Origin of the sequence: Clostridium sp. 1001275B_160808_H3, assembly GCF_015550425.1 — a bacterium.
Taxonomy (GTDB): Bacteria; Bacillota; Clostridia; order Clostridiales; family Clostridiaceae; genus Clostridium.
The window spans coordinates 1-57,671 of the sequence record NZ_JADNAT010000004.1 but is presented as its reverse complement, the minus strand read 5'-3'; the positions used below and the strand labels follow the sequence as shown (position 1 = coordinate 57,671).

Here is a 57,671-nt window from a genome sequence, read left to right as displayed (position 1 = left end):
TTAAAGTTACAGAAGCTAAAACTGCTCAAAACAGAATGATAAAATCAGCTTTAAAGACTGCTATAAAGAAGTTTGAAACTGCTGTTGCTGCAAATAATGCAGAAGAAGCTAACGTTCTTTTCCCTAAGGCTGTTAAAGCTTTAGACATGGCAGCTCAAAAAGGAGTATGTCACAAGAACATGGTAGCTAGAAAGAAATCAAGATTAGCTGCAAAGTTAAACGCTATGGCGTAATCAAATAAGAAGCCGGTCCATTGGACCGGCTATTATTTTTTATGATTACTTTACCATAAATATATTAAAAAGCATTAGTTCCATCTCCATAGTTTTATCTACACCAGATGTTTTCAGCTTTTTTTCAGTTTCTAAACAAATTTCCATTAATTTTTGCAATTGCTTTATAGTAAATTTATTACATTGGTTAACAAGCTTTTCGCATATGAAAGTTGGTAGCCTATACTTACTTGCAAGATCATTTATATTAACTCCATTTTGACTAAGAACTTTAATTTCATATAGTCTTTTGAAATTATTTTCTATATTGCTTATTATCAGCATATGTTGATCGCTTTTAAATAATAATTCATCTAATAAATCAATTGCTCTTTCTACTTTTCTTTGAGATATTAAATCAATTAAATCGAATATATCATCTTCACTAGAATTAGCTATAAGCTTATCTATGTCTCTTTTAGTTATTTGAGCTCCATTAGTATAGGATATAATCTTATCTGCTTCCCTCTTAATTATATCAAAATTATTTTGGACCTTTTCAGCAAAATATCGTGCTTCTATCTTTCCTATTTCTTTTCCATTAGCTTTAAATACTTCCTCTACTTTTTTATAATACCTATCTTTTTTAAGCCTATCAAAATAAACTACTTTAGAAACTTTATCTAAGGATTTTATTTTATTATTCTTTTTAGGAGTATCTCTTTTATCATTAAATAAATAATACATTATTAGTACTGTATAAGGTGGTAAATCCTTTAGATATTTTAATACTTCATTATAAGTTTTAGTGTTTGCACTATCTGTTTTATCTTTTAAAAACGCTGCTCTATATACAACTACAACTTTTTTATCCCCCATAAAAGGCATTGTTTCACAAGCATTCATAATTTCATCAAGATTTGTAGTTAATCCATCTAACCTTATATAATTTAAATCTAGTAAAGATTTATCTACAGTATCATTTACAATTAAGTTTATTCCTTCTTTTATAAGTTCCTCATCTAAACCACAAAAAATATAAGAATTTTCTATTTTACTCTTTTTAACTTCACCTTCTAGTGCATCAAAATCTATCAACTTAATCTACCTTTCTTTAATTAAATACTAAAATATTATTTTCAAGCAAAATTATCTTACCATAATTACTTGACTTAAAATCTATTATATCATAATTAAAATCATTTTTCCCTTTTGATATCTTAAGTACATAATTCTTATTTCTACCTTTTAATATAATATCTTTATTATCTTTTAACATTTGATAACCATCACTTATTCTTATAGTATTAAAATTATTATATGAATTTTGTGATAAAGTTACTATTTTATATTTTTCTAAATCCACACTTTTTTTCAAAGCAACTACACTACGCTCTCCTTTAAAACTTATTGATATTATTCCATCTTTATAATATTCTATCTTAGGAAATGGGCTATATACTAGTATGTAATAATAGAAAACTAGTATTAGAGGGAAATAAATAACCCTTCCATAGCCTTTATAATAAAAGTAACATGTAATCCACATAACAATATAGCATATAATTACTATTTCATTTAAATATAAAGAATTTGGTGTTATATTTAGTAGCCACTCTGTTGATATATCTATAAATAAAGTTACATAATAAGTTATAAATGATATATAGTTAAACAGAAGGTTAACTTTAACTAAAATAGCTAATAAATTTCCTAGCACAACTACTATATTTATTAAAGGTAAGAGTATTAAATTTCCCATAAGAAACCCCAAAGAGAACTCTTTAAAATATATTATTAAAATTGGAAATGTAAAAATTTGTGATGATAAACAAATAGATACACCTTCCCTTAAAAACTTAGGAAATCTATATAACTTTTTATTTATTGTTTTATTAAATATTATTATTCCAAGAGTAGCTAAAAAACTTAATTGAAAGCCTACTTCAAATATGCTATATGGCTTATATAAAACCAATACAATACCAGCCATAGATAATGATGCAAGTGGATTGTAATTTCTTTTTAAAGGAGTTGCTAATCCCATAAATAACATCATTATATAGGACCTTACAGTTGATAAAGCAGCACCTGTAAATATTACATAGATTATAGAAACTATAGGAGCAAGTTTGCTTCCAAATATCTTTTTTAATATAGAGTAAACTAAAACCATATGAAGGCCTGATACAGAAATTGCATGAAGTACCCCCAGATTTTTCATATCTTCTTCATCATCTTTATCTAAAAAATCTGAATATCCAAATGATATAGATGTAACTATTGCCGCTCTTCTATATCCTAACTTTTCCTTTAAGGTATCAAATATATACTCTCTGATCCTATATATTTTACCTTTTAAATCAACATTTAATTTCTTAAATTCATCTACTTTAAACTCTCCTATTACCCCTTTTTCTTTATTTATTTCTTTAGTAAACTCTCCAGTTATTATAAGCCTTTCTCCTAATTTAACATTTTTTAAATTGCCAGTTAAATATATCTTTCTTTTTGATACCTCAGCAGTTGCTCCATAAGAATTAAGCGATATTATTCGCACATTTTCCTTTTCGTGAACCTCAAAATTATAATAATAAATATTATTAATTATAGGTATAAAAAAGAAAGCTATAAGAATAATAGTTAACCTCAAATTCATTTTGAATATTAGCATTATAAAAAAACAGCTAGCAATAAGTATTGCTAGCCAAATATTTTTATTTGAAATTATGAATATATAACTTGATAATATAAAAGTAATAAATATATATGGTAATATATTTATTTTTTCTTCATAGTCCAAATGGCAACACCTCATTAATAATTTTTACCATTTTTTTATAATTAAATCTCCTAATAAAAAAATAAATATTAACCAAGATATCACAATAACAAATATCATAGAGTAAGTAAATTTAGTTATCATAATTAATATAAATAAAGATATTATATAAATGAATATAGTTAATACTAATAACTTTAATCCTTTTAAATTTCCTCTTTTAAATATTCGACAATTAATTAGAGTATCTATAATCAGCATTAATCCCATTAAAGAAAATCCTATTATGTCATAATTATCTTTTATAAAATAAAGTGCAACTACAGGTATAATACAAAATAATATACATCTTAAAGCTACTTTTTTACCTTTATAAACATCATTCCCATATATCATATTTATGATTATTATAGGTGAAAGCATAAAAAAATTCATTAATATAATAAAATACTCGTCTACTACTAGTCCACTTGTTATATAATATTTTAAATTTAAAAATACAATTTCACATAGCATAGCTATGGTGTATATGCTTATTCCTCTTTTTATCCCCTCTTCTACTTCAGCATGTTTTTCTTTTAATTTAAAGAAAGCCTTAATACTACTTTTATAAGTATATATATCTCCTATTTTTTTGAGTAACATGGATAGCTTTCCTTTAACTATTCCAACTCTTGCTAAGCTTATAAGAGAAATATCACCTAATGTTTCGCCTTCAATAGAAAATTTATATCCATCGGTATTATATAATGATATAATTTTATTCTTTTGCTCAGGGTTTAGCTTACAATAAATCCTTGTTTTAGAAACAACTCTAAGCATTTCCTCTTCACTTAAAGATTCTAATTCAACACCTGTAGTTATTTGTTCTAGTGATGATATAAGACCTATTTTTTTGCCAAGAACTTCAGAAGCTATTTTATTATCCTCAGTAAATATAATTGGTAACACACCTTGATCCATAATACTTCCAATATCATCAACTACATCATCAATCAAAGGATTTTCTAGAGCCATAATTCCAACAAACACCAAATTGCTTTCTATATTTTCAAATTCTGAAGGCTCATAATTAAAGCTTCTATATGCAAATGCTTCTGTTATTAATCCTTCTTTTGAAAAATTCAAATCTGCAAGTTTAATCTTCATTATATCTTCTGAAGACATTTCTCTTTCTATTCCATTAATAAGTATATGAGTACAACTATTTAATATTGCTTCTAAACTTCCTCTAGAATTTGCTCTATATCCATTTCTATTTTTATTCACTGTAGTTATCATATTTTCATTAGAGCCTCTATCAATTTGGAATTTCCTTTTATTTTTACTTTCTAAATTGCCTTTAAAAATAGAATTCTCAACTCCATATTTTACATATGCTACTTCAAGCATGTTTCCTTTTGACCAATTATTATCATTATTGTATTTTGCATTATTACATAGTATTGATATATCTAAAAGTCTTTTTATATTTATATCATTAATATCTATTGTATTAGATTTATAAATTTGTTCATTTGTGTATAATTTATCTAAAAACAATTCTTTTTTAGTTATTGTCCCAAGCTTGTCCAAGAAAAATATTTTTATGTCATTTACTAAATCTAAGGCTGAAAAATTTGTTAGTTCAATATCATCTTCCCTTAAAATCTTTTCTTTTATGTATTTTCCATAATACGTTATTATAATCGGAACAAAAATACAAATTGTTGCAAATACCCCTTGTATAAATAGTTGTTTTTTGTCAATTAATTTCCCAGGAAATACAACTATAAAAATTGCTTGTACAATAATTAGGCATAATACAAGTTTAAATAAAATTTCCTCCATCTTATTTATAGCAATATCCTTTTTACCCTTTGAATTATCTATTATTCTTATTAACTTTCCTAGTTGTGTATTATTTCCAACTCCTATAACTATCCCTTTTCCTGAACCTTCTTTTACTAAAGAACCTCTAAAAAGAATGTTACTCATTTCGCCAATAGATGATATTTCATTATCAAGCTTTGTTGAAAATTTATCTTTTAAAAATCGATCTCCAGTTACACTACTTTCATCTACTTTAAGATTTTCACTCTCTATAATTCGAATATCAGCTGCAATTATAGAATTTTTTCTAAAATAAACTATATCTCCTTTTACTAAATCTTCTGCTTCCACTAATTTCTCTATTCCTTCTCGTAAAACTAGTACTTGGGAAGTATTTAAATTTTGTAAAATTTCTATTTCTTTTTCCTTAGAAATCTCATGATATAATTTAAACCCTAAATTAAATAATAGTAAAAATATTGTTAGTAAACTAACTATGTAAAATTTATTTAATAAAAAAATAGTTATAAGTAATAAATATAAGTACAAGTATTTTTCTTTTAAAATATCTAATATTAATTTAAATACCCCTCTAGAATATGGAAGCGAAATTTTATTATCCCCATCCTCTTCTTTTCTTAAGTTACAATCATACTCGTAAAGCCCTTTATTGACATTGCTTCCAAGTGAATCTACTACCTTCGTCCAGCTATTTCCATAATAACTTTTCATTTTCCTCCTCCTACCTCTAATAATTCGCCATTTATTACTATTATTTTTAAAGTTATTTTAATTGTATCATTTTTTAAATTTAACTAAAAAAAGAAAAACCTAACACTTATAGTATAAGTTGTTAGGCCATTTTTTTAAAGTATTAATTTCTAATATTTACTATAATCTATTAAGATTTTGTTTTAGGATTAAATATTAACGCCATTATGTATCCAAAGAAAATTGCAGCTGTTATTCCTGCAGCTGTTCCTGTTATCCCACCTGTAAAAGCACCTATTAATCCTTTTTCTTCAACAGCTTTTATTGCACCTTTAGCAAGAGAATTTCCAAACCCAGGTAAAGGAACTGTTGCACCCGCTCCACCTATTTCAACTAATTTATCATATATTCCAAAGGCACCTAATATTACCCCTAATGTTACAAAGATTACTAGAATTCTTGCTGGTGTCAATTTAGTAGTGTCCATAAGAATTTGTCCTATTACACATATTATTCCACCTACTATAAAGGCACTTAAATATTCCATACTAGTCTCCCCTTTCTACTTTTCTTTAAATTCTATTGCTACAGCATGTGCTATGCCCGGAATACTTTCACCTTGTAAAGATGAGGTTGTACTCATAAGAGCTCCTGTAGAAATTAATAAAAGATTTTTTATTTCTTTTCTCATTAATTTTTTGTAGAAGCATCCTGATGCTACCACAGCTGAGCACCCACACCCACTTCCTCCTGAGTCTGTATTTTGAACTACATCATCAAATATCATATCTCCACAATCAAAGTAATTTTCTCTTATATCATATCCATATTCTAATAGTAATTTACATGTTATTTCTTTACCTACTTTACCCAAATCCCCTGTTGCAATTACATCATAAAACTTAGGGTCTCTACCTGTATCCTTGAAATGCCTTGCTAAGGTATCTACTGCTGCTGGTGCCATAGCTGCACCCATGTTATTTGGGTCTTTTATTCCATAATCTTTTACAACTCCTGTTGTTATATAAGTAACTTCTGGAAAGTTACCCTCTTTTCCAAGAACCATAGCTCCTGAACCAGTTACAGTCCATTGAGCCAATGGACTTCTTTGTGACCCATATTCCAAAGGAAATCTAAATTGCCTTTCTGCTGAACTAAAATGTGATGAAGTAGAGGCAACAACATAATTAGCAAATCCTCCATCTATCATCATAGAAGCCACACTTAATGATTCTGACATAGTGGAGCAAGCTCCATATAATCCAAAGAACGGTATATTTAATTTTCTAGCTGCAAAAGATGAAGATGTTATTTGATTTAATAAATCTCCAGCAAATAAATAATCTATATCCTCTTCTTTTAATCCAGCGCGATTTATTGCACTTGTTATTGCTGTATACATCATTTCGCTCTCAGCTTTTTCATAGCTTTCTTTTCCAAACATATCATCATTTAATATTTCATCAAAATATTCCTTTAATGGTCCTTCACCCTCTTTTGGTCCAACAATAGAATATGTTGCTATTATTTTAGGAGGATTTTGAAGTTTTACAGTTTGCTTTCCAACTTTTTTTACATTTAAATTATTAGTATTCATATTATTCCTTCCTCCTTTTTATTTTAATACTTGTATAAAATAATAAATAATACCTATTATTACGGAGCTTCCTATACCATATACTAATACTGGTCCTGCTATGGTAAACATTTTAGCTGCTACTCCAAACACGAAACCTTCTTTTTTAAATTCTATGGCTGGAGCAACAACAGCATTTGAAAAACCTGTTATCGGAACTACCGTTCCAGCGCCTCCGAAAGATGCTATTTTATCGTATATTCCTACTCCAGTTAAAAGAGCTCCTAAAAATACCATAATTATTGGTAACAACATTTTAACCTCTTCTTCTTGAAATCCATATTTAACTAGAAGTGTTTGAAAAATTTGACCTAATGTACAAATTGCCCCTCCAACTAAAAAAGCCCTTGCACAATTTCTAACTATTTTAGGCTTTGGATTTGTCTGATCTGTAATAGTTTGAAATTTATTTAATATTTGTTGTTCACTTGGTGTCTTTTTTTTAGCCATAATATTACTCCTTTCTAAATATGTATAATTTTATTATCCCAATTATAATAAATATAACACTGGAATATACTTCAAAATTTTTTCAACAAAAAAAAAATCTTTTGATATAATTTCAAAAGATTTTTATTATAACTTATTCATTTTTTTCTTTCCCTTTGTTATCATTTGTAATTTAATATTTTTTCTTTATTCTTGTAGTTTTTGTTTCATTAATACTAATACTTTCTTTTCAATTCTAGATACTTGCACCTGACTTATACCTAGCATCTTAGCAACTTGAACTTGTGTTTTATCCTTAAAGTATCTAAGCATTATTATTTGTCTTGACTTACTATCGAGGCTTCTTAGTGCTTCTTTTAATGCAATTTTATTTATCATATCACTATCGTCTTCACCTTTTTCACTTAGTTTGTCTATAAGTAAAACAGGGGCTCCATCATCTTGATGAATAGTATCATATAGATATTGCATACTAGCAGCAGATTCTATAGCAAACAGTATTTCTTCTTTGTCTACGCCTGAAAACTCAGATAGCTCTTCAATAGTTGGTTCCCTATCTAATTTTTTAGTTAGTTGTTCTTTGTCAAAATGTAACTTCCTAGCTAAACTTTTTACATTTCTACTTACCTTTATTATTCCGTCATCTCTAATAAACCTCTTTATTTCCCCTATTATCATAGGAACTGCATAGGTAGAAAACTTAACATTAAATTTATCATCGAAATTATTTATAGCTTTAACTAACCCTATGGAACCTATTTGAAATATGTCTTCGTAATCATACCCTCTATTAAGGAATTTTTTACTAATGGATGATACAAGAGGTAAATTCATCTCAATGACTTTATTCATGGCATCTTGATTACCTGCTTTTGCTAGAGGTATTAATTGTGAGTTTTCTTCATAATTATACGCCTCTTTTCTTACACTTCCATTTTCCATATACTTCACCTAACTTACTGTGTTGAATTTCTTCTTCATTACAACTTTAGTTCCTTTACCTTCTTCGCTCTTTACTTCTAAGCTATCCATAAATGTTTCCATAACTGTAAATCCCATTCCGGATCTTTCTAGCTCTGGCTTTGAAGTATATAGTGGTTCCATTGCTTGCTCAACATTTGTAATTCCTCTGCCAAAATCTTCAATACTTATAGTTATTTCATCCCCACTTATAGTAGCTTCTATTTTGATTATACCCTCTTTTTTGTTTTCATAACCATGTATTATAGAATTTGTTACGGCTTCTGATACCGCTGTCTTTACATCTGTTAGTTCTTCTACTGTTGGGTCTAATTGGGAAACAAATGCAGCAACTGCAACCCTTGCAAACCCTTCGTTTTGGGATTTACTCATTAATTCTATACTTACTTTATTATCTACCATTTTAAACCCCTCCATTAAATATTGACTACAGCTTCATCTATATTGCTATATACATCAATAATTTTATACATACCTGATATTTCAAAAACTTTATTAACAGTTTTATTTATTTCTGCTACACAAAGTTTCCCATCTCTATTTTGCATTTTCTTATATCTACCTATAACTACACCAATTCCAGAGCTATCCATAAATGTTACTCCATTAAAGTTTAATATAACTTTTTTTATGTTATCTCTATCTATCCTATCATCTATTTTAACTCTTACCTCTTCAGCACTATGATGATCTAACTCACCCATTAAGCTAACAACTAGTTTGTCTTCATTTTTATCGAATTTTAGATACATACAAACTGGGGCTGCCGCAGAAAGCCATTTAATTGTGCGACCAGCACCACCCACCTCCTCAATAGTTATTTAAAAATTATTTTCCTTCTTTTTCCATAATTTTAACATACTATTTTATTCATAGTCAAATAAAATAATAACTTTTTTATCTTATTATATTTAAATTAATAGAAATTTTAATATTTAATTTATTACTCAATATAAATTTATGTAATATATGTTATAAATTTTTATTAAAAATTAAAAATACTTAGTTTTATGCATATTTAAATAGTAGATAAAAAAATTCTATTTAAAACCTATCTTAAGTAAGTAAAATCAATAGCTTAAGAGGATATAACGTTTCGTTATACCCTTTAGAAGAAAAAATTAATGTGTAAGCCTAAAAGGGGGTCGCGAAACGCGACCCCCTTTATAAAAATAAGAGATTAACTTTGTAAAAGTAGTCAAGATTACTTGAAATTGAATAAACTAAATTCTACATTAAAATAAATTTCTAAGACTATGTCTTTTAGTTATATTACTATTCTTGTTTTTCTTTTTTAACTTTTTTATATTTTTTTATTTCTGATCGTAAGCTTGTATAAAAATCTTCTAATGATTCACCTTCTTCTAATATTAAAGTTTCTATTGCATCATCTAGATTATCCATAGTATATATATGGAAATCCCCATTTTCTATAGACTTCTCAATTTCTGGTATTAATATTAATTCATCCTTATTTGAAGAAGGAATTAAAACTCCTTTATTTTTAACTGTATCTAAAAAGTCACATACCCTATAGAAACCTTCAATTTTTTCATTAACACCTCCAATTGCTTGTACCTCCCCTAATTGATTTATAGAGCCAGTTACTGCAATTGTTTGCTTTATAGGTCTTTTACTTAATGAAGATAAAATACATATAATCTCTGCTACTGATGCACTATCTCCATCAAGTAAACCATAAATTTGCTCAAAACTTAAATAAAAATCTACTGGAATTTCTTCATATGGATTAATTATATTATTTAGTAATCCTTTTAATATATTTATTGATTTTTCATGTATTTTTCCGCTTAATCTACTTTCTTTATGAATATCTATTATTCTTCCTGATCCTTTGTGAGATACACATGTTATCCTCATAGGCTTTCCAAAAGAATGATATCCAGTATCCAAAACAGCTAGTGCATTTATAACTCCTACTCTTTTTCCTATAACAGATATTAAAATTTTGTTTTCTTTATACATTTTATCATATTCATCTTCTATTCTTTCTTTAGCATATGCAATATCTACTATATCTTTAGATTCTATCATTAATGACTTTCTCTTTTTTGCATTATCATTTGCTAAAATCATTAATTTTTCTATTTCAGTAGTATCTATATTTACTTTAGTCTTACTATTAGCAGTTCTTGATAGATATTTGATTATTTCATTTATTCCATCTTCTGTAATAGGCATAAGATTATTTTGCTTTACTTTATTTTTTATAGATTTATTTATATAAGATGTAACATTATCATTTGCCTCTACAATAGGATTAAATTCAGCCCTTAAAGGGAATAACTTTCTAAAATCTTCATCTAAGCTATACAGTGTATCATAAGTTTCTTGATCACCTATTAAAATCACTTTTACATTTATAGGTATTGGTTGTGGCTTTAATCCACTTATTGATATTACTTCTACATATGATTTTGAATTATCATATGTTATTTTATTAGTTATAAGAGCCTTCTTCAAATGGTAGTAAGAATATGAATTAGTAGCTAGTGAGCTCATTCTAACAATTAAACATCCACCATTTGCTTTTAGTAAAGTTCCTGGATTTATTAAGGATATATCTGTCGTATATACACCATTATGATTCTCATACTCTATAAAACCCATTAAATTGTTTATATTTGGATCTTCTTCATAAATAACAGGTGGTGTAGACCTTGAACTATTGTCAACAAGTAAATGCATATCATACTTATTTATAACTTGATAAAGTTGTTCTTCATCTTCATCAATATCCATTGTATAGCAATTTATAATTTCCTTTTCAATTGATATAAATAATCTTTCTAAATATTCATAAGCTGCATCATCATCTATAAATTCAAGTAAAACCTCGTCCTTATATCCTTCCATTTCCTTGGCTAAGAAATCACTATATATTTCCTTTAACTTTTTTATTGATTTAGTTTCTATATCTTTTAATTTTCCTAAAACTACTTCTGCTTTTTTCTTTAAAATAGATGCTTTTGCTACAATAGCTTCTTTCTTATTTTTTTCTAATTTATCATATTCACTTTCGCTAATTACCTTGCCATTTATTAATGGAATAAAAGCAAAACCCTTATTAGTGACTTTCACTTCAAAATCTTCTTTTTTTGCCATCTCCATCAATTCACTTATATAATCATTTCTCTTACTTTGTATTTCTTCTATAAGCTCATCCTTTTCATCTTCAGATGAAGTATTATAGAACTCCTCTACTATTTCTATATAATTATTTCTTATTTCTTCAACTGCGTCCTTCAACTTTTTACCATTACCATTACTAACAAATAATACTTCTGGCTTTTTATCATCCTCTAATGAAACATAGCAAATGTCTTTTGGAGGTTCCAGATATTTATACTGCTCCTCTATATAACCTTGCAGTTTCTTTAGTTTTTCCTTAGAAAATGAATCAATTAAATAAAGATTATAGCCTTCTTTATTTATATTAAGAGCTCTTCCAATCTTTTCATACTCACTATCTATTTCAGGAATTTTTGTTACACTGCCTTTCAAATCACTTTCTTTGAATTTAAAATTAAATTTTACTTCTTGTGAAGTTAACTCTTTTCTCATATATTTTCCACTTTAAAATTGCTTTAGCAATTATTAAGAAGCAGTTTCCCCCCTTTTTTAGTATTTACTATATAGATATTCCTAAGATGCTTTTTTAGGGAATAATTTTTAAAATTTAATTATTTTTATCTATATCATATTAAATATATATGAAAGTTTATTATGACTAATACTTTCTTTTTCATAATTATATATTTTTAGTTAATATTTTGTTGTAAAATAATAAAAGACCTGTGTTTTTTTATTCACAGATCTTTCTTTTACTAGTGTTTTTTAACTACATCAGTTCTATAAACTTATTTACCATTTCTTCTGCATTCTTATAATCTTGATCTGAAGGCACAAAACAGAATGATAATCCTGGCTCAACTACTTTAAGCTTTAAATCTTTAAGTCTTGATGTTAGCATTCTTACTCCTTCTCCACTCCATCCATAAGAACCAAATGCTAATGCAGGTTTTCCTCTATTTATTATAGGATTAACTAATGATAATAAATCCCAAGATGGTTTAACTGCATCTTGATTTATTGTTGGAGATCCAACCATAAATCCTCTTGCTCTTTCTATTTTTGCTATACTTTCTTCTAAAGGAATAGTTGTTATTTCTGTTACATCTGCATTAAATCCCTTTTCTTCTAGCATTTCCTTCATAAAGTTAGCCATATTTTCTGTATTTCCATATGCAGAAATGTAAAATATTTCTACCTTATTTTTATCTACTTCTGCTTCTGTTGCCCATTCTTTATAAAGATTTAAAATCTTATCTATATTAGCAACATGAACTGGTCCATGACTAGGTGCAATACATTCTATATTTAAGTCTTTTATCTTCTCTAAACCCATTAGTACAAACTTTTTAAATGGTCCCATTATGCAATTAAAGTAGTATTCCATTTCTACAAAATAATCTTGGTTCAAACTTTCTGTAATTCCGCCTTCTGGACAATAATGAGAACCAGTAAAATCACATGTAAATAGTAAATTTCTTTCTTTTACATATGTGAAAATAGTATCTGGCCAGTGTAAATTAGGTGCGCTTATAAATTTAAGACTTGTTTCTCCAAGTGAAATCTCTTCTTTAGCTTCTACGGCATTAAAATCTCTATTTAATATATTCTTTAAATAATTTAATGCAGCTTTAGATGCTACTACTTTTATTTCAGGATAATCTTCAATTAATTTTATTAATGATCCACTATGATCTAATTCAGTATGCTGAACTATAACATAGTCTACTTTCCTATCACCAATTACTTCTTTTAAATTATTTTTAAACTCATCATAAAATCCAGTTTTAACAGTATCTACTACAGCTACTTTTTCGTCATTTATTACGTAAGAGTTATAGGTTGTTCCTTTTTTAGTTTCCATTATTATATCAAATATTTTTAAATCCGGGTCTTTAACCCCTACCCAATATATATTATTCTTTAGCTCTTCCTGTAACATATCCCTACCTCCAACTTTAATCTTTTACTATATATATTTTAGTAATATTTTACCATAAATACTTTTGTCAAACAATTATGCAATTCGACTTTTTTTGTGTATTTATCATCTATATTTTAATTCTTCTATAACTTTTTATTTAATTTTTCTATAACTTTTATATTTTTATCATATCTGTTATATTATCAACTTCTATTATATATTCATAGTGCAAAGCCCTTGTTAATGATACATATAAAAGCCTTTGATCTAATAAATTATTTTTAAAATTAGACTTACTCGGATTATAAATAATTGTTGCATCGAATTCTAATCCCTTTGTTAAATAGGATGGTATTATCAATATATCATCATTATGCTCTTTTTCATTCCCTTTTATTAATGTTGCTTTAAATTGCGAATTCTTTTTTATAAGCTTTTCTAAAGTTTTTCCTTCTTCTATACCTTTAGTTATTATTGCAATACTACTTTTCCCTTTATCCATAACTTCAGTAATTATATCATTTATATTTTTTACTGCATCTTTGCTATTATTACATTTTATTATTTTAGGTAATTCTCCATGTCTTAATACAGGTTTTGCTCTTTTTAAGTCTAACTCTTGTGCATCTAGCGCACCATTAGCAAAATCTATAATCTCAACTGTAGATCTATAGCTTTGAGTAAGCTGCATATAAGTTGCCTTTCCATCAAAGACCTTATCTACTATATCACTCCAATTCTTTATCCCTTTATAATAATATATTCCTTGAGCAATGTCTCCAACTAAAGTAAGAGAATTTCCTCTTGTTAATCTATTTACTAAATAAATTTGGAATGGATTATAATCTTGTGCTTCATCCACCACTATATGAGAGTATTTTTCTTTTTCTTCAACACCTTCTAAAAGAATATTAATATATAAAAGTGGTGCTAAATCATCTTCATCTATAATTCCTTTGTTATAGTTTGAAATAATTTCTTCCTTCATGAATTGTGATAATTCTTTTGGTATTTTATTTAAAGTAGCAAGTTCAAAAAAATCTTCATTTTTAAATAAATCCACATATATGTCCTTAGAAGTTATTCCTCTCCAGCTTTTAAAATACTCATTCATTTCTTTTTTCGAGTTATTTTTTATATTATTTTTTATTTCATCTCTTTCTGAATAAGTTTGTATTAACTGCTTTCTTCTATCTTCACAATCTTCTTGTTTAATTTTTATTTCTTTAATCTTTATATCCCATTCTAAATCTACTTGCAGACAAAGGACTTCTATTCTCTCTTTAAGCTTTAATCCTAAATATCTTTTTATTTCATCTTTTCTTTTATTTATTGGAAAATTCTTTAAGTCTTTAAGATAAAGCCTCATTATTTCTCTTTTATTGAATAATAAATAATCTCCAATCATTATATCTGTTATATCAACAGAGTCACTTTCTAATAATGCAATGTATCTATCAATAATAGATTTAAATGCTAATGTTCCTTTTATTTTAGATGAATTTATTATTAATTTGCATTTTTCTGCATCGTCAGATTCAATTAACTCCTTAAGTTTTTCATCTTTTCCCTTTACCTTACTTCTAATTTTCAGATGCTTAAGTACTAAATCCTGAAAAGTAGTTTGATTAACTTCATCAACACCTAAATTAGGTAATATATCTGAGATATAATCCAAAAACAACTTATTAGGAGCTAAAACTAAAATATCTTTTCCTTTCATAGTTTCTGAATATCTATAAATCAAATAGGCAAGTCTATGTAAGGCTATAGTAGTTTTCCCAGAACCAGCTGAACCTTGAACTATAATAGGTAAATTCTTAGGCCATCTTATAATATCATTTTGTTCCTTTTGGATAGTTGCTACTACTTCTTTTAATTTTTTTCCTCTACTTTCCTCAAGATTTATTTTTAAAAATTCATCAACTAAGTCATTTCCTTCATCGCCTGTTTTTACTATAATTTCGTTTATCCCCTCATCAAATATTTCATTTAAAGAATCTTCCTTAAATAAAAATTTTCTTTTTAGAGATAGGTTTCCTTCTATTATTCCTAGTGGAGATTTATAATATGCATATCCTCCAGTTCCACTATAATATAAATCAGCTACTGGAGTTCTCCAATCTACTACTATTTCTTCTCCATCTATAGTTGAACTAACTGATTGTTTGCCTATATATATACTTTCGTCTTGGCCTCTCAGTTCCCTAAAATCAACCCTACCAAAATAAGGAACCTTAATAGCCTCCTCATAATTCTTTATATCTTTTTTTAATACAGAATATATTTTTTCTGTTGTTTCTTTTTCTTCGTTATAATTTCCCTTTGATTCTTTTGTTAAAGCTTTTAACTTGCCTTCTATAACTTCATAGCTCTTTTTCTTCTCTAAAAGTTCATTATCTATCTTTTTCCTTTTTTCCTTTAATATTTCTTGTTCTAATTTCAAATTATTATTCATATCATTACCTCTAAATTCAACTAATGCCTTAATTATAGGCTAATTAAAATCTAAATTCAATTATAAAGCACATAACTAAACAATTAAAAATTATTAGTTAACATTAATATATAACCTTCTTATATTCCAATTATTTACTTCAAACAATACATTTATTCCTTATATTACCTCATTTATAGATTATATATTTCAATAGGTATTTTACTTTCCAATATTGTATGTTAGAATCTTAACGTAAAGGAGATGTTAATATTGTCTAAGCAAACAAAAACCCCTAATTATATAAAAATAGCTATTGATATAGCTCATAGAATAATAAATAATGAATTTTTAGAAGGAAGTAAAATAACAGGAAGAACTACTTTAGTTAGTATATATAATGTATCTCCTGAAACTATTAGAAGATCCTTAGCATTATTAAAAGATATGAATGTTGTTACTATTAATGAAAAAAGTGGAATCATAATAAATAATAAAACTTATGCAAAAGAATTTTTAAATAAATTCAAAACAAAATCAGATTTTACTCATTTAAATAGCGACACTTTTGATTTAATAAAGAAAAGAAAAGATATCGATAATAAGCTTGAAAAAAATATTAATGCAATAATTGAATTTGCTACTCAGCTAAGAAATGTTGGTTCTATTATCCCTTTTGAAAGTATAGTAGAAGAAAATAGTATTGCTGTAGATAAAAGTATTGGTGAACTTAACTTTTGGCATAATACAAAAGCTACTATAATTGCTGTTAAGAGAGATGGCGATTTATTCTTATCACCTGGCCCGTACTTCAAAATACATTCACAAGATATAATAGTTTATGTTGGAGAAGATTCTGTTCTAGAAACAGTTAAAAACTATATTTCTTTACCATCATCTGATAAAGAATTAAAATAACGGGGCATGTTTAATTTAGAATTTAAAAATTTAAAATGAATGTTGTATTTCATACTGAAATACTTTTAAATTTATATTATCTTAAACTATGTTATACTAATTTATTAATTTATGACATAAATTTAAGGTAGTTCATTTTGAACTACCTTAATATATAATTTATAAATATTATTCTATTTATAATGTTAAAATTAACTTACTCGGTAATTTTAATCACTTAAATATTCAGTGAAAATGCTACTTTTTTCTTTTAATATAGACACCTCATCAATAATAGAAGTATTATCTTTCATCACTTTAAAAACCATATAATCTGTCATATCTATTGACTTATCATCTGTTTTTAATTTATAAGACACTTCATATTCATAATGTATAAATTCATAATTTGTATAAGTATCATTTTCTGATTCTTTAGTTTTTACTATTTTAATATCTGTTATATCCTTTACATTATTCTCATTTATAACAGTATAATAAAAATGAAGAATTCTATTAGTCATTAAAGTGTCAAATCCGTTTTCTGTAAAGTATTCCCCAAAATTTGCTTTTGACTCCTCTGCGTATTTATCCAAATCCTCCCCAAATGTAATACCTTCATATGTCTTTACAGATAGTAACTTGTTAATGAAATTATCTATAGTTTTTTCTTGTTCTTTAGAATTACATCCTATTAGCAAAAGTAATGATATACCCATAAGTAAAATTATTTTAATAAAATTTTTCATTTACATACCCCTTTGCATTATATAGATAACAATTACTATGAATTAGTTATCTATTTATTATACTCAATCAAAACCTCAGTATGAAATACCACCTTAATTTTACATTTTACATTTTTAATTATGTTACAGCTCCGTTATTTTTATTAATTTTCCAATATATAATTAACTGCATCTTCAAACTCTATTTTTCTAATTTTTTTTCTAATCTTAAAATTTATATTTTCAATATATTTTATAGAAAAGGGCAGATATTCATTTATTATTTTTATATATTCACTTGAAAAAAACTCCTTACTTAATACTACTGAAAACAATATAAGCATTATGCAATTTGTTTTTATAAGTTCTTTTAATTCAGGTATATTTTTCCCTTTAAAACAACTGTCTTTTTCCAAAAATAAAGTTGTAAAATTTATTAATTTGTTTACTATTTTATCTAAATTATATTTAGGAGCTAATTGTGACATTATAGTTATATGATTATTATTTATATCAGATTTAATATCTTGTAAATCATCTGCCAGTTGAAGCAAGAAACCATAAAAAATACAAAAAGATATTTCATCTTTATTCAGCTTTCCCTTTGTTAAAAATCCATCTACTAGTACTGATGATCCACCTTTTTCAATAGATATTCCTAAAATATCCTCTTCATAAGGAATAGTAACGATATCTTGTTGTTTTAAACTTCTTATTTGACCTTTATGAATGGAAAGTAAAGATTTATATAACTCACTATAATCATTTCTTTTAAAGTCTTCTTCGATATAACTAACTAATTTATAAACATCTTCTTCATGCGAATCATTCCCCTCAATGTTCTCTCCATTTAATCTCTTTTTCAATTTATTATTAAATATTTTCTTATCTGCATCATTTATCTTTGTATTATCTAAATAATTATCTGTATATGGATATAACATACTATATCCAAATATAGCCTTAGACAACTGTACTTTTTCTCCAAATGCTGCTTGAAGAATATTTATAATCCAGACATTTCTCATAGCTTGCCCTATATCACTATAACTTAAATTATCATCAAATTGTTTTGCTTCTTTTATAAACCTTTTAGTGCTATTAAAAAAGTCATTCTTAAGATTTTTATTAATTATTCCGAGCTTAAAAGTTTCTTCTTCACTTTCTATAAAATCGTCTATAATTTTATTAAAATCCTTTTGCCACTCTTTCTTCTTACTATCTTCACTTGGAAATTCACTTATTTTTTTAATTATTAAATCTATATAATTATCTAAGTTCTTTTCTTTATTTTTCTTTTCGATATTAGTATATTTTTTCATATCCAATTTGAAATATCTATCTGATTTCCACCATTGGTCACTACATTCTAAATATATAGAGTTTATTAAGTCCATTATTAATCCCCCAAGTCTAATCTTATAATCACACTAACTTTCTACTTTGCCGCCCATTAATTTATAAGTAGCATTCCCTATTGCTCTTTTTAAAACTCCAATTTTAATATCAGGATGATAAACAAATTTTGCAAGCCCTGAATTCTTCCAATATATATAATCTGCATCTCCTTCTTTAAAAGGTGTTTCTCCTGATTTTCTCCATAAATTATACATAAATATAGATTTTACTTTTGGTTTGTGTATTTTTCTAGATATCAAATCTTCACTAAACTTACTAGATATACATTTTATTTTTTCCACATTTTTATCATTTAATTCTGTTGCTCTATATGCTATTGGTATCATTTCCACAAAATTAAATCCCCAATAATATAAGACATCCCTAATATACTTTGCTGAAGATGTATGACCTGCCCCTGCAGTAGTAGTAATTACTAATGCCTTTTTTGTAAAAAATTTTGGCCTATGAAAATTATATGACATATGGTCTATAAATATTTTTAAAAGCCCACTAACTTGCATTGAATAAACAGGTGAAGTGATTATAATAGCATCTGAATTTTCAATTTCATTAACTATATAACTTATCTTTTCATTGTGTGGGCATTTATCTTCACCTTTATAAATGCATAAAAAACATCCATTACAATAAGGTATGCTTTCTTTACGTAATTCAATATCTACAAATTCAATTTCACCATGTTTTTTCATTTCCTCTTTTGCAATATTTAATACATCCCAAGTATTACCCCTTCTTGGACTTCCATGTATTACAACACATCTCATAATTTCTCCCCCTAAAATAACAAAAGAGAAAGCACTTTATTTTGCCTTCTCTCTTGTGATTACTCTATTATATTATACACGATATTTATAAATTGCGAATTAAACTTAATGATATGTATTAACTTTCCGATTTTTATATAATATCTCCAATTTAATGGATATCATTAATGAGCCTAGTACTTCTTTGCGTAAGCTATTAGCTTATGGAACATATCTAGTTATCGTAGCCTTTATATTCACAATTTATGACTAATTCTTAAATGAATGGATTGGTGCTGGTATTCTTCCGCCTCTTTGTATAAATAATGAAGATGAATATTTATTTACAGGCATTACTGGAGCTGTTCCAAGTAATCCTCCAAACTCAACTAAGTCTCCTACCTTACAGCCAGGAGCTGGTATAACTCTTACTGCTGTAGTTTTATTATTAATCATTCCTATTGCTGATTCATCTGCAATCATAGCTGCTATTGTTTCTGCTGGGGTATCTCCTGGAACTGCAATCATATCTAATCCAACTGAACATATAGCAGTCATAGCTTCTAGTTTTTCTAAATTTAATGAACCATTTAATACAGCATCAATCATTCCTGCATCTTCTGAAACTGGTATAAATGCCCCACTTAATCCTCCTACATGACTACATGCCATAACTCCACCTTTTTTAACAGCATCATTTAATAATGCAAGAGCTGCTGTTGTACCATGAGTTCCAACTACTTCAAGTCCCATTTCTTCTAGTATATGTGCAACAGAATCTCCTACTGCTGGAGTTGGAGCCAATGATAAATCTACTATTCCAAATGGAACACCTAATCTTTCTGAGGCTTCTTTTGCAACTAATTGTCCCATTCTTGTAATCTTAAATGCAGTTTTCTTTATAGTTTCTGCAACTACATCAAAAGATTCTCCTTTTACTTTTTCTAATGCCCTTTGCACAACACCAGGTCCACTAACTCCAACGCTTATAACTTTATCAGCTTCTCCAACTCCATGGAAGGCTCCTGCCATAAAAGGATTATCTTCAACTGCATTACAGAACACAACTAGCTTAGCACAACCAAATCCCTTTGTATCCTTTGTATATTCAGCAGTTTTTTTAATTACTTCTCCCATTTCTCTAACTGCATCCATATTTATTCCAGCTCTAGTTGAACCTACATTTACAGATGAACATACTTTGCTAGTTTTAGCTAATGCTTCTGGTATTGAATTTATTAGTATTTTATCGCCTTTAGTATATCCCTTTTGTACTAAAGCTGAAAAACCACCTATAAAATCTATACCTAGAGTTTCAGCTGCTTTATCTAAAGTTTGTGCAAACTTAACATAATCTGTTTCATCTGTAGCTCCAGCAATTATTGATATAGGAGTTACAGCTACTCTTTTATTTACTATTGGAACCCCAAATTCATTTTCAATTTCTTTTCCTACTTTTACTAAGTCCTTAGCACTACTAACTATTTTATTATATATCTTTTCTCTTGCCTTATCTCCATCTGAATCTATACAATCCAATAATGAAATACCCATAGTTATAGTTCTTATATCAAGTTTTTCTTCTTCTATCATCTTTATGGTTTCTAATATATTATTACTATTCATCTCTAACCTCCAATTATAAAGTGTGCATTGAATTAAATATTTCTTCTCTTTGGATTTTAACCTCTACTCCAAGTTCTTCGCCTTTTGTTACTAATGCACTTTTAATATCATCAAAGGTAGAATTAGATTCTTTTAAATCTAACATCATTATCATTGTAAAGTATTTGTCCATTATAGTTTGATTAACATCTAAGATGTTTATGTTTAATCTTAATAATTCGTTACTAACGCCTGCAACTATTCCTACTTTATCTTTTCCTATTACTGTTAAAATTGCTTTCATAAATATTCAACTCCTATTTTTATTGTATTTTTCTAAATAATCTGAAAAGTTATTATAATTTTATCTCTAGTCCGTAAGTTTGTCAATTTTTAACTTCCATCATTCGTGGTTCTAGCAAACTTTATTCTTTTCAAATAAAAAATTAGGCTCTGTATTAATTAAGTGTTGATTTATCATACTATTGTGAAGGAATTTAAAGATATAATGTTAATATTTTTATTTTCATGTAATTATAACCATATTTAATGTATAATAAAAATATAAAATTAAAAGGATGGTAAGTATGATGAGCGTTATTAATATACGAAGAGTAAAAGCTGGTGATGCTAATACATTGGCTTACATTCAAACAGAATCATGGAAAAATGCATTTAACAAAATTTTGTCTAAAGAAAATTTAGATAAATATACTAACATTAATGAAGCTATAGAGTTATATAATATGTTACTTAGCAAAAATATTGGAAATGGATTCATATTGTCCATTAATGAAAATCCTCATTGTATTGCATATTGGGATAAAGCAAGGGATGAAGAAATGAAGGGATATTCAGAGATTATTTGTATTCATAGTTTATGTGATAATTGGGGAAAAGGATACGGAACAGTAATGATGGATTATATTTTAAGAGATATAAAAAATGCTGGATTTAGCAAAGTTATGCTATGGGTATTTAAAGAAAATATTAGAGCACGTAAATTTTATGAAAATCATGGATTTGTTCTAACAGATAAATCTAAAAAATTTTGTGATGCTGTTGAGGTAATGTATTGCAAAGATTTATAGATGTTACGTATACAATTCTATTCAAAATCAATTTTAAGTAAGTAAAATCAATGACTTAAAAGGATATAAGGTTTCGTTATACCCTTAGGAAAAATTAATATTGAAGTTATATTTACTAATACCTAGTTTTTTAGGAGGAGCTTTCCATGAGAAAAAAAATAATAATAAGTATATGTGCTACGGTATTAATCCTTTTTTCATTATCTCTTTATAAATATTTTCAGTTAAACAATAATAAATTAAATACCTATGCTGATAGAGTTCTATGGTTAGCTATTAATACACAAAACTCTATTTATGCAATTACGGAAGCTTCCCCAACAGAAGAAGATTTTAACCGCAATGTAGAAGACCTAATTATTAATGTCTATGCATTACAAAATGTGTTAGAGAGTGGTGAAATATTACTTTCAGGAAATGGCGTGAACGGTAGTGCACTTTATAATTCTTTAGATAATCTTGAATCAGTATTGAAATACGATAATAGTAACCTAAAAAATATTGAACTAGATGCTATAAATAGTGCTAGTGATGTATTAATTCAAAGATTACAGCCTCATTATGGTAGTGAAAAAAATATAAGTAAAAAGGAAATACTTGAAGCTATTCAATTAGCTTTAATGAAAATGAAAATAATCGAGCTACTTCATTAATTACTAATATGTAATTAACTATTATAAAATTGGCAGATAAATTTTAATTTGTACATATATTTATGTTAAATAAGATGACTGGCTATTAATAGCCAGTCATCTTTAATCATTTTTCTTCCTTTATACTTCTATTTTAAATTTAATATTATTTAAGCTTTAATGCTTTTTATATCTCTACAACTTACAATATCAATTCCTGTTCCTAATATATCTTTAAGAATTATTTCACCTACAGAAACAGGCGCAACTACTTCAAGTTTTTTAAGCTGTTCCATACATTTAAAGTTAAGCTCTTTTGGAATAGCTCCCTTTGTTTTTACTGGAAGCACTGGAAGTTCACCATCTTTTATCTTAACAGTTGTAGTTATTACTCTAACAGGATTTGTTATTTCACTAATCCCATAATCAATACCTCTCTTGCATCCATTTCCACTTACTTTGTTTTCTTCAATGTTGACCTTTAAATGACATCCCATAGGACAACATATACAAATCAAATTCTTTTCCATTTTATTCACCATCCTCTAAAGAAATAATTAAATCTTCTTCTATATTGCTTAATAGCTTCTTACTTAAGACTACTCTCTCCATTTCTGATGGTGCTAAATGCCTTTTCTTTAGCCTTGTAACTTCTTTATTTCCAGATTTAACAACAAGCACTTTATCCTTATAGACATTATTTACTCTCATAAATACAGTCAATTTTTCATCTATATCTTCTATACAAATCTTTTGAGGAACAGTATAATTTATAGCATTACCATTTTTTATATTTATATAATTTTCCTTCTTTAATATGTTTTTCAAATACTTTGCAGCTGATTTTCCAGCATGTTTAGCCTCTTCAGTAACAAAATCCACTAAATCATGTACATGAACTACATTTCCACAAGCAAAAATTCCATCAACATTAGTTTCCATGCTTTCTGTTACAACAAGTCCATTAGTTCTTCTATCTAATTCTATTCCTACTTTATCTGATAACTCATTTTCTGGAATTAATCCAACTGATAATAGCAATGTATCACATTCAAATTCTAACTCTGTTCCTTTTATAGGTCTCTTATTTTCATCAACCTTTGAAATTATAACTTTTTCTAGTCTTTTATCTCCAATTATATCTACAACTGTATGTGATAAATATAATGGTATATTATAATCTTCTAAGCATTGAACTATATTTCTATTAAGTCCATTTGAATATGGCATAAGCTCTACAACTGCTTTTACCTTAGCACCTTCTAATGTCATTCTTCTAGCCATTATAAGTCCTATATCACCTGAGCCTAAGATTACCACTTCTTTGCCCGGCATATATCCTTCCATATTTATATATCTTTGAGCTGCTCCTGCAGTATATACCCCTGAAGGTCTATCCCCTGGAATATTTATAGCTCCTCTTGTTCTCTCCCTGCATCCCATTGCCAATATAATTGCCTTTGTTTCCAAAATCATATAGCCATCATTAGAATTTATTGCATGTATTTTTTTATCTTCTTCTATTTCTAGAACCATTGTATCAAGTTTAATATCTATTTCACTACTTTGAACTAACTTTATAAACTTGTCTGCGTACTCTGGACCTGTAAGCTCCTCTTTAAAAGTATGAAGTCCAAATCCATTATGAATACATTGGTTTAGTATCCCTCCAAGCTCTCTATCTCTTTCAATTATTAAGATATTTCTTACTCCATTTAAATAAGCTTCATATGCAGCTGCAAGACCTGCAGGACCTCCACCTATTACAATTAAATCATAACTCATAATTATCCCCCTATCTTGACTTTCCAGTTAAAATATATGAACCATCTTTTTCTAAAACTATATTTTCTAACGGTATATTAAGCTCTCTAGATATAATTTCTTGAACACGTGGTCCACAAAATCCCCCTTGGCATCTTCCCATTCCTGGTCTACATCTTCTCTTTACTCCATCTAATGAAATAGTTCCAAAGGATCTTTTTATAGCATCTACTATTTCTCCTTCAGTTATTTGTTCACATCTACATATGATTCTTCCATATCTACTATCCTTTTTTATTACCTCAGCTCTTTCTTCTAATGAAAGTTCCATAAATCTGATTTGCTCTCTATATGGATTAAATTTATCATTTTTATCCATCTTAAGTCCTGCATTTTTTAATATATCTAATATATCTATAGCTATTGCTGGAGCAGCAGATAATCCTGGTGACTTCATACCAGCTACATCTATAAATCCTTTAACATCTTCATTTTCTTCTATAATAAAATCTCCATTATCAGAATGTGCTCTTAAGCCTGAAAAATTTCTAATTGAATTTCTAAAATTTATTTTATTTGTTGTCTTTGAAGCAGTTTCTTTTATATATTCTAAACCTTTACTTGTTGTTTTTACTGAATCTTTATCTTCAATAGTTTCTGCATTCGGTCCTACTATCAAGTTTCCATGAACAGTTGGAGTAACTAGTACACCTTTTCCAAGCTTTGTAGGACATTGAAATATAGTGTGTTCAAACATCTTACCTTCATTCTTATCAATTACATAATATTCTCCTCTAATTGGAGTTATCTCAAATTTCTCTTCACATATCATGTTATGAATCTTATCGCAATAAACACCAGCTGCATTTATTACGTATTTTGCTTCTACTGTTTCTTTATCTTTTATGTTAATTTTAAAAATATCATCTTTTTCTATTCCTATAACTTCACTACTTAATTTGATTTCTCCCCCATTTTCTATACCATTTTCAATTAAAGCTATTGTATATTCAAATGGTCCTACTATTCCTCCTGTTGGAGCATATAATGCACCTAATATATCATCATTTAAATTAGGCTCTTTTAATAAAACTTCTTCTTTATTTAAGAGTTCTAATCCCTTTACTTTATTTTTAATACCATTTTCATATAAAACTTTTAATAATTCTAACTCTTCTTCATTAAAAGCTATTACTAATGAACCATTTCTTTTAAAGGGTACAGATAGCTCTTTGCATAAGTCTTCAAACATTTCATTACCCTTTACATTGTATTTTGCCATTAGCGTTCCATACTCCGGATCATACCCAGAATGAATTATAGCTGAATTTGCTTTTGTAGTTCCCATGGCTACATCATTTTCTTTTTCTAAAATTACAACTTTTAAATTAAATTTAGTTAGTTCTCTAAAAATAGAAGCTCCTATAACACCAGCTCCTATTATGGCAACATCATACATATATATACCCCCATTAATATTATTTAAATTTAGTTTAACCAATTTTTTATAATTTAAATTATCACTGTAATCTGTGTTTAGATAACAAAAAAAGCACAAAAATAAGACTTAAATCTTATTTTTATGCTTAACTCTAACTTCTCTTAGCACATTAAATAATTATGACCCCATTATATCATATATTTTTCCAATGGTACATATAGTTTTCAGAATTTTATCTATATAATATTTTTCATATAGAATTTATACAAAGATTATTAAACTTTTTTGGCAATTATGCTAAATTCTCTAAATTCTATTTAATTTATTAAAATATTCCATTATAATATATTTGTTGCACGGGTTAATTTAAGTTATCCCTTTACAATTTATATATACCAAATAATAGGCAGACTTCTTTCATAGGGTCTGCCTATTTATTTTTATTACTAAATAAAAAATTCATCTTCTAGCCCTTCAAGATCTAATATAGTTATTTCTTTTAAAGTAAACTCTATAAGCCCCATATCTCTCATATTTATTAGTTCTCTTGAAAGAGATGGCCTTGGTATTCCAAGTTCTTCAGCTAAATCCTTTTTAGATGATATTTTTAATGAAAATGTATTATTTCTTTTATAATTATCAAGTAAAAGCTTACATATCTTCCTTCTTATTGAATCTAATTCTATTAAATTTATTTTTCTATTTAATATAACTATTTTTTGAGATAAAAGTTCTAATATGTTTTCTGTAAATTTTGTATTTTTTTGAATTATTCCTAAAACACTTTTTTTAGGAAGAGATAATACCTTACAATTTTCAAAAGCCATAACTGTTGCAGGATATTCCTTCTCTTTAGAGAATAATAGTGCTTCTGCAAATACATCACTTACATTAAAATAGGATAATGTTAATACTTTTCCATTTTCATATATAGTTTGTATTACAGCCTTTCCTTCAATTACAACAGATAAACTATTACACTTTTCTCCTTGGTTTGCTATTACTTCACCCTTTTTATAAGATTTTATTATATATGATTCGCTTTTTAAAATTTCTCCTATTTCATCTTCAGAAATCCCTTTAAAAAAGCAAGTATTCTTTAATATATCTATCATACGAACTCTCCTTTGTATAAAAATGCGAACATTTTTATAATTGATAATTGATAATGCATAATGGACAATTAAGAAAAAACCCCAGGGATTTTTAAATAAAAGGTGCTGCGCACCAATTTAATTTAAGTTTTGCTGTGCAAAACCTCCTTAATTATCCACTATCAATTGTCCATTATCAATTTAAATTGCTTTGTAATTTATTAATATTATACTATCATAAATTATACATAAAAAAAATAAAAAGCTATTGTAAAACTAATCGACTCCCGTTTTGAGGCTCAAAGATATAATTTCTGTATAATTATTTGTCAGTAGTTCAATAAAAATAGCTATTATCAAGTTATAAAAATCAACTTGATAATAGCCTTATAATTTATTAATTAAGCATTGCTTTATCAATAAATTCACCAACACTATGTGTCATATTAAATGGTTCGTATTCTTTCCACATCTCTAAGTTAGATAATAATACAACCTGTTTCTCTTTTCCATCCAATTTATAATTCAATAAATCATCTATCATATCAACTTCTTTAGAATCATTTGATCCATATACAATTGATCCTACAGAATTAAAATTCTTAACTAATATATAATACATTTATCTAATTCCTCCTTAAAATCATCTTCATTTTGGATTATTCCTTTATCATATAAATCCTTTAATTTAATACCTATCATATTTTCTTTATATTTATAAACATATTTATGCAACCACATATTAAAGATATAATCTCTTTGGGTAAAAAACTGTACTTCAATTGGATAATGATAATTACTCTTCTTATAGTAAATATGATATCCTCTATATCCATCATCATTTTTCTTGCCACTTGACATATCTACATGTTTTATATTTTCATTATTCAAATTAATATCATAATCTAGAACTATCACTCTAATACCTAATATATCATTGAAACATGCTCCAATTTCTTTGGTAGGATAATATCTATCATACTTCAAATTTATAGATTGTAATGACTTTATTCTGTAAGTATATTCATCTAATAATCTTCTTCTTTTCTTTAAAAACAACCTATAGTCATTAAGTTCTTCCATTAAAATCTCTTTATCTACTTTTCTAAGAGTATTCTTTAAGTTTTTTCCGAGTTTAGTTTCATAACTTATTGCATCTAAAGTCCTAATTAACTTTTTAGTATCCACGTTGTTTCCCCTCTACAAACAAATAGTATAAATTGATATTATTTCTATACTTCATTATAACATAAGGCAATAATACTTTTAATATTATTGCCTTGATTTTTTACTATTAATAAATATCTAATGGAAAACTTGGAATCTTTATCTCTAATGCTTCTTTATTAAATAGATAAATTATATTTTTGCTATTAATAAAATCATTTTATATTAACTTCCTTTTCAAATAGTAACTTATCTTTAGAAGAATTGTTGTAAATATTAATTATTAATTCATCACCTTTTAAATTAATTTTATTAAATATAGTATCAGATGATGTTCCTCCCCATCTTCCTTCCTTTGGATTAAGGCTATTGCCATATTTATCAGTGACACTTACATCATATGAACCATGTGATGTACCGTCTTGATGTAAAGTTGTTACAGTTACTTCAAAAGGAGTCACAACAATCTCCCCAATGCCAATTCCCTCACTATTAGTAGAGTTTATTTCAATCTTCTTAGATAAATTTTCTTCTCTATTTATTTTAGCTTTAAATCCCCAATCCCCTACTCTCATTAATTCAGCTCTATCATCGCCAACATTAGGAAAACATCTAAATAAGTTAATTAATATTTCAAACTCAAAATCATCTGGTATTGGAGCTTTTAATAAACTTAAATCATATCTTTCTACACCTTCAAATGTATTATCATCCGTAAATACACCTTCAAGACCAGAGATTCCTGAAGAATCAAGTTTCTCATCGGTGAAGCTTAACTTTTCATTACCTTGATATAAAAGCTGTCTTTCACTAATTGGTATTTCTTCTGTTTTAAAAGGAGTATCACTTTTCACAATATATGATGCGTATAAATATCTACCATCAAATATAGCATCTGTTAGCGTTACCTCAACACCGTTATTCTTTATTGATTCATTTACAGTTGCATAATCAACACCTTTTCCCCCGTTAATTAATCTATCATTCAACTGCTCAAATACTTTTTCAAGTGGTGGTATTACACTTGCAATAGTTGGTCTGGTGACACCTAACATAATAAAACAGATTAATCCAGCAGCTATTATAGTTGAAATCCTCTTAGTTCTTTTTTTATTTTTTAATTTATATGCATTATTGAATGAATCTTCTATAAAATCATCTATATTTTCAGGAATTTTTATATCATTAAAATCACTTTTATTCATTTAAATAATCCTCCTTTAATATCTTCCTTAATGAAGCTTTTGCTCTAGTAAGATATGTTTTAACTGTATTTTCAGGAAGACTCATTATCTCAGAAATATCCCTAATCTTCATATCATTAAAATACTTCATTATTATTACAGTTTTATAATTATCTTTAAGCAAATCAACTGCATTATATAAATCTATTTTTTCTTCTATTGAAACACCTGAGATATATTGTATTACATTATGCTCTTCTCCTAATTGGTCCGTTTTAGAATTTGTTTTGTTCATATCAATAGCTACGTTTATTAATACTCTAGTTATCCACGTTTTAAAGTAACTCGGATTTTTTAGCTTATGAATATTAAAAACTCCTTTTACTATTGTCTCTTGCAGTATTTCTAATGCCTTTTCATCATCTTTTACATACATATATGCAATTTTATATAAATAAACTTTATATTTTTTTAAAATGCAAATAAAAGAATTTTTATCTCCATTAATAGCCTTTTTTACAAGCATATTTTCATCAAATGTGGTAATTACATTATCCTTTAAATTTAGAATATTATCCATATTTCCCTCCTTAGCATCGATGCTTTCACTTATTAGACTTTTAAAAACTAATTAATGTTTCAAAAACTTTACTAATTATCCATATAAAATAAATATTTTTTTTTGAAATTTAATAGCAAATAAATACTTATTCTAAAAATAACAAAAAATAGAGCCAAATGGCTCCATTCAATCATTGTTGGATCACTAGTTGCTACCTTAACCTTCATGCAGATCAGAGCAAAACAACCTTAATTTTTTACTATTAACTCTTCACTAATAAATTGCTTCACAATTTATTACTATAATACTATCATAAATTATAGGTAAAAAAAATAAAAAGCTATGATATAAAGTGTACATCTAAAAACTACAAATATTGTTTATTGCGAAGTCTCTGCTTTAAACTAATATTGATATTATACATTTTTAATTTACAATATACTAATATTTAGAAGCAGAATGGTACAAACTGAGTTCTACTTTTTTATAGAGTTGTGTATTACTTATTTATTTTAACATCTTGCCAGTTAGCGTTTGTAAGTATCTCCGAATCCTCCTCAAAGAATACACCACCAGCTTGTAAATCATCTTTTAGCCAATACATAAACCAAGCTGTCATATATCCATCTGCTTTTTGATATGTCGCTCCGTGGTCTACATTCACTAATCTTCCCATAACTTTATATTCAGTAGTTAATTTACTATAAATATCCTTCATCGCATATAATGGGCATATTCCTTGACCTGTTGTTTCTTCTATGCTTATTGCTTCTCCTGCATCAAAATATTCTGTTCCTGCAATAAAGAAATAAGGTATATTTATTTTTGTTACATCATAAGCCCAGTCAGTACCAAGATGGCCTTCTTGTCCAAAAAATGGTGATGTTGCACTTGCTGTATACATTGCTTTATATAATTTACCATTGCCCCAGTTATTTACAGCATTAATTGTTCCAACTCCACCTTGTGAGTGTCCACCAATACCAATATTATCAGTATCTATTTTATTATAGAAAATACTATTTTTATCTTGATTTAATTTTAAAACATAGTCTAAAGATTTTGAAGAAGATTCACCACTTCTTGAATTTTCATCTTCATTTCCAATTACTACAAATCCCCAAGATGCCAAATGTTTGAAAAAGGCTTTATATTTTGATGCCGTTATCCCAGTACCATTTGCAACAACAATTAATGGGTATTTTTTATTACTATTCTCTAAATCAGTTGGATACCATATTTCATATTTTTTAAATACATCACTATCAGCATCAAAGGATTTAAATGATACTTCATACTCTCCAAACTCGGAATACTTCTTTTCTAAATTTTTTTCAGTTTCTAAATAATTATAGTAATGATTCACTCTGTATTCTATTACTTTTAATAAAATAAACACTCCTCCAATTATTATTAATAATATAACTCCAATAATTTCTAAGAATTTTTGCATTTTTACCTCACTTTTATTTTTCTACTGGCATATATTTATCTAAATAGCTAATAACTGTATCCATAAATTCTTCATATAGCTTAGAATCATTTTGAAGTCCATGTCCTGAATGTTGTGCTTCAAAATATTTATAATCTACATTATTATCTTTTAATGCATTAACTAGATGTCTTGCAGTTTTAAATGGACATATTTTATCGTATTTTCCATAAGCAATTACAGATGGAACTGATTTTTCATTTACCCATGCATAAGCTGATATTGGTTTAATTATTTCTTGAAGTCTATCTGTTCCAATAATATCTTTATCTATTTCACTACCAAGCATTACTCCAAATAGTCCCGCAGCTGCTTCATTGCTTTTATCTAGTCCATAAACATCCCAATCTTCAGCAAAGAAACTTGATGGCCCAACCATCTCAAACATCATTTTAACCGGTATAGGAGATTCCTCAGCATCCCTATAAGCATATAACATAGCAAGTGTTCCACCTGCTGAGCCACCACTTATAACCATTTCATTTAAATTATACCCGAGTTTTTTGGCTTCTTCTACAACAACTGGCATAGCCTCTTTTATTTCCATAGATTGAGAATAAACACTAGCCCCATTTTCATCAGTACGAAGTGTATAATTTATACCTGCAGTTACATATCCTTTAGAACATAACCATTCAAGTATTGCTGCATCGCCACTTTTATCTCCAGTTGTAAAACCTCCTGCATGAAGATAGACAATCAATCCATAATTTTCTTTTGAATTATCCTTTGGAACATATAAATCAAATTTATTAGATTCTTTATCACCGTAAGAAATATCTTTATAAATTGTACCTATAGAGTTATCCCAATCTACAGAATATTTTTTAGCCCACTTAGGTTGATAGGTTATTTTAAATATAGCTGAGCCAACAAATGAAATAATAAATGCTAATATGCATATAAATATAAACATTCTTTTTCCTTTCTTCATTTTATTTTTCATAGTAAATTACCTCCAAACATTGTGCCACCTAACATAAGATTCATAATAGCTCTTACAGCCAATCTACCTAATACAGCAGCAACAAGAATAACAGTAATAAGAATAACTACTCGTTTTGTTGTAAATATCATAATACTTTCCTCCTAACTCTACTTGACATCTCAATGTAACAAGTGTAACATCAACATGTAACAAGTGTAACATCTCACTTTTGCTCAATCAATGGATTTTAAAAAATGATACAAAGAAGGGAGAAATGTAACATCGTGGATAATGTTGAAAAAACCAGTTATGTAAAAAAGCAGATTACCAGTGCTTTACTTAAATTATTGAAAGAAAAAGAGCTGAAGGATATTTCTATAAGTGAAATTACTACAGCTGCTCAAGTCAGTCGTATTTCTTTTTATCGCAACTTTGACGATAAAGACACTATCATTAAAGAGTACATGTCTTTGACATTAAATGAATGGAATAAAAAGTACCCCAAAAATAGTGAACATACCGATGATGATATTCTTGGGGATATATTTGCCTATATTACAGAATATAAAGATTTTTATTTGTTGCTAAGAGATAGAGGCATTTTCTATTTTCTTAAAGATATTATTATGGATGCTTTAGGACCCAAGGCGGAGTATCCAAACTTTGGTGCCTACACTGCTGCTTTTATTGCAAATGGTATTTATGGATGGATTGAAGAATGGTTTTTAAGAGGAATGCAAGAATCAGGCGAAGAAATGACAAAGCTACTTAAAAATAGAAATCTGTAAAAAATATTTAGTGTTGTCTTTTAAGGTTACAGTTTATTGTAAAGCTAATGAACATTCAACAAAAAAATAAATATTAATTTCTAAACTAAGCCCTGCTTCTGATGATCTTAAATATTAGATTATTTTATCTATGAAAAATACATATTTACAGATTTAAAATTAAGTAAAAATCATCTTTACATACTATATATTTCTCTTACTTATAAAAATTAATATCATAAATTTTAATAAACATAATTTCCCAAATAAAAAAAAGATGACTTCTGCTAAGTACAGAAATCATCTTCTTAATATTTTTAGATGTCATTAATAAAATTCACTTTAATAATCAGTTTTTAATCTTCTTATTATGCTAAGAACATATTTAAATCATCTTCAACATTAGTGATTCCACCGATACCAAAGTTTTCAACAAGTACTTTAGCTACATTTGGTGATAGGAATGCTGGTAATGTTGGTCCTAAGTGGATATTCTTAACTCCAAGATATAATAATGATAATAATACTATTACAGCTTTTTGTTCATACCATGCAATATTAAATGCTATTGGTAATTCATTAATATCTTGTAATTCAAATACTTCTTTAAGTTTTAATGCTATTAATGCTAATGAGTATGAATCATTACATTGTCCTGCATCTAAAACTCTTGGAATTCCACCGATATCTCCTAAATCTAATTTATTGTATTTATATTTTGCACAACCTGCTGTTAATATAACAGTATCATTTGGTAAAGCTTTTGCAAAATCTGTGTAGTAATTTCTTGACTTAGCTCTTCCATCGCATCCTGCCATTACGAAGAACTTCTTAATTGCTCCTGACTTAACAGCATCTACAATTTTATCTGCAAGTTGCATTACTTGATTATGAGCAAATCCTCCAATTATTTCTCCTTTTTCTATTTCTGTTGGAGCCTTACATTTCTTTGCAAGTTCAATCATTTCTGAGAAATCTTTAGCTTGTCCATCTATACCATCTATATGCTTACATCCTGGGAATCCTGCTGCTCCAGTTGTGAAAACTCTGTCTTTATAGCTATCCTTTGGTGGTACTATACAGTTAGTTGTCATTAGTATTGGTCCATTGAAGCTTTCAAATTCTTCTTTTTGCTTCCACCATGCATTTCCATAGTTTCCTACAAAGTGACCATATTTCTTAAATGCTGGATAGTAGTGAGCTGGTAACATTTCTGAGTGAGTATAAACGTCTACTCCTGTACCTTCTGTTTGCTTTAATAATTGTTCTAAGTCTTTTAAATCATGACCTGAAACTAATATTGCTGGGTTATTTCTAACACCTATATTAACTTTTGTCATTTCTGGGTGTCCATAAGTTCCAGTATTAGCACTATCAAGTAAAGCCATACCGTCTACCCCAACCTTACCAGTTTCTAAAGTTAAAGCAACTAATTCATCTACTGTTAAATTATCATTTAATAATTTAGCTAAAGTTTCTTGCATAAATGCACTTACTTCTTCATTATCATAACTTAATTCGTTAGCATGTTTCATGTAAGCTGATAATCCCTTTAATCCATAAGTTATAAGTTCTCTTAAACTTCTTATATCTTCATCCTTAGTTGCTAATACACCAACTTCTCTTGATTTTGCATCATATTCTTCTCTTGTAGTCGCTGTCCATAATGCAGCTTCTGATAAACCATCTTTGTTTGATAACTTATTTAATAATTCTTCTTTTATTTCTAAAACTCTTTTAACTCTTTCATAGAATATTTCATCGTCAAAGTTAGCATTAGTTATAGTTGTAAAAAGGTTTAATGTTATAAAGTGATTAATTTCAGCTGAAATTTCTTTTCCTTCTTTTCTTAATCTTGTTGTAACTTCTGATAATCCTTTTGTTGTATATACTAATAGATCTTGCATTCTTGCTAAATCTGGTGATTTACCACAAACTCCAAATTGTGTACATCCAGTACATCCTGCTGTTTCTTGACATTGGAAACAAAACATCTTATTTTCCATCGAAAAAATCCCCCTTGATAATCTAAATCTTAATTTGTTTCTTCTATGTTTACATTATATGAGGATTTTATATTCAATTCGGTAACACTCGTTACAAAATAATTAAAAATTAAAAAAATTTATAATTTAATTTATCTAAGCTTACTTAATAAAGAACTTCTACTTCTGACCCCGAAAGAATTTATTCCTTAATTATCAATTATGAATTATCAATTGTTAATTGTTCACAAATCCTTTTCCCTTCCACTTTCCTGTTTTCCATCTAATTAATACTAATATCCCTCTGAACCATTCATCTACTGCAAAAGCTATCCATACTCCTGCAAGACCAAGATTTAATTTTATTCCAAGTAAATACGCTAGTCCAACTCCAAATGTCCACATTGAAAATATTCCTATGTATACTGGAAATCTAACATCCCCTGTTGCTCTTAATCCATTAATACCTACTATATTTATACATCTTCCAGGTTCTAATACTATTTCTATTATAAATACTATTACTGCTATTGATAATATATCTTGGCTATTTGTTAAGAATCCTAAAATACCCTTGCCTGAAATAGCAATCAAAATACTCATAACTATTGATACTATTACTGCCTTTTTTATTGTATAAATACATAATTTATAAGCTTTGTTATCTTCTTTATTTCCTACTAAATTTCCTATTAATATACTTCCGCCTTGTCCTACAGCTAATGCAAATATATAACTAAAGCAAACTATCGTCCCAACATAACTTTTTGCAGCCATGCTACTTACCCCTATAAGATTTATAAAACTCGTTATAACTAATTGAGATAAATTATATGAAATTTGCTCAGCAGCTGATGGAACCCCAATCTTAAGTATATTTATAAGATGATCTTTAGGAAATGGCATAAACATAGATATCCTAAACTTATTTAAAAGTAAATCATAAGTAGATTTTCCTAAAATTATCAATCCCACAACTTTACTTAAAGTAGTTGCTAAAGCTGCTCCTGCAACTCCCATACTAGGAAATCCAAGTTTCCCAAATATAAGTATATAATTTAGTATTACGTTTACAATGTTCATAATAATAGTTGCATTCATACATATCTTTGTTAAACTATGAGCCCTTAATATAGCTGTAAAAGTCATAGTTATTGCTTGAATAAATATAAATCCACCAACTATCTTTAAATATTGATTTCCTAAATTTATTAACTCTGGCGGGCTATTTAATAATTTCATCATTCCAGTTCCACAAAAAAACATTAATAAACTTATAATTACCCCTATAATTGTATTTACACCAATAGATATTCCTGCAACCTGAATTATAGTTTTTTGCTCACTTTTTGCTCCTAAATATTGAGCAATTAAAATAGATGTACCAGCTGTTATTATTCCAAACATAAGATTTAGCATCCATATTATTTGATTAGATACACCTACAGCTGCAACAGCATTATCAGAATATCTTCCTAACATTATTGTATCAACACTACCCAATAAAGAAAAAAGCGCGCTTTCTATAAATAATGGCCAAGTTATACTTTTTAAGTCTCTCTTTAATCTTCCTTCAACCTCCATAATCTCCTCCACCATCATAAAGATGTTAATATAATGAAATTTATTTCTTTTTGTATTATACTGTTATTAGAATTACTTTTCTCGTTGAAAACTGCTTATAGCTATAACAATTCTGCTATTTTTTTTATTTAAAGGAGATATTATGGATAATAAAAGTTATTTACAACTTAAAGAACAAGTTAACCATGGAAATATTCAATTGCCTCTAGAAGTCTATAATGTAGAATTTAGAAACTCAGCCGATTTCTATTCACATTGGCATGATGAAATGGAGTTTATATACATACTTGATGGTTCAGCAGAAATTTGTATAGATTTTAAAATATTTAGCGTAACTACTGGAGATTTCATTATTATTCCTAGTGGAGCTATTCATTATATGATAGGTAAAGAAAATACTAAAATATCTTATATAGCTCTTGTATTTAATTTATCTTTAATAGAGGGGTGTACTTTAGATTATTCTCAAATTAACTTTGTAAATCCTATAATGAAAAACAAATTATTTTTTACAAATATAATAAGATCTTCAAATGTTGGACATGCTAAAATAATTAATTCTTTTAATAACTTAATAGAAAGCTACAATACTAAATTTCATGGATTTCAACTAGAAATTAAAGGATCTTTATTTTTAATTTTTTCTACTATTTTTAGAGAAGGTTATGTAAAGCTAAATGTAAGTTCCGAAAACTATAGTGATTTAATTAAAGTTGAAAAATTAAAAGAAGTTATTAAATATATTCAAACCAATTATAAAAACCCTATATCAATTAAAGAATTAGCAGATATAGCGCAATATAGTGAATATCATTTCTTAAGATTCTTCAAAGCTCAAACTGGAAAAACTTGTACTCAATACATTAATTATTTTAGAATTCAAAAAGCAACATTACTTTTATTTAATACTAATTTATCTATAACAGAAATTGCTTATGAAGTTGGATTTGGCGATGTGTCATATTTTATTAAAACCTTTAAGAAGTTTTTATCAATATCTCCTACCAAATATAGAAAAACAAATTTATAGACTGAGAATTAAACTTAATGATATGTATTAACTTTTCGATTTTCGTATAATTTCGAATACAATTCTTTAATTTGATGGTCACATATAGATTTTACACGACCTAATGTCACATTTCAAGTCGTCCATACCTTTAAACTTACTCTTTTTAAACTACTCATTAACTTCCAATTTATGCAATAATTATATACTATATTTTTAGAAATAAAAAAGGAAACCGCTAGGTCTCCAATAATATAATCTTATCAAATTTTTATCTTAAGAATTTCTTCTTTACTTAATTTTGTATATTTCATTATTTTTTCAATAGGTTCATTGTCTTTAAGCATTTCTTTAGCAACATCAAATGCCTTTTCTTCATAACCTTCTTCTCTTCCTTCTTCTAACTTTTCTCTATCACGCTCTAAAAGTGTCATAAATTCCACCTCCACATTAGGATTATTTTTAACTTCAATTACTCTTTTATGAATATTTTTAACTAAAGTTCCTGTAGTTTTTTCAGCTGTTTTATCATCTGAATGTTCAACATACTCTAAAAAATCAATAAGTTCATCATCTAGATCTTTCATAATCCCTTTAGTATTTAATATTATCTTATTTGTATCATCTTTTAATTTTATAGTATTATCTTCAATACATACTGTTTCAAAAGTATACTTATGCCTACCTGCTCCAAATAAATCAAAAGTACAAATAAATATAATATAACTTTTAGAAAGTTTTATATAGTCCTCACCTTTACTTATTAAGTCTAAGTCAATATTTCCTTGATAATATCTTAATCTTTTGGGAATATTTTTATGTTTCCCACGTTGCATTTCTACATTATAAACAGTATTATTTTCATCTTTTACATATATATCTAATCTAATACCTTTACTTTCTAAAAGTAATTCTATAGTTTTTTGATTTTCTGGCATTTCTATCTTTTCAATTTTAATCTCTAAAAGTTTCTCTAGAAACTCTTTACAAATTTCCTTATCACTCATTACTTTCGCAAACAAAAAATCATCTTCTAAATTTAAATCTTTTAATCTTTTTGCCATTATACCGCCCTTTACACTTCTCTCATTTTATCTTTTGTTTAAGTTCTTGCCATTATTATATTAAATTATTCCTTCAATCTCAATGACAAATTCCTATTTATAGAGTGCTTTATTAAACAACTAACTCACCTTATTAACTTATGTCTAAACTTTGAAGACAGCTTTACTTCCCTTATTTGTTGAGCTTACTTCTAGTTTAGTTTCTATTCTATCTTTTAGTTCTTGAACGTGGGAAATTACTCCAACTATTCTTCCATCGTCTTGTAGGTCTATTAAGCATTCGATGGCTGAATCAAGGGATTCTGGATCTAGGGTTCCGAAGCCTTCATCTATAAACATAGTATCTAATTGTATTCCACCTGAATAACTTTGAACCACATCTGCAAGGCCTAATGCCATAGATAATGATGCTTTAAAAGATTCTCCTCCTGATAAAGTCTTTACATCTCTAGATTTACCTGTATAGTTATCAAACACTTCTAAATCTAATCCTTGCCCTTTTCTCTTATCTCCTAATTCTTCTTTTCTTAAAAGCTCAAATCTATTGCAAGTCATTTGGGCAAATCTAATATTAGCAGCTTCAATTATATCTTCAAAATATGCTGCTAAAACATATCTTTCAAAACTTATTTTTCTTGGATTATCTCCATTTATCACTTTTGCAAGCTTACCTACAGTCTTATATTTTTCTTCATCTGCCTCTATTAATTTACTGTAATTAATACATTCTCCAATGATTCTTTTATTTTGGCTTATTCTTAAGTAAATTTCCTTTTCAGTTTTTTCTAAATTAATCTTTTCATTATTCTTAGCTTCTAAAGCTTCTTCTATATTTCTTATATCGACTTTATTTAAGTCCTTACACTCTTCTAAAGATAAATTATAGACCTTTTGTGCATTAGATATATCCATATTAAACTTATTTATATCTCTTTCTAATGCATTAATTTCCACCTCTGTCATTCTACTTGAAGAATAGTCATTGTAATTTTCAAATCCTAATTCTAGAACCTTTTCTTTAAACATATTCAAAGCATCATCAAGCTCTGACTTTGCATTTTCAGTAACTTTCTCCAAGGAACTTCTATTACCATTTTCTTTATCATAAATAGTTTTTATATTATTAAAGTCTTTTTCTGCTTTTATATAATCCTCTTTTAGCTTTTCAAGAGTACTATTTACTTTTAATTGTTCCTCTTCTAACTCTTTAAGGCTTCTTATAGTTCCTTTAAATTCACTAACTATATTTTGTAAATTTGCTTCTTGTGTTTTTAATTCTCCCTCTTTTGCTAATAGTTCTTTATTTTTATTTTCTAGCTCAACTCGTAACTGTTCAGTATATTTTTCTATTTCTTGCTTTTGCTTTAATTTACTTGATTCTAAAGACACTACTTTTTCAATTTCTTTTTTCCTATTAGTTATTTTATCTAAATTGCTACAATTATTTTTTAGTTCAAAATTGGTCTTTTCTATAGACCCTTCAATATCATATTTGAAATTTTCTTTATTAAATATTTCTATAATTATAGGTTTTATCGTTTCTTCTTTAAGTGAATTTATCTCTGCTTGTATCTTAGTTAATTCTCTATAATAAGATTCTCTTTTTTCATAAAACTTGTCAGCTAATGCTTTAGCTTCTTTTACTGTTACTTCATTTATACTTTCAGCTTCTATAACTGCAAGCTTTGGATGATGAGTAGAACCACAAACTGGGCAATTTTCTCCTTCTATTAAGTCTTTAGCTAATATTCCTGCTTGATTTCTTCTAAAGGCATCTTCTAGCTTTTCATAATTATTTTTCTTTTCATTATATTCTTTATCTGCACTTTCATAAAATGCTGTTCCTTTTACATGTCTTTGACTTTCTAACTTACATTTTTCTAAAGCACCTAAAAGCTTATTAAGTTTTTCTTGCTTAGATATATAATTTATTTCTTCTATATCTAAGCTACTCTTTTCATCTTTTAACTTATTTATATTTTCTAGTTCTTCTGATAATAATTTTATTAAGTCGTTCTTATTATTCCTATCTAAGTCTATTTGCTTTATTCTTTCAAGAATATATTGAGATTCTTTATTTATCTTATCAAGCTTTTCTTTATTGCTTTGATAATTTGATGCCTTTTCTTTTAATTTCTCTATTTCATCAAGCTGTTTTCTTAAATTGTTTTTTATATCTTCTTTTTCATTTTCTATTTTTAGTTTTCTTTCTGCATCTTCAAATTCTTTTTTATATTTCTCTAAATTTTCTATACTTTTTCTTAAACTTTCTTCTGCCTTTAATAAGGATAATTTCTTCTCCTTATATTTGTCTTCAAAGCCTAAAGCTGTTACAGCTTTTTTTCCACTTTCTAATTTCACATTTTTGACTTCATATTCATGCTTTAATAAATTTAATTTCTCTAAATCGCATTTATATTTTTCTAGATTATCTATCTTCTTATTTATATCATTGGCTAAAACTAATTCTTTTGATATATTATTAATTTCTATATTAATTTCTTTAAGATTTTCCTTTATTATATCTTCTTCTACTTCATCTTTATCTATAGCATCTTTAAATTTTGAAAGTATTAATTCTATATTTAAGTCCTTAGCATTTATATTTCTTCTTAACTCTTCGTCATCTTCTTTACATGAAAATGCCTTAATTCTATTTTCTCTATCTCTTTGTATTTGCTCTATAGACTTTTTAAGATTATTTGCTTCTGATTTTATATTTTGTTGTATATCTGAAAAAACCTTAGTTCCAAAAATCTTTCTAAAAATTTCTTCTTTCTTGTCACTATCTGAATTTAATAACTTCTTAAATTCACCTTGTGGAATCATAACAAGTTGTTTAAATTGTTCGCATGTAATTCCTAGTATTTCTTCAACTAATCTAGTAACTTCTTTTGGTCCTGATACTGTTTTATCTCCTATTTTTATTTCAGCAGAAGGCTTACTTTCTGTAAATCCATCACCTCTTTGCTTAGCTCTAAAATATTGTGGTGACCTCTTTATATAATAATCTTTATTTCTAAGTGAAAACCAAAGCTCTACTTCAGTTGGAGTTGATTTATCAGCAAAGTCACTTCTTAAATTTTTACCCTCTCTTTCACTACCACTTGCTTCTCCATATAAAGCAAAGTTTATAGCATCAAAAATTGTAGTTTTTCCAGCACCTGTATTTCCTGTTATAACAAACATATTTTTCCCATCAAGACTTGCTTCAAAATCTAACTCTTGTCTTTCAGCATATGGTCCAAAACCTGTTATTATTAGCTTTCTTATCTTCACCTTACTCTCCCCCCTTCTCTGCGCCTTCTATTATTTTTTCCATGATTATCATTTCATCTTCGCTACAAACTTCATCCATTATATCTTCATAAAAATTTTTAAATAAAGTTATTTTAGATTTTTCTTTTATATTAGTTGCTACATTTCTACTACTATTTCTTGAAACTCTTTCTTCTCTGGTAAGTTCCATAACATTTGGATATATACTTCTAAGCTTTGCCATTGGATCTAAAAGCTCACCTTTATCTTTTAATATTACTTTTATGTAATCCTCATAATTCTCTGATGAATTATCAAAGCCTTTAATGATTTCATCTAATGTTCCAGTCTTAATTCTAAAATCTCTTCTTGGCTTTAAATCATAAATTTTTATATCTACATCTCCATTTTCATCTATATCTACAATGGTGATCCCTTTTTTTTGCTTTACTTCTGAAAATGAATATTTCATAAGTGAACCTGAATATCTTATTCTATCACTTCCAACCTTTTGAGGACCATGTAAATGTCCAAGAGCTGTATAATTAAATCTTTCAAAGTGCTTTGAATTAATATATTCAGTTCCACCTATAGAAAGAGGCTTTTCTGAATCACTCTCTTCTAAAACTTCAAAGTTATCTTCCTTCATTTGAGTTACATAACCATGAGCTATAGCAATATTTCTTTCATCTTCATTAAAATCACTTAATGCTTCAGAAATTATTTTTTGCATAGCTAAATCATGTGTTTTTATATTTTCATCTTCAAATAAATCCCTAACAACTGGTACATCTGCATATGGTATTGGGTAAAAATTGATTTTTCCATATTCATCTTCCAAAACTATTCTATCTATTTTTCTTTTTAAGTTTCCAACTATGTATAACCCACTATCACTTAATAATGAGCTTGCAAATTCCACTCTTTCATTACTGTCATGATTTCCTGCTAAAGCTATTACCTTAGTATTTAAATCCTTAACTATTTTTTTCATGGTTTTATTTAATAATTCAACAGCATGAACCGGTGGAACTGATCTATCATATAAATCACCTGCAATTAAAACAACATCTGGTTTTTCTTTTTCAATTGCCTCATAAATTTGCTCTATTATAAATTCTTGATCTTCTGTCATATAAAATCCATTGACAAGCTTTCCTATATGCCAATCACCCATATGAAAAATCTTCATAAAATCACCTCAAAATATTTTACTTAATATATGATAATTATATCATAGCAAAATAATTTTATATTACATAAGTTATAATAATGATATTACATTTAACTAAATATATAAGAAATTGATAGTATTTAAATTAAGTAAGTATACAAAAAAAAAGGAAGTAATTTTTTTCCAAAATCACTTCCCTTTTTATCTACTTATAAAACTATTTATTAATAAATTTTATTAAATCCTCTGATATAGCCTTTGCATCCTCATATCCCTTATTATAAATAGATTCTAATTTATTTTTATCTCTTTCAAATCTACTAACATCTAATGGGCTACTTGGCCTTATAACAAAACACTTTCCCTCTTCTTCTAATCTATCTAATTGATCTAATGTTTCATTATATATTTTATATCTATTTTCCATAGCATTAATAAGACCTTGATGTTTTTTATACTTTCTTTTTATTATAGGCATTATTTTTGTTTTACTCTTTCTATAACCCTTATGTTGAGTTAAAACTACAATATGCTTTTCTATTCCATCATCTATAGCTTTTTGTATTGGTATTGGTGCAGCTATTCCACCATCCATTAATTTTTTATTGTCAAAATCAACTATCTTTGCAACTAATGGTAACGAAATAGAAGCTTTTAATGCCCCATATCCATATCCATCATTAAAATCTTTAATATTATAAAATTCTGCTTTGCCAGTTTCACAATTTGTTGCTCCAACAATAAATTGTGCTCCTGAACTTTCAAACCCTTTATGATCGAAAGGCTCTAATTCATTTGGTATAATATTAAAAAGCATATCCATTCCAAAAGCTGAACCAGTTTTAATTAAATTACTGAAACTTAAATATCTCTTATCATTTATGTAATTTATATTTACCCTATAATTTCTTTTATGCTGTTTTGAAATATATGAAACACAATTGCAAGCTCCAGCTGATACTCCTATACAATATTTTATATCTATATCTTTATCTAATAGTAAGTCTAGCACACCTGCAGTATAAACTCCTCTCATTCCTCCACCTTCTAGAATAAGTGATGTACTTTCCATGTTAATTCCTCCAAACTATATAATTATATCGTAACTATTTCCATTAATTTTAAATTATATCACTTTATATAAAATAAAAAAATATAAACTTAACAATAATGTGAATTTAAATTAATTATAATTTTTCATAATAAAAAGTCTGTTAATACTTCAACAGACTTTTTATAAGTAATAATATTAAGTATTTTAAGCAGCTTCACTTGAAAATACATCATATATATTTTTTCTTCTTGCTTTAGCTAATGATTTTACTAATGCATATGATATTGCTCCATCAACAAAATGATGAAGAATAGTACCTATTGCTACTACTACTATAAATTGATAAACTGAAAAACCAAATGGTATAACTATAAGCCCTTCTAAAATACCATGAATAGGTGCTGTTATAGCAATTGCTTTCTTAAAGTTCCTATCCTTATTTATTATTAACGCACCTACAAATCCAACTATTATATGCATAGATGCTCTTGCTGCAACTACTAATGGAGTTGTTATAAAAAATCCAAGTGCAGATCCTACTCCAACAAATATTGCTACAGCTGGTGATATCAACATTGCTAAAAACATAGGTACATGTGATGCTATAGTTGCTGTAAAAGGTCCTACTACTATTTTTAAAAAGCCAAATTGAGTTGGAATTATAATTGCAATTGCAGTCAACACAGCTGCAAAAACCATTTTTCTAATTTTTTCTCTACTTTCCATATAAAATCCCCCTTAAACACTAGTGTATATACACCAGTATATTATTAATATATCTATTTGTAAATATTTTTTTCGCAAATAAAAAACTCATTAAATAAATTAATGAGTTTTCTTATTCATATATTTATATTTTTTAATAGATTTTTTCCCAGTATCTATACTTATATTAACCGGATAAAATATTCCATCATACACGCTATTAATCTTTTTTCTGGATAAAAGGAAAATTATAATAAAAGGACTTACTAAAATTAAAACATTCTGTAACATGCTAATATTCCATCTAGGTATAAAGAAATATACTAGCATAACTAAATAAATATGAAAAACATATATATTCATAGTTGCTTTTCCTATTCTAGAGTAGAATTGTTCTTTACTTGGAACTAAATTTATTACACAAACACTAAATATTATTGCTCCAAAATAAAGGAAAATCCTAAAGACAATCCCCTCCAGTAATGAAACTCCCAAAGCATCATATGAATATGAATTGTATAAAAATTTATAATCAAATAAATTATTTTTAACTATATACATAGCCACTAATAAAAATGCTAGTATTCCCGTAAGAGCATATTCTCTTTTTAAAGATTTAACTTTTTCTAAATTCTCTTCCTTCGTATAGTATCCAAGTAAGAAAAATGGTAAAAACACAATAGTTCTAGAAATTGATAAAGTACTTCCTATGCTAGGTATTAATCCAACTAAAACACCTATTATAAAACTAACTAATAAAATATGTTTAAATTTTATTAAATATTTTAATGTCATTCTCCAAAAAAACAAACTTAATAAATACCATAAAGTCCACCCAGGATAAAGTACAGAAAACATCGCTCTTTTTGTACCTATATATACAGCAGTATACCAAATCATATTAAATATTATATATGGTATTAATAAATTTCTAATTGCCTTTCTTTTCATTCTGTAAAAATTCTTAGATAAGTATCCTGAAATAAATATGAAAAGAGGCATATGAAAAATATATATGAAAATATATATAGTTCTAAGGGTACTATTATCCTTTATATAATATTCAATTACATGCCCAAACACTACAAAGAATATTAATATAACTTTCAGATTATCTAATAAATAATTTCTTGTTTTTAACTTCTCCATATATCTTCTATAAAATCTAAAATTATTTTAGATTCTTTTTCTCCTTTGTTTATTACTAGAGATATTATATCCGAATGATGCTTTTTATCTAAAATTTTTAATTTAGCATTCCCATTTAGACTATTTACCTTATCAACAAAGCTAATAGAATTTTCTAAGTTGATTAATGGATCCTTATTACCATGTAAACATAGTGTAGGAATATTATTGCTTTCTTTTAGCAAGTTTATAGGATTCATTTCTTTAAAAGAATTATCCTTACCAATATAATTTTCAATTAATGTTATAGAGTGTTTAGATTTACATTTTTCAAAATCTAATACTCCAGCTAATGTAATTAGCCCTTTAAAAATATCACTATTTATACCAAATTCCTTTTGTTTATTTACATTGAAAACTATATTAGCTGCAAGCTCTCCACCTGCTGAAAATCCTATAACTATGATTTTCTTGTTTTCAATATCATTTTCTTTTAATAAATAATCTTTTAAAGACATAAAAACATCATCTATTTGAGTTGGATATTTATATAAAGGTACAAGCCTATAAGCTGGAAGAACTACATTATATCCTAAATCATTAAAAAACTTTCCAATGCAACTAGATGTCTTAGGGCTTCCATGCCACCATCCACCTCCATGAATGAAAAATATTATAGGTTTATTTTTATCACCTTTATAAGTTCTATAATACTGTTTTATATTCTCCCCATATTTAAAATTTTCAAAATCATTTTTTCTACTTTGTATATTTTCATGTAAAATCTTATAAATTATAGGTATCATTGCTATCTTTTCTTCTATTTTATTATTTATCATACTACCTCTCCTAAAATTTAAAATACTAGCTTCGTAATTATATATAGTTAGATTAGTATTATGTAATATCACTTTAATAATATTATTATTTATAAATCAACTATACATTATATATTACATTTCCTTCCTAATAATACAATTACATAAATTATATTATAAAATTTTCTATAAATTGCATAGTATATTTTCTTTTCTAATATATTTATTAATATATTTGTTACAATAAATATTTAACATTTAACTAAACTACAAGTATTTAATAGTTTTGATAATATAGATTATTTATTGAAAACATAATTCAAAATACTAATAACTTTGTGAGGTACTTTTATGTTAAACAATCAATCTTTTATTCCCTTATTACTTTCTTTAATGGCAGGTCTATCTACAGTAATTGGGGCTTTTATTGTGTTTTTTTCTAAGTCTCAAAATAAAAAGCTAATTACATTTGCACTAGCTTTTTCTGCTGGAGTAATGATAACAGTATCCTTTACTGATCTATTCATTTCTGCTGAAGAGACCCTTAGTAAGTATAATGGCAAATTAAATGGAGTCCTTTTATCACTTTTATTTTTGTTAGCAGGTGCATTTGTAGCATTACTAATAGATAAGTTTATTCCTGATGAACCTAAAGTGAACCCTTCAGCTCCATCAGGAAAACTATATAGAGTTGGATTTGTATCAATGATAGCTTTAATGATACATAACTTTCCAGAAGGCATCGCTACTTTTGTTTCTGGGTATGAAAATACTACACTTGGTATATCTATAGCTTTAGCCATAGCACTTCATAACATTCCAGAAGGTATTTCAGTAGCCATGCCTATATATTACTCTACTAAAAGTAAGTATCAAGCATTTAAATACACACTTTTTTCTGGACTTGCTGAACCAGTTGGCGCTTTATTAGCTTTCTTATTTTTAAGGCCTTATATAAATGAAATAATACTTGCTATAATATTTGCTATGGTTTCGGGAATAATGCTTTATATTTCCTTTGCTGAGCTTATACCTGCTTCTAGACAATATGGATATCATAAAACTTATTTATTTTCAATTTTTTTAGGAATATGTATAATTCCATTAAGCCATATTTATGTACATTAAAAAATGACTGTATCTTGAAAGATACAGTCATTTTTTAATCTCTTCCGTCTTCAACCATAAGATATCCAATTTGTGGGTGCCTATTTAATAAACCTATTATATATATTGTGTAATATCTTCCATTTCGTAATGTCTTCTCATTTATATACTTTTCTAATCCAGCTATAGCTGAAAAAGTAACTTTAAAATCATAAATCGCTGGAGATAAAGGATAATATCCTGTAGTTTCCAAATACTCGACATTCCCAAATAAATTTATATCATTTGGCAATGATAAAGATATTAAAGGAGCATTAGGTGATAAATTAATAAACCTCAAAAAAGTGAGTGTCATATTACCTTTCACATTAACATCATTCAAAACTAATATATTAATTGCACTACCGCTAGATACTATATTAACTGTTAAAGTCGTATCAGGTAAAACATCAATATTTCTTGTAAATATTGGATCATCATACGTTCCTGTTACATATAACTGAAGCTCATGATTTCCTGGAGGTATATTTTCATAGCATGATATATCCGAAAAAGCTATGTTTTCTCCAAGTAAATTTCCATCTAAATAAATATCTACAGCAGGTGCCAAAGGGATAGCATGTAAAAATCTTATTTTACTTTGTAAGTTAGGTAAGTTCTGACGGAATAACATATTTTTCACCTCACTCTTTATTAGAATGCTCTAAAGTTATTTTTATTATCTTTTTAACTAATAAGCTTATTATTGGGTGTGGAACTCTATACGCCTTTAAAGTTGATATTATAGCTCCATGATTTTCTTCTATTTTCTTAAATATACTGTCTATTTCTTTACTCTTATCATCTCTATATATGCTTTCATATTCACTTCCCAAATCTAAATCTCTTAATATTCGCATATGAGGAGGTTCTTCTATCTCCTTATCTTCTCTTATAACTCCACTTTTTTCATAATTCTTCATATAATCATTTAACTTCTCAAATGAATTATATGAATTATCTATTTTAGGATTTGTCGCAGTTAAAGTTTCTATTTGATTACTAGTATCATTTATATCAAAGCCTTCTGGTACGGTATAACTTGGTCCCATATTTAAAGGATTCATATTGGGAATATTAGTTAATGTGTAATTAGGTTCAGAATCATTATAATTTATATCCATGCTATTTGGTAAAGTATTAGTAGCTACTCCAGTTACACTACCTGTATATAAATTATTTGCATTTTCCCCCATGCTTATATTCTCATTATTTTCTTCCATGGATTGGATATTTGGAGTTGATTTAAGATTATTGTAATTAGTAAATGGAACATATCCTTCATCCATGCTTCCTTGATAATCATCATCCCATATATTATTTATATTATCATTTACTCCTGAAACTCCATTATTCATATTCCACATGTTGTTATTCATTCCTGTAAATCCAGCATTCATATTCCACATGTTATTATTCATTCCTGCAGCCCCAGTACTCATATTTCCTATGCCACTATTCATTCCTGTAAATCCAGTGTTCATATTTCCCATTCCACTATTCATTCCTGCAGTTCCAGTATTCATATTTCCCATTCCGCTATTCATTCCTGCAGTTCCAGTGTTCATATTTCCCATTCCACTATTCATTCCTGCTGCTCCAGTATTCATATTTCCCATTCCGCTATTCATTCCTGCAGTTCCAGTGTTCATATTTCCCATTCCACTATTCATTCCTGCAGTTCCAGTATTCATATTTCCCATTCCGCTATTCATTCCTGCAGTTCCAGTGTTCATATTTCCCATTCCACTATTCATTCCTGCAGTTCCAGTGTTCATATTTCCCATTCCACTATTCATTCCTGCAGTTCCAGTGTTCATATTTCCCATTCCACTATTCATTCCTGCAGTTCCAGTGTTCATATTTCCCATTCCACTATTCATTCCTGCAGTTCCAGTGTTCATATTTCCCATGTTGTTATTTATTCCTGCAGCTCCAGTATTCATATTTCCTGTACCATCACTCATCCCCATATTCCCAGCATTAATATTCGATGTATTACCATAACCTAAAGTTGCACCATTACAGTTTTTTTCCTTATTATATGAATATAAAGCTTCTGATTGAGTTTCTGACGGATATTCTAAATTAAAGTTATTACTAAAGCTAGTACCACTTTGATTATTCATTCCACTAGTGTTGGTATTAGTTAACATATTACTAGACAAATATCCACTTTCTTGAGAAAAGCCTTGATTATAGTTATTCCCTGACATATTTCCTGCCATGGTACCTTGCATGTTACCTGTCATACTACCTAGCATGCCACCTTGCATATTACCTTGCATGCTACCTGACATATTACTTGGCAAATTACCTTCATCGTAAGTATTAAAGTAATTTTCATCTGCATAACCATATTTAACGTTTGGTACATAATCTATTGTTTTTAAAAAGTTTTCATCTAATATTTCACCATCTGACGGATTAGAAAATCCTAATATAAAATTATTAGTCATATGGCTTATATTTGGTGAATTCATGTTTACAATTGGAAACCAGCTAGAATCCTTCTCTGAAAAAGGCTCTTTTATATTTAAAGGAATAAATTTTAAATCATCATCTTCATTCTCTTCTTGCTGTCTATTTAAATCATTATAATACATATATTTCCTCCAAAAAATATTTCATTATATTTATATGTTATATATTTATATATGTTCCCTCATATATCATTAGAACTCCCCACTTTTAACTTTCATAGCACAATACATGAAGTAAGTGAATAGAATATATGGGAGGTAATGCTATGTGTAATTCAACAGATAATTCTTTAAGAGATTTATTTATAGGTCTTAATAAAAGAGTTCCTATATTAGATGATAATAAAATAATACCAATAAATTTTGATAACGCTGCAACAACACCAGTTTTTAATAGTGTTATAAATAAAATAACAGAAGCATGTGAATTATATGGATCAATTGGTCGTGGCCTTGGACAAAAGTCAGAATACTCAACAAAACAATATTGTGACTGTAGGGATTATATATTGGATTTTTTTAATGCTTCAAAGGATAGATATACTGTTATATTTGTAAATAACACTACTGAGGGAATTAATAGACTATCTAATATATTAATAGAAAATAAGAATGATATAATTATCACTACAAGAATGGAACATCATTCTAATGACCTCCCTTGGAGAGGAAAATGTGATTTAAAATATATTGAAGTAGATGAAAATGGCAGACTAAAGCTAGATGAGTTACAATACTTACTAGACAAATATAGTGGATTAGTTAAATATGTTACAATTACTGCTGCTTCAAATGTAACAGGATATATGAATGATTTATCTTATATTTCTGAACTTGTTCATAACTATAACGCCAAGCTAATAGTAGATGGTGCTCAAATAGTGGCTCATAAAAAAATTGATATAACTGCTGATTCAATAGATTTTTTAGTTTTTTCTGCTCATAAAATGTATGCTCCATTTGGAAGTGGTGCTATTGTTGGACTAAAAGAAGACTTTGAAAGACTATATCCCGATTTTAAAGGTGGAGGAACTGTAGAAGCTGTGTTAGATAACTCCGAAGTTTTATTACCACCTCCTGAAAAAGATGAAGCTGGTAGTCCTAATTTTTTTGGTGCTATTGCATTAGTTCAAGCAATGAAAGAATTAAAAAATATAGGATTTGATACCATTGAAGAAAACGAAAAAACACTATTAAAAAGAACAATTGATGGTTTAAACTGTATTAATGGCGTTATATCTTATGGTGATAATGAAAATATATCGGATAGATTAGGTATAGTAGTTTTTAATATAGATGGAATGTATAATGCTGAGGTAGCTAGATTACTAGCAAATCTTAGAGCAATAGCTGTAAGGCAAGGTGCTTTCTGTGCTCATCCTTATGTAAAAAGATTATTAGGATTAACGGATTTGGAAGCAAGTAGACATTTAGTGGATTCAACTTGTAAAATGCCTGGTATGGTAAGAGCAAGCTTTGGATTATATAACTCAATAAAAGAAGTTGATATATTCTTAAATATCATTGATTTAATATGTAAACTAAGAAATTAAAAAACTTTATAATAAAAAGAGTTAAGTAAAAGTTGTGTAATTAAACTATAAATTACACTGCCTCTCATAATGAGGCTTTTTACTTAACTTTTTATTATTTTCTATCTACTTGCAATTAAAAACTTAATCTTTATTCCTTGTTCACTAAACATATTTTCATGTTCTGTTCTAACATTACCCACAAAACCACTTTTATGTAAATCATATGTAATATAGTCAATATTAAACCCTGACTCTTTAAAATATTCTATAGACTCATCAAATAACTCATCATCGTCTGTCTTAAAGTATATTTCTCCATCTTCTGCTAAGAAGTTTTTGTAGTTTTCTAACTGTCTTGTATGAGTAAGTCTTCTTTTTTTATGTCTTTCCTTTGGCCATGGATTACAGAAGTTTATGTATATTCTATCTACTACATCTTCTTCACTAAAAATATCATTAATTAAGGCAATTTCTTGAGCCATTAATTTCAAATTATTTATTTCTTTATTTTTATCTTCGTATGCTTTTTCTATATTTCTTTTTGCTAATACCAATACTTCATCTTTGATATCAATAGCAATATAATTTATATCTTCATTTTCTGATCCATGAACAGCTATAAACGTTCCCTTTCCACATCCTAGTTCTAAGTATATAGGATTATCATTAACAAATGATTGTTTCCATTTTCCTTTATTTTCACTTGGATTAGTTATAAAAAAATTACATGCTTCTAATTCTGGTCTAGCCCATGGCTTTTTTCTTAATCTCATGTTCTTCACTCCATCTATTATAATTCATAATCATTATACAGATTTTATATATCATATACAACATATAAATATCCTTCGTTTGAATTTAAAGATGTTGAATAGACAGGCACTATTTATTAAAATTCAATTTATTTATATCTTATTAAAATTATTAAATGAAGATTTAGTCATATTAACTTTACTTATAATTTGTAACTATTTCAAACTACAGGAAAATTTGATTTAAAAAATTCAATGCTACGGGATATTTGCCCAAATATAACATAATTATTTTGTAATAGTAAAAAGAGGTGAAATAAATGAATAGTAAGAAAATGAAATCTATTCTAACAAAGATTTCATTTATAATTGGGACTATATTATTGGTATGCTTTGTGGGAGGTTTAGTTTATTTACGTTATGATTACTATACTAATGCTAGTCCTTACGCTTCAACGCCATTATCTGTTTATAACATAATTCATGGCGTAATATTTTTAATTCCAAGTATTATATTTTTTGTTATAGCAATATTATTAAATTCAGAAGTAAAAAAATAAAATCATTCTAGGTTAATTAGGATTCTTATATTATAAAAACAAAATAAAAACAAATTTATATAAATACCGTATTATTCAAAAAGAATATACGGTATTTTTTAGTTTACAATTCAGAAACAATAATTAGTTTATATAATTTGTTCTTTGAAAATTGAATAGTACGCATTAAAATATATAAAAATTATTCTTTATTTGATATATAATTGAATTATATGAGTTAGTTGAATATTAAACTACTCGATAAATTGGAATTTGGAGTGTAATCATTAAAAAATGGTATGATGAGGAATATAAATTTGAGATTTAGGTAACAAGATTTCTTCTTAGCGACAACACAGAGCGGTATTGCCGAAATGGTGAGGACGTCGGAGATAAGTATGTATCTCTGTACCTATGGCTCTCCTGTAAATACAGATGGACAAGGGATTTGCTCTAAGTAATGATGATTATGTTCCCAATTATGGAGGCTGTCAGAAGTGGCGAAGATTTAGAGAGCATCGGCGGCAATAGCAAATATAGCAAGGATATTGTATGTCCAGATGGTTGCGTTATGTTCAGGCTGACGGCAAAGAAACTTGGAAATGAGAATTTTTACAAGGGTAAGTTTTTCGATTGATTTTAGTTTTTATTGCGTTTAGTTTGAAAAAAGTGAAAAATTTGATGTCTACTTTTATTTATGTTTATTAATCACCATCAGTTTAAAATAAAGCCTTTAATTAATAAAAGGCTGTCATAGACAGCCCTTCAATTTGAAATATTAAATTAAAAATTACTTTTTATAGTCTTTAATCCCATTTTATACTTTTAACCGTGCCTCAGCACATTATCAATTATTTCTATTTACTTTTTAGTAACCTTAACCTTGATTATATTAACTGATGCATATTTACCTACTTCATCTTTATATGAATCTAAATTTATTGCCGCTTTTTCTGAATCATCATCTTTAAATTTTACTAATCCAATTAATGTAATTTCTTCATCTAAATTCTTGCCTATTTGACTTACTTCTGACTTTGAATCAAAATCTATGCTTTCTCCATAAGTTTTAGTTATCTTATATTCTGGATTTTTAGCATCCTTTGTATTTTCTTTATCTACTTCTGCAATAGAATATATAGATTTGTCAGCTTCTCCATCATTTGATTTTGCTGTATTCATTATTATATGTACTATTGAGTCTTTTTCTATAGTTTCAGTTGTATATTTAGTTAATTCTTTTGTTTCACTCAACTCACCATTACTGTATTTTTCCACATATAAACTCACATCATATTGAGAATCCTTTGGTAATACCATTGATGCCACTGTACTTTTATCTTCACCATAATTTGCAGATTCTAATAATAGTTCAACAACCCCTTGAACTTGTTGATTAACTATTTTAACATCCCCTTCTGGTAATTTAGCTCCACCTGCTGTACATCCTGCTAAGCTTGCTGTTATAGCTACTGCTGCTACTATTGCTGATAACTTTTTTATTTTCATGTGTTTTCCCTCGCTTTTAATAATTATGATATGATAATTTAATTATATCATATGTAAATTTGCTAATATATATGTTTCAACTAATAATTAACATAATTAACAATAATATAATATTTAAATGATTAATAAGCTTATTTAAGTAAAACATATCACCAAAATACTGAATGTGATTCATTCTTTATATAAGTTTATAAAATATATATTTAATTATATATAAATCCTTTATTTCAGCTTAAATACAAATTTTATAAAGTATCTCTTAATAAAAAAAATTATTCATCAGCTATATATATCTGCTGCTAATTCTTCTAGCTTTTTATAATCTATAACAATGTAATAATCTTCTTCCTTTTTTAAAATATTTTTATTACATAATCTATTTAATGTTCTTGATAAATGTCTATAACTTGTACCTAACAATTCAGATATTACAGTTAAAGTTTCATCAAATTTAATAAATTTGCTATTTTTATCTGTACCTATAGAAATTATATAGCTTGCAACCCTACTTTCTAATGGATACATTAAATTTATAGATGCATTTTTAGATGATCTTTTAAGTTTTCTCCCTAATGAATTGCATAAGAAATTTAATAAATTTGTATCATTATAATAAATATTTCTCAATACTTTTAATGGAATGCCTATACAAATACAAGGCTCTATAGCTTCAACATTACAGCTTGATAAATCATTAGTAATTAACTCTAAATCCCCTAATGTATCTAACTCTTTATAAAAATCCAATAACAATAGTTTACCATTCTTTAATGTTGTATAAACTTTTGCCTTTCCTTCTACAAAGAACATTAGATACCTTATTTCTTCCCCCTCTTTAAAAATTAATTCCCTCTTATTAAAAAATAAAACTTCAGAATTATTCTTAATATCATCATTAAATAAACTTTCAATATTATTTAATTTTATATATTTCTCTATTAAATTAATGTCAGTTACCCTCTTCATTTTTTCTCCCTAGCTTATAAGATATTATTTTTTTAATATTTTATTTAAATATCAAATCTTTATTGTAAACTATATATTCATTATGACATATGTCCTAATAAAATATAATTTTTTTATGTTAAATTTATAAAAAAAGCATAAGGAGAATTAATATGTATAATTTTTTATCTTTATTTACAGGAATATTAATTACTATAATGGTTAGCTTTAATGGCATTTTATCACAAGCCATAGGTAATTATTCATCCTCTTTAATTATTCATCTAACTGGATTTATTATAGTACTAGTAATTCTATTGCTAAAGAAATATAAAATATCCTTTAAGAAAAAACTTCCTATTATATTATATAGCGCTGGAGTAATTGGAGTTTTTACAGTAATTTTTAATAATATAAGTTTTAAGGAATTAGGGGCTTCTTTGACTATATCATTAGCTCTTCTTGGACAAGTTGTATCTTCTTTTATAATAGATAGTTATGGTTTAATGGGAATGAAAAAAGTAAGATTTGAAAATAAAAAAATATTTGGATTTTTAATTATAACATCTGGAATAATTATTATGACATTTTTTTAGGAGGGTTTTATGTTATATATTTTACTTGCAATTTTATCTGGAGTCTCTGTTGTTTTATCAAGAATTGTTAATTTTAAGTTAGCTGAAGAAATAGGAACTTTCCAAGGAACCTTTTTTAATTATTTAACAGGTTTCTTAACATCATTAATATTTTTCTTTCTTACTAAAGACTATATTAATATCAACAATTTGAATGAATTATCTATTCCATTTTATGCATACCTAGGAGGAACAATTGGTATTTTAGTAGTTTTACTATTTAATTATATTACACCTAAAGTATCATCTTTTTCTCTATCACTTTTAGTTTTTATAGGTCAGCTATCTATTGGTATTATTATAGATTACTTTTCTAGTAATATTATCTCTATAGGTAAAATACTCGGTGGATTATTAATTTTATTAGGATTAAGTTATAATATATTTATTGATAAAAAAGCTCAAGAAACAAAAAGTTTAAATATAATTAAATGATAAAAAGACTCAGGCTCAGAAATCTATTTAATATAAAATTTATTCAATTTCAAGTAATCTTTATTTTTCAAAAAAGTTAATCTCTTATTTTTGCAAAGGACCTCGCGAAACGCGAGCCCCTTTTAAACCATTTATTTTACTTACTTGAATACATTTTTAAATTTAAATAGAAATTTTTATATATTATTTATATATGCACAAAAATGGAAGCTCTAATTAGAACTTCCATTTTTATTGGCTAATATCAAAATTTATTTTGATACAGCTCCTTTTTTATTTATAATTAGTTTTGTCCGAAATATCTGTCTAATAATCCCTTGAATGCTTGTCCGTGTCTAGCTTCATCTTTACACATTTC

53 protein-coding genes and 2 pseudogenes (1 of these 55 running past the window's edge) are annotated in these 57,671 nt (G+C 27.1%); 12 read left to right on the top strand and 43 right to left on the bottom strand.

The window, feature by feature from the left end; all coding sequences use genetic code 11:
- Positions 1 to 233: the 3' portion of a 30S ribosomal protein S20 gene (rpsT, locus tag I2A75_RS04340; RefSeq protein WP_008677290.1), read on the top strand. 31 nt of this gene lie to the left of the window's left edge; 233 of the gene's 264 nt are visible here — the last part of the coding sequence; its start codon lies off the left edge, out of view; its stop codon occupies positions 231 to 233.
- A gap of 45 nt (positions 234 to 278) precedes the next feature.
- Here the strand turns inward: rpsT and holA are convergent, their stop codons facing one another.
- The 12 genes from holA to helD all read right to left on the bottom strand — a co-directional run bounded on the left by holA (position 279) and on the right by helD (position 16,059).
- Positions 279 to 1,310: a DNA polymerase III subunit delta gene (gene holA / locus I2A75_RS04335; RefSeq protein ID WP_195263252.1), complete on the bottom strand. Its 1,032-nt coding sequence runs from the start codon at positions 1,308 to 1,310 to the stop codon at positions 279 to 281.
- 16 nt (positions 1,311 to 1,326) lie between these two features.
- Entirely contained in the window at positions 1,327 to 2,886 is a 1,560-nt protein-coding gene (locus I2A75_RS04330; RefSeq protein WP_243242007.1) for a ComEC/Rec2 family competence protein, read from the bottom strand.
- A gap of 153 nt (positions 2,887 to 3,039) precedes the next feature.
- Entirely contained in the window at positions 3,040 to 5,538 is a 2,499-nt protein-coding gene (locus I2A75_RS04325) for a cation-transporting P-type ATPase (protein ID WP_195263250.1), read from the bottom strand.
- 169 nt (positions 5,539 to 5,707) lie between these two features.
- Positions 5,708 to 6,064, bottom strand: a complete 357-nt coding sequence (gene spoVAE / locus I2A75_RS04320; protein ID WP_195263249.1) for a stage V sporulation protein AE — start codon at positions 6,062 to 6,064, stop codon at positions 5,708 to 5,710.
- 15 nt (positions 6,065 to 6,079) lie between these two features.
- Complete coding sequence (spoVAD, locus tag I2A75_RS04315) at positions 6,080 to 7,114, bottom strand: stage V sporulation protein AD (protein ID WP_195263248.1); 1,035 nt, start codon at positions 7,112 to 7,114, stop codon at positions 6,080 to 6,082.
- An 18-nt stretch (positions 7,115 to 7,132) separates the two neighbouring features.
- Positions 7,133 to 7,603 (bottom strand): stage V sporulation protein AC, encoded by a 471-nt coding sequence (gene spoVAC, locus I2A75_RS04310; RefSeq protein ID WP_195263247.1) that lies wholly within the window; start codon positions 7,601 to 7,603, stop codon positions 7,133 to 7,135.
- Positions 7,604 to 7,789: 186 nt separating this feature from the next.
- Positions 7,790 to 8,545 carry an RNA polymerase sporulation sigma factor SigF gene (gene sigF / locus I2A75_RS04305; RefSeq protein ID WP_195263246.1) on the bottom strand — a complete coding sequence of 252 codons (756 nt, stop codon included), beginning with the start codon at positions 8,543 to 8,545 and terminating at the stop codon, positions 7,790 to 7,792.
- A gap of 9 nt (positions 8,546 to 8,554) precedes the next feature.
- Entirely contained in the window at positions 8,555 to 8,986 is a 432-nt protein-coding gene (spoIIAB, locus tag I2A75_RS04300; protein ID WP_195263245.1) for an anti-sigma F factor, read from the bottom strand.
- Between the two features lie 14 nt (positions 8,987 to 9,000).
- Positions 9,001 to 9,336 (bottom strand): anti-sigma F factor antagonist, encoded by a 336-nt coding sequence (spoIIAA, locus tag I2A75_RS04295; protein WP_195263380.1) that lies wholly within the window; start codon positions 9,334 to 9,336, stop codon positions 9,001 to 9,003.
- A gap of 523 nt (positions 9,337 to 9,859) precedes the next feature.
- Positions 9,860 to 12,169, bottom strand: coding sequence for an AAA family ATPase (locus I2A75_RS04290; protein ID WP_195263244.1), 2,310 nt, complete (start codon positions 12,167 to 12,169; stop codon positions 9,860 to 9,862).
- A 277-nt stretch (positions 12,170 to 12,446) separates the two neighbouring features.
- The gene (locus I2A75_RS04285; RefSeq protein ID WP_195263243.1) at positions 12,447 to 13,619 is read right to left on the bottom strand and encodes an FprA family A-type flavoprotein; all 1,173 of its coding nucleotides are present in this window, start codon (positions 13,617 to 13,619) and stop codon (positions 12,447 to 12,449) included.
- 157 nt (positions 13,620 to 13,776) lie between these two features.
- Entirely contained in the window at positions 13,777 to 16,059 is a 2,283-nt protein-coding gene (gene helD, locus I2A75_RS04280; RefSeq protein ID WP_195263242.1) for an RNA polymerase recycling motor HelD, read from the bottom strand.
- Positions 16,060 to 16,311: 252 nt separating this feature from the next.
- On the opposite strand from helD, the gene I2A75_RS04275 reads away from it, so the two are divergent.
- A complete protein-coding gene (locus tag I2A75_RS04275; protein ID WP_195263241.1) occupies positions 16,312 to 16,956 on the top strand; it encodes a TrkA C-terminal domain-containing protein in 645 nt (214 codons plus the stop codon).
- Between the two features lie 209 nt (positions 16,957 to 17,165).
- On the opposite strand, the gene I2A75_RS04270 is transcribed toward I2A75_RS04275, so the two are convergent.
- The 5 genes from I2A75_RS04270 to I2A75_RS04250 all read right to left on the bottom strand — a co-directional run bounded on the left by I2A75_RS04270 (position 17,166) and on the right by I2A75_RS04250 (position 21,737).
- Positions 17,166 to 17,684: a hypothetical protein gene (locus I2A75_RS04270; protein ID WP_195263240.1), complete on the bottom strand. Its 519-nt coding sequence runs from the start codon at positions 17,682 to 17,684 to the stop codon at positions 17,166 to 17,168.
- Between the two features lie 143 nt (positions 17,685 to 17,827).
- A complete protein-coding gene (locus tag I2A75_RS04265; protein ID WP_195263239.1) occupies positions 17,828 to 19,060 on the bottom strand; it encodes a hypothetical protein in 1,233 nt (410 codons plus the stop codon).
- Between the two features lie 33 nt (positions 19,061 to 19,093).
- Positions 19,094 to 19,849, bottom strand: a complete 756-nt coding sequence (locus I2A75_RS04260; protein WP_195263238.1) for an NAD(P)H-dependent oxidoreductase — start codon at positions 19,847 to 19,849, stop codon at positions 19,094 to 19,096.
- A 249-nt stretch (positions 19,850 to 20,098) separates the two neighbouring features.
- Entirely contained in the window at positions 20,099 to 21,454 is a 1,356-nt protein-coding gene (locus I2A75_RS04255) for a PFL family protein (protein ID WP_195263237.1), read from the bottom strand.
- A 13-nt stretch (positions 21,455 to 21,467) separates the two neighbouring features.
- Positions 21,468 to 21,737: an ACT domain-containing protein gene (locus I2A75_RS04250; protein ID WP_195263236.1), complete on the bottom strand. Its 270-nt coding sequence runs from the start codon at positions 21,735 to 21,737 to the stop codon at positions 21,468 to 21,470.
- Between the two features lie 283 nt (positions 21,738 to 22,020).
- Between I2A75_RS04250 and I2A75_RS04245 the strand changes: the two genes are divergently transcribed.
- Entirely contained in the window at positions 22,021 to 22,524 is a 504-nt protein-coding gene (locus I2A75_RS04245; protein WP_243242004.1) for a GNAT family N-acetyltransferase, read from the top strand.
- 146 nt (positions 22,525 to 22,670) lie between these two features.
- The gene (locus I2A75_RS04240) at positions 22,671 to 23,177 is read left to right on the top strand and encodes a hypothetical protein (RefSeq protein WP_195263235.1); all 507 of its coding nucleotides are present in this window, start codon (positions 22,671 to 22,673) and stop codon (positions 23,175 to 23,177) included.
- A 149-nt stretch (positions 23,178 to 23,326) separates the two neighbouring features.
- Here I2A75_RS04240 and I2A75_RS04235 read toward each other — a convergent pair whose 3' ends face one another.
- The 11 genes from I2A75_RS04235 to I2A75_RS18080 form a co-directional block, all read right to left on the bottom strand.
- Positions 23,327 to 23,686, bottom strand: coding sequence for a DUF1667 domain-containing protein (locus I2A75_RS04235; protein WP_195263234.1), 360 nt, complete (start codon positions 23,684 to 23,686; stop codon positions 23,327 to 23,329).
- Between the two features lies 1 nt (position 23,687).
- Positions 23,688 to 24,941, bottom strand: a complete 1,254-nt coding sequence (locus I2A75_RS04230; protein ID WP_195263233.1) for an FAD-dependent oxidoreductase — start codon at positions 24,939 to 24,941, stop codon at positions 23,688 to 23,690.
- A gap of 10 nt (positions 24,942 to 24,951) precedes the next feature.
- Complete coding sequence (locus I2A75_RS04225; protein ID WP_195263232.1) at positions 24,952 to 26,379, bottom strand: NAD(P)/FAD-dependent oxidoreductase; 1,428 nt, start codon at positions 26,377 to 26,379, stop codon at positions 24,952 to 24,954.
- A gap of 428 nt (positions 26,380 to 26,807) precedes the next feature.
- A complete protein-coding gene (locus I2A75_RS04220; protein WP_195263231.1) occupies positions 26,808 to 27,476 on the bottom strand; it encodes a Crp/Fnr family transcriptional regulator in 669 nt (222 codons plus the stop codon).
- Between the two features lie 376 nt (positions 27,477 to 27,852).
- Entirely contained in the window at positions 27,853 to 28,077 is a 225-nt protein-coding gene (locus I2A75_RS04215; protein WP_195263230.1) for a DUF6718 family protein, read from the bottom strand.
- Positions 28,062 to 28,643, bottom strand: a complete 582-nt coding sequence (locus I2A75_RS04210) for a hypothetical protein (RefSeq protein WP_195263229.1) — start codon at positions 28,641 to 28,643, stop codon at positions 28,062 to 28,064. The genes I2A75_RS04215 and I2A75_RS04210 overlap by 16 nt, the downstream gene beginning before the upstream one ends.
- Positions 28,644 to 28,837: 194 nt before the next feature.
- Positions 28,838 to 29,827: a DUF4179 domain-containing protein gene (locus tag I2A75_RS04205; protein WP_195263228.1), complete on the bottom strand. Its 990-nt coding sequence runs from the start codon at positions 29,825 to 29,827 to the stop codon at positions 28,838 to 28,840.
- Positions 29,820 to 30,386: a sigma-70 family RNA polymerase sigma factor gene (locus I2A75_RS04200; protein ID WP_195263227.1), complete on the bottom strand. Its 567-nt coding sequence runs from the start codon at positions 30,384 to 30,386 to the stop codon at positions 29,820 to 29,822. The genes I2A75_RS04205 and I2A75_RS04200 overlap by 8 nt, the downstream gene beginning before the upstream one ends.
- Before the next feature lie 481 nt (positions 30,387 to 30,867).
- Entirely contained in the window at positions 30,868 to 31,821 is a 954-nt protein-coding gene (locus I2A75_RS04195) for an alpha/beta hydrolase (RefSeq protein ID WP_195263226.1), read from the bottom strand.
- A 13-nt stretch (positions 31,822 to 31,834) separates the two neighbouring features.
- Positions 31,835 to 32,806, bottom strand: coding sequence for an alpha/beta hydrolase (locus tag I2A75_RS04190; protein ID WP_195263225.1), 972 nt, complete (start codon positions 32,804 to 32,806; stop codon positions 31,835 to 31,837).
- Positions 32,803 to 32,937 carry a hypothetical protein gene (locus tag I2A75_RS18080; RefSeq protein ID WP_279325024.1) on the bottom strand — a complete coding sequence of 45 codons (135 nt, stop codon included), beginning with the start codon at positions 32,935 to 32,937 and terminating at the stop codon, positions 32,803 to 32,805. The genes I2A75_RS04190 and I2A75_RS18080 overlap by 4 nt, the downstream gene beginning before the upstream one ends.
- Before the next feature lie 135 nt (positions 32,938 to 33,072).
- Between I2A75_RS18080 and I2A75_RS04185 the strand changes: the two genes are divergently transcribed.
- Complete coding sequence (locus tag I2A75_RS04185) at positions 33,073 to 33,576, top strand: TetR/AcrR family transcriptional regulator (protein ID WP_207733756.1); 504 nt, start codon at positions 33,073 to 33,075, stop codon at positions 33,574 to 33,576.
- Between the two features lie 347 nt (positions 33,577 to 33,923).
- Here I2A75_RS04185 and hcp read toward each other — a convergent pair whose 3' ends face one another.
- Together hcp and I2A75_RS04175 are read right to left on the bottom strand one after the other, a co-directional pair.
- A complete protein-coding gene (gene hcp / locus I2A75_RS04180) occupies positions 33,924 to 35,561 on the bottom strand; it encodes a hydroxylamine reductase (protein ID WP_195263223.1) in 1,638 nt (545 codons plus the stop codon).
- Between the two features lie 216 nt (positions 35,562 to 35,777).
- A complete protein-coding gene (locus I2A75_RS04175) occupies positions 35,778 to 37,124 on the bottom strand; it encodes an MATE family efflux transporter (protein ID WP_195263222.1) in 1,347 nt (448 codons plus the stop codon).
- Positions 37,125 to 37,266: 142 nt separating this feature from the next.
- Between I2A75_RS04175 and I2A75_RS04170 the strand changes: the two genes are divergently transcribed.
- The gene (locus I2A75_RS04170) at positions 37,267 to 38,154 is read left to right on the top strand and encodes an AraC family transcriptional regulator (protein ID WP_195263221.1); all 888 of its coding nucleotides are present in this window, start codon (positions 37,267 to 37,269) and stop codon (positions 38,152 to 38,154) included.
- Positions 38,155 to 38,396: 242 nt separating this feature from the next.
- Here the strand turns inward: I2A75_RS04170 and I2A75_RS04165 are convergent, their stop codons facing one another.
- From I2A75_RS04165 to I2A75_RS04135, 7 genes are all read right to left on the bottom strand, one after another.
- Positions 38,397 to 39,197, bottom strand: a complete 801-nt coding sequence (locus I2A75_RS04165) for an Rpn family recombination-promoting nuclease/putative transposase (RefSeq protein WP_195263220.1) — start codon at positions 39,195 to 39,197, stop codon at positions 38,397 to 38,399.
- Positions 39,198 to 39,341: 144 nt separating this feature from the next.
- Positions 39,342 to 42,476: an AAA family ATPase gene (locus I2A75_RS18175; protein ID WP_195263219.1), complete on the bottom strand. Its 3,135-nt coding sequence runs from the start codon at positions 42,474 to 42,476 to the stop codon at positions 39,342 to 39,344.
- Between the two features lies 1 nt (position 42,477).
- On the bottom strand, positions 42,478 to 43,647 hold the full coding sequence (locus I2A75_RS04155) for an exonuclease SbcCD subunit D (RefSeq protein ID WP_195263218.1): 1,170 nt from the start codon (positions 43,645 to 43,647) through the stop codon (positions 42,478 to 42,480).
- Positions 43,648 to 43,846: 199 nt separating this feature from the next.
- On the bottom strand, positions 43,847 to 44,701 hold the full coding sequence (locus tag I2A75_RS04150) for a patatin family protein (protein ID WP_195263217.1): 855 nt from the start codon (positions 44,699 to 44,701) through the stop codon (positions 43,847 to 43,849).
- 186 nt (positions 44,702 to 44,887) lie between these two features.
- Positions 44,888 to 45,409 carry an ECF transporter S component gene (locus I2A75_RS04145; protein WP_195263216.1) on the bottom strand — a complete coding sequence of 174 codons (522 nt, stop codon included), beginning with the start codon at positions 45,407 to 45,409 and terminating at the stop codon, positions 44,888 to 44,890.
- 99 nt (positions 45,410 to 45,508) lie between these two features.
- Positions 45,509 to 46,537 (bottom strand): acyltransferase family protein, encoded by a 1,029-nt coding sequence (locus tag I2A75_RS04140; RefSeq protein ID WP_195263215.1) that lies wholly within the window; start codon positions 46,535 to 46,537, stop codon positions 45,509 to 45,511.
- A complete protein-coding gene (locus I2A75_RS04135) occupies positions 46,525 to 47,355 on the bottom strand; it encodes an alpha/beta hydrolase (protein ID WP_195263214.1) in 831 nt (276 codons plus the stop codon). The genes I2A75_RS04140 and I2A75_RS04135 overlap by 13 nt, the downstream gene beginning before the upstream one ends.
- A 330-nt stretch (positions 47,356 to 47,685) precedes the next feature.
- On the opposite strand from I2A75_RS04135, the gene zupT reads away from it, so the two are divergent.
- Complete coding sequence (zupT, locus tag I2A75_RS04130) at positions 47,686 to 48,462, top strand: zinc transporter ZupT (protein ID WP_195263213.1); 777 nt, start codon at positions 47,686 to 47,688, stop codon at positions 48,460 to 48,462.
- 34 nt (positions 48,463 to 48,496) lie between these two features.
- On the opposite strand, the gene I2A75_RS04125 is transcribed toward zupT, so the two are convergent.
- Together I2A75_RS04125 and I2A75_RS04120 are read right to left on the bottom strand one after the other, a co-directional pair.
- Positions 48,497 to 49,114: a DUF4397 domain-containing protein gene (locus I2A75_RS04125; RefSeq protein ID WP_195263212.1), complete on the bottom strand. Its 618-nt coding sequence runs from the start codon at positions 49,112 to 49,114 to the stop codon at positions 48,497 to 48,499.
- A gap of 10 nt (positions 49,115 to 49,124) precedes the next feature.
- Entirely contained in the window at positions 49,125 to 51,086 is a 1,962-nt protein-coding gene (locus I2A75_RS04120; protein WP_195263211.1) for a hypothetical protein, read from the bottom strand.
- A gap of 143 nt (positions 51,087 to 51,229) precedes the next feature.
- On the opposite strand from I2A75_RS04120, the gene I2A75_RS04115 reads away from it, so the two are divergent.
- Positions 51,230 to 52,516: an aminotransferase class V-fold PLP-dependent enzyme gene (locus I2A75_RS04115; protein WP_195263210.1), complete on the top strand. Its 1,287-nt coding sequence runs from the start codon at positions 51,230 to 51,232 to the stop codon at positions 52,514 to 52,516.
- Between the two features lie 101 nt (positions 52,517 to 52,617).
- Here the strand turns inward: I2A75_RS04115 and trmB are convergent, their stop codons facing one another.
- Complete coding sequence (gene trmB, locus I2A75_RS04110) at positions 52,618 to 53,271, bottom strand: tRNA (guanosine(46)-N7)-methyltransferase TrmB (RefSeq protein ID WP_195263209.1); 654 nt, start codon at positions 53,269 to 53,271, stop codon at positions 52,618 to 52,620.
- 299 nt (positions 53,272 to 53,570) lie between these two features.
- On the opposite strand from trmB, the gene I2A75_RS04105 reads away from it, so the two are divergent.
- Both I2A75_RS04105 and I2A75_RS04100 read left to right on the top strand, forming a co-directional pair.
- Positions 53,571 to 53,810, top strand: coding sequence for a hypothetical protein (locus tag I2A75_RS04105; RefSeq protein WP_195263208.1), 240 nt, complete (start codon positions 53,571 to 53,573; stop codon positions 53,808 to 53,810).
- Positions 53,811 to 54,075: 265 nt separating this feature from the next.
- Positions 54,076 to 54,426: pseudogene (locus I2A75_RS04100) on the top strand (TIGR04076 family protein).
- A 224-nt stretch (positions 54,427 to 54,650) separates the two neighbouring features.
- Here the strand turns inward: I2A75_RS04100 and I2A75_RS04095 are convergent.
- Both I2A75_RS04095 and I2A75_RS04090 read right to left on the bottom strand, forming a co-directional pair.
- On the bottom strand, positions 54,651 to 55,298 hold the full coding sequence (locus I2A75_RS04095) for a hypothetical protein (protein WP_195263207.1): 648 nt from the start codon (positions 55,296 to 55,298) through the stop codon (positions 54,651 to 54,653).
- A gap of 279 nt (positions 55,299 to 55,577) precedes the next feature.
- A complete protein-coding gene (locus tag I2A75_RS04090) occupies positions 55,578 to 56,264 on the bottom strand; it encodes a cyclic nucleotide-binding domain-containing protein (protein ID WP_195263206.1) in 687 nt (228 codons plus the stop codon).
- A gap of 152 nt (positions 56,265 to 56,416) precedes the next feature.
- Here I2A75_RS04090 and I2A75_RS04085 point away from each other — a divergent pair, with 152 nt between their 5' ends.
- Both I2A75_RS04085 and I2A75_RS04080 read left to right on the top strand, forming a co-directional pair.
- The gene (locus I2A75_RS04085) at positions 56,417 to 56,839 is read left to right on the top strand and encodes a DMT family transporter (RefSeq protein ID WP_195263205.1); all 423 of its coding nucleotides are present in this window, start codon (positions 56,417 to 56,419) and stop codon (positions 56,837 to 56,839) included.
- A 9-nt stretch (positions 56,840 to 56,848) separates the two neighbouring features.
- Positions 56,849 to 57,313 (top strand): DMT family transporter, encoded by a 465-nt coding sequence (locus I2A75_RS04080; protein ID WP_195263204.1) that lies wholly within the window; start codon positions 56,849 to 56,851, stop codon positions 57,311 to 57,313.
- A gap of 283 nt (positions 57,314 to 57,596) precedes the next feature.
- On the opposite strand, the pseudogene I2A75_RS04075 reads toward I2A75_RS04080, so the two are convergent.
- Positions 57,597 to 57,671 (bottom strand): annotated as a pseudogene (locus I2A75_RS04075) (NADH peroxidase); the annotation flags it as partial.

What these genes read in the sequence shown, in the direction of transcription:
- I2A75_RS04330 (WP_243242007.1), bottom strand. Translation starts at nt 2,886, where the DNA reads ATGCTAATATTCAAAATGAATTTGAGGTTAACTATTATTCTTATAGCT.
- I2A75_RS04325 (WP_195263250.1), bottom strand. Translation starts at nt 5,538, where the DNA reads ATGAAAAGTTATTATGGAAATAGCTGGACGAAGGTAGTAGATTCACTT.
- spoVAE (WP_195263249.1), bottom strand. Translation starts at nt 6,064, where the DNA reads ATGGAATATTTAAGTGCCTTTATAGTAGGTGGAATAATATGTGTAATA.
- spoVAD (WP_195263248.1), bottom strand. Translation starts at nt 7,114, where the DNA reads ATGAATACTAATAATTTAAATGTAAAAAAAGTTGGAAAGCAAACTGTA.
- spoVAC (WP_195263247.1), bottom strand. Translation starts at nt 7,603, where the DNA reads ATGGCTAAAAAAAAGACACCAAGTGAACAACAAATATTAAATAAATTT.
- sigF (WP_195263246.1), bottom strand. Translation starts at nt 8,545, where the DNA reads ATGGAAAATGGAAGTGTAAGAAAAGAGGCGTATAATTATGAAGAAAAC.
- spoIIAB (WP_195263245.1), bottom strand. Translation starts at nt 8,986, where the DNA reads ATGGTAGATAATAAAGTAAGTATAGAATTAATGAGTAAATCCCAAAAC.
- spoIIAA (WP_195263380.1), bottom strand. Translation starts at nt 9,336, where the DNA reads ATGTATCTAAAATTCGATAAAAATGAAGACAAACTAGTTGTTAGCTTA.
- I2A75_RS04290 (WP_195263244.1), bottom strand. Translation starts at nt 12,169, where the DNA reads ATGAGAAAAGAGTTAACTTCACAAGAAGTAAAATTTAATTTTAAATTC.
- I2A75_RS04285 (WP_195263243.1), bottom strand. Translation starts at nt 13,619, where the DNA reads ATGTTACAGGAAGAGCTAAAGAATAATATATATTGGGTAGGGGTTAAA.
- helD (WP_195263242.1), bottom strand. Translation starts at nt 16,059, where the DNA reads ATGAATAATAATTTGAAATTAGAACAAGAAATATTAAAGGAAAAAAGG.
- I2A75_RS04270 (WP_195263240.1), bottom strand. Translation starts at nt 17,684, where the DNA reads ATGAAAAATTTTATTAAAATAATTTTACTTATGGGTATATCATTACTT.
- I2A75_RS04265 (WP_195263239.1), bottom strand. Translation starts at nt 19,060, where the DNA reads ATGGACTTAATAAACTCTATATATTTAGAATGTAGTGACCAATGGTGG.
- I2A75_RS04260 (WP_195263238.1), bottom strand. Translation starts at nt 19,849, where the DNA reads ATGAGATGTGTTGTAATACATGGAAGTCCAAGAAGGGGTAATACTTGG.
- I2A75_RS04255 (WP_195263237.1), bottom strand. Translation starts at nt 21,454, where the DNA reads ATGAATAGTAATAATATATTAGAAACCATAAAGATGATAGAAGAAGAA.
- I2A75_RS04250 (WP_195263236.1), bottom strand. Translation starts at nt 21,737, where the DNA reads ATGAAAGCAATTTTAACAGTAATAGGAAAAGATAAAGTAGGAATAGTT.
- I2A75_RS04245 (WP_243242004.1), top strand. Translation starts at nt 22,021, where the DNA reads ATGATGAGCGTTATTAATATACGAAGAGTAAAAGCTGGTGATGCTAAT.
- I2A75_RS04240 (WP_195263235.1), top strand. Translation starts at nt 22,671, where the DNA reads ATGAGAAAAAAAATAATAATAAGTATATGTGCTACGGTATTAATCCTT.
- I2A75_RS04235 (WP_195263234.1), bottom strand. Translation starts at nt 23,686, where the DNA reads ATGGAAAAGAATTTGATTTGTATATGTTGTCCTATGGGATGTCATTTA.
- I2A75_RS04230 (WP_195263233.1), bottom strand. Translation starts at nt 24,941, where the DNA reads ATGAGTTATGATTTAATTGTAATAGGTGGAGGTCCTGCAGGTCTTGCA.
- I2A75_RS04225 (WP_195263232.1), bottom strand. Translation starts at nt 26,379, where the DNA reads ATGTATGATGTTGCCATAATAGGAGCTGGTGTTATAGGAGCTTCTATT.
- I2A75_RS04220 (WP_195263231.1), bottom strand. Translation starts at nt 27,476, where the DNA reads ATGATAGATATATTAAAGAATACTTGCTTTTTTAAAGGGATTTCTGAA.
- I2A75_RS04215 (WP_195263230.1), bottom strand. Translation starts at nt 28,077, where the DNA reads ATGTATTATATATTAGTTAAGAATTTTAATTCTGTAGGATCAATTGTA.
- I2A75_RS04205 (WP_195263228.1), bottom strand. Translation starts at nt 29,827, where the DNA reads ATGAATAAAAGTGATTTTAATGATATAAAAATTCCTGAAAATATAGAT.
- I2A75_RS04200 (WP_195263227.1), bottom strand. Translation starts at nt 30,386, where the DNA reads ATGGATAATATTCTAAATTTAAAGGATAATGTAATTACCACATTTGAT.
- I2A75_RS04195 (WP_195263226.1), bottom strand. Translation starts at nt 31,821, where the DNA reads ATGCAAAAATTCTTAGAAATTATTGGAGTTATATTATTAATAATAATT.
- I2A75_RS04190 (WP_195263225.1), bottom strand. Translation starts at nt 32,806, where the DNA reads ATGAAAAATAAAATGAAGAAAGGAAAAAGAATGTTTATATTTATATGC.
- I2A75_RS18080 (WP_279325024.1), bottom strand. Translation starts at nt 32,937, where the DNA reads ATGATATTTACAACAAAACGAGTAGTTATTCTTATTACTGTTATTCTT.
- hcp (WP_195263223.1), bottom strand. Translation starts at nt 35,561, where the DNA reads ATGGAAAATAAGATGTTTTGTTTCCAATGTCAAGAAACAGCAGGATGT.
- I2A75_RS04175 (WP_195263222.1), bottom strand. Translation starts at nt 37,124, where the DNA reads ATGGAGGTTGAAGGAAGATTAAAGAGAGACTTAAAAAGTATAACTTGG.
- I2A75_RS04170 (WP_195263221.1), top strand. Translation starts at nt 37,267, where the DNA reads ATGGATAATAAAAGTTATTTACAACTTAAAGAACAAGTTAACCATGGA.
- I2A75_RS04165 (WP_195263220.1), bottom strand. Translation starts at nt 39,197, where the DNA reads ATGGCAAAAAGATTAAAAGATTTAAATTTAGAAGATGATTTTTTGTTT.
- I2A75_RS04155 (WP_195263218.1), bottom strand. Translation starts at nt 43,647, where the DNA reads ATGAAGATTTTTCATATGGGTGATTGGCATATAGGAAAGCTTGTCAAT.
- I2A75_RS04150 (WP_195263217.1), bottom strand. Translation starts at nt 44,701, where the DNA reads ATGGAAAGTACATCACTTATTCTAGAAGGTGGAGGAATGAGAGGAGTT.
- I2A75_RS04145 (WP_195263216.1), bottom strand. Translation starts at nt 45,409, where the DNA reads ATGGAAAGTAGAGAAAAAATTAGAAAAATGGTTTTTGCAGCTGTGTTG.
- I2A75_RS04140 (WP_195263215.1), bottom strand. Translation starts at nt 46,537, where the DNA reads ATGGAGAAGTTAAAAACAAGAAATTATTTATTAGATAATCTGAAAGTT.
- I2A75_RS04135 (WP_195263214.1), bottom strand. Translation starts at nt 47,355, where the DNA reads ATGATAAATAATAAAATAGAAGAAAAGATAGCAATGATACCTATAATT.
- zupT (WP_195263213.1), top strand. Translation starts at nt 47,686, where the DNA reads ATGTTAAACAATCAATCTTTTATTCCCTTATTACTTTCTTTAATGGCA.
- I2A75_RS04125 (WP_195263212.1), bottom strand. Translation starts at nt 49,114, where the DNA reads ATGTTATTCCGTCAGAACTTACCTAACTTACAAAGTAAAATAAGATTT.
- I2A75_RS04120 (WP_195263211.1), bottom strand. Translation starts at nt 51,086, where the DNA reads ATGTATTATAATGATTTAAATAGACAGCAAGAAGAGAATGAAGATGAT.
- I2A75_RS04115 (WP_195263210.1), top strand. Translation starts at nt 51,230, where the DNA reads ATGTGTAATTCAACAGATAATTCTTTAAGAGATTTATTTATAGGTCTT.
- trmB (WP_195263209.1), bottom strand. Translation starts at nt 53,271, where the DNA reads ATGAGATTAAGAAAAAAGCCATGGGCTAGACCAGAATTAGAAGCATGT.
- I2A75_RS04105 (WP_195263208.1), top strand. Translation starts at nt 53,571, where the DNA reads ATGAATAGTAAGAAAATGAAATCTATTCTAACAAAGATTTCATTTATA.
- I2A75_RS04095 (WP_195263207.1), bottom strand. Translation starts at nt 55,298, where the DNA reads ATGAAAATAAAAAAGTTATCAGCAATAGTAGCAGCAGTAGCTATAACA.
- I2A75_RS04090 (WP_195263206.1), bottom strand. Translation starts at nt 56,264, where the DNA reads ATGAAGAGGGTAACTGACATTAATTTAATAGAGAAATATATAAAATTA.
- I2A75_RS04085 (WP_195263205.1), top strand. Translation starts at nt 56,417, where the DNA reads ATGTATAATTTTTTATCTTTATTTACAGGAATATTAATTACTATAATG.
- I2A75_RS04080 (WP_195263204.1), top strand. Translation starts at nt 56,849, where the DNA reads ATGTTATATATTTTACTTGCAATTTTATCTGGAGTCTCTGTTGTTTTA.